Source organism: Micromonospora sonchi, from assembly GCF_014646235.1.
GTDB lineage: Bacteria > Actinomycetota > Actinomycetes > Mycobacteriales > Micromonosporaceae > Micromonospora > Micromonospora sonchi.
Window position 1 is genome coordinate 56096 of the sequence record NZ_BMNB01000020.1, and the last position, 54521, is coordinate 110616.

Consider the following 54521-nt stretch of genomic DNA (forward strand, 5'->3'; position numbering starts at 1 on the left):
GGCCGAGCAGCTCGGGTGAGCGGAGCATGACCACCTGGCGGCCCTGGCCGGACGGCCAGGTGATGACGACCACGTAGTAGTAGCCGTCGATGTAGTAGAACTGGGCGCCCTCGAAGAGCCCGCCGATGAAGGGCTGGCCGGCGTAGTTGTTGGCGCCGAAGACGTTCGGGTAGTCCTGCACGATGGCGGTCAGGTCGGCGTTGAGCCGCACCGCGCTGATGTTTCCGTTGCCGTGGAAGATGTACGGCGTACCGTCGTGGTCGAAGAAGAGCGACGGGTCGTGCAGCCCGCGGCCGAGGGCCGTACGCTGCCAGGTGCCGTTCTCGATGTCGTCGGTGCGGTAGATGTACGCGCCGCCGAGGTTGTTGGTGTTGAAGGCGACGTAGAACATGCCCTCGTGGTAGCGCAGGGACGAGGCCCACTGGCCCTGGCCGTACGAGTTCTGGCCGTTGCGCAGGGAGAACGAGTCGCCGATGCTCGCCCGGTCGAAGACGTAGTTGACGATCTCCCAGTTGACCAGGTCGTAGGACTTCATGATCGGGGCACCCGGGCTCAGGTGCATCGTCGTACTGATCATGTAGTAGATGTCGCGGCCTTCGTCGTTCTCCGCGGCCGGCACCCGTTCCACGCCGATGTCCGGCACGTCGGCGCGCAGCAGCGGCACCGAGTACCGGCCGTCTCCCCGGTCCGTCGAGGTGTAGGCCGCCCGGGGTGACCACTCGTCGGCCGGCGGCGCCGCACCCGCGGTGGCGTGCGCCGCGCCGCCGGTGGCCGCGACGCCGGCGCAGAGGAGCGCGCCGACCGTGGTGAGCGAGATCGCACGGCGGGGCAGGCTCAGCACGGCGATAAATCGTTTCAGCGCGCCGGTGACTGCCGGTAAACCGGCTGACCGGCGAGCCGGCCTGGCCCCGGGGGGCGGATCGAAGGCGGCAGCGATGGGCACCTGCATGGCGAACTCCAAACGCGAGTGCTGCGGGGCCCCCTATGTTGTTAGCGTTAACATGGCTCGTCAAGACCTCGTCCGATATATCCATCTAACGAAACGCCGATTGTCCGATGCGAGCGCTCCCACGCATTCGCCTCAGGACAGGTCGATCGTGTACTGCACGGTGTGGACCGTCCCGTCGACCTGAAAGTCGAGGAACGCCCGGTACCGGCCGACGCTCGGCGCGGTCAACCAGAACGTGACCACCCCGTCGGCAAGTTCCGGCTCCGGGTGCACGTGCACGTAGCCGAGGTCGCCCTCGCGTACCACGACCAGGTGTCCGTACGCACCCAGGTAGGGTTCCGGCCGCACCGGCCCGGAGTCTCCGGTGCGCCCGACCCGGAAGGTGATCGGTGCGCTCACCCCGACCGTGGGCGTACCGGCCATCGTCACCGTGTACGGCCCGACCGTGGCCTGCGGCTGCACCGGCGGGAGCGCGGCCGGGGTGTATCCACCCGGTACGTGGTGGTCGACGCCCAGCACCAACGGCAGTTGGGTGCCGTCGGGAGCGATGACGGAGAAGTCGGCGTAGACGCGGTAGCCGCCGGGGCGGGCCAGTTCCAGCGGAACGCTCCAGGTGCCGTCGGCAGCCATGCTCGGATGCAGGTGCTGGTAGCCGCCCAGGTCGCGACCCACCACGATGAGGTGCAGCGGCTTCTCGTGGACGATCGCGAAGCGGGTCGCCGGCTGCCGATCGGCACCGACGATCCGGAACCGGTAGTCCGCTCGTACGCCCGGCTGCTGGGACCGCTGCACCGGTTGCAGGGTGTACCCGGCAGCGCTGACCCACGCTCCGGCCGCCTGCGCCTGATCCGGGCCGTCACCCGGATGCGTGTGCGCTCCGGTGCCCGGCGCGTGCCGGTGCCCATCCCCCGCCGACGCCGCGGACCCGCCGGCGAGTTGGCCACTCGCGGCGCTCGGCCGCGTACCGCTGACGCCGGATCGCTCGCCCGCGCCGAGCCGGCCGAGCCCGAAGCCGGCCAGCAGCGCGACCACCAGCCCGCCCACGAGCAGCGCGAGACGCGGGTTGCTCAGCCGCGCGGCGGCCGCCGGAGCAACATCGTGCACCGCGGACACATCGGCAGCCGCCCGGCGCGAGGTGTCGGTGCGGCCCGGCGAGCCGGTGCGGCCCGGCGAGCCCGCGCGGCCCGGAGTGCCGGTGCGGCCCGGCGTGCGGCTCTTCCGGGCGCCCGGGCGAGAGCGGGTGTCGGGGCGGCGTGCGGTTTTTCTCGAAGCCCGGGCCCGGCCGAACACTGCGCCCACGGCGGCCGGGTGCCGTCGCCAGGCGACGAGACCGACCAGCGCCAGCATGATCGCCACCGCTCCGGCGGCCCAGGCCCAGCCGGGTGGTCCGTTGTCTTCGACGGCCGGCATCGGGACGGCCACTGCCGGCGACGCAGATCCGGAGGGTGCGGCGGGGGGCTGCGAGGCTTGCCCGTCGTGCCCGTGCTGCTCGGCCGCGGCCACCAGCGCCGGGTCCGGCTGGTTGGTCGGCGGGCTCCACCCCTGCGGCGCGGCGGTCACCGGTCCCGTGTAGCGGAAGCTCATCGTGCCCCGCACCGGTTCGCCGTCCGAGGCCACCGACAGGTAGCTCACCGTGTACCGCCCCACCGCCGGCAGATGCGCCACGGTCACGACCGCGGGGAAGCCGGTCGTGTACTCGCGCGGCTCGAACTTGCCGTCGACCAGGAAGTACTCCCGTACCGGCTGGTCCAGTTGTCGGGGGGTGCCGTGCGTCCAGCCGTTGTCGACCCGGCCGCCGCCGGGCGCGGCGATCGCGAAGAACGCGGTGGGGACCACCTGCTCGGTGAAGTAGAGCTGCACCGCCGTGAGCGGCTCGGACACCGTGGCGTTCGCCGCCGGTGTGGACATCGCCAGCCCGCCGTGGGCCGACGCGGGCGAGGCGAATCCGAGAAGGCCGATCGCCGCGACGAGGATCAGCGCGAGCAGACCCGACACGGAACGCCAGGGGCGCGGAGGGAGACGACGCATCGGATCATCCTCCCGAGGATGCGACTTCGGGCAAGAGGCAGCAATCTTTTTATGCAGATGGCAAAAGTGATGGCGCCACATGACTCGACATCGATGCCAGCGGCCCCCTACGGGCTGGCTTCCGGCAAGGGATGTCAGCATGGCGGCATGGATATCTACGAGGACGCCCGGACCGTGTCGCGGGCGGATCTGGCCGCGTGGTTGCGGCAGGTGGCCAGCCAGTTGGAGACCGGGCAGGTCTTCTACGGCGCCGCGGGCACCATCGCGGTGGCCGACCAGGTGCACTGCGAGCTGGAGATCGAGCAGGAGGGCAAGGACGAGTTCTCGATCGAGATCGAGTTTTCCTGGGTCAACCCCAAGGCCGCCGCGCCGGCCGAGCCCGCCGAGGAGGCGGAGAAGGCCGACGAGGCCGGGTCGGCGGAGACCGACGCGGACGAGGAGCCGGCGGCGGCCCTCCCTGCGGCTTGACATCCTCTCCGCCTCTCCGGCGGAGCACGTTGATGGCCGCGTTCACGTCCCGGTCGTGGGCCGCCCAGCAGGGCAGTCCCACGACCGGACGTCTCCGGGGAAGGTTTTGGGAAAAACTCCTGGTCGGGTGTTTAGTGAGTCCGGCGATAGGGCGGTGGCGACGAGGCGAGTCCTGGCCCGTGCAGCGACCGGCCGATCAGCCTGAGGCGCTTCATCCGGCGTCGTCGCGCAGGATGCCGCAACTCGTGCTCTTCGCACGAGATGCCGCAACTCGCGGCCTCAGCAGGCCCCGACACCCCGACATACCGCAACTCGTGCCGCTCACCCGACCGGATACCCCGACCTGCCGCAACCCGCGCCCACCCGATCGGCCCGAACACCCCAACATGCCGCAACCCGCGCCACCCATTACCCCAGGCACAGCCGCACCAGGCCCGGACCCACCTCACTCCCACCACCTATCGCCGGACTCTCGTGAGCACAGCTCCGGCTCTGGCGGGCGGACCGCTCGCGCTCGGAGCGGTCAGCGCAGCCGGCGGCGCTCGCGGAGCCAGTCCCGGCAGGCCCGGGTGTTGAGGGCCCAGAGCACCCAGGCCAGCAGCGCGAGACCGACGCAGGTGATCGCCCCGAAGAGGCCGAGCGAGGCCGCGGCCAGCAGACCCGCCAGGGCGTACGCGCAATAGGGTGCCCAGGGCCGGCGGCCGACCAGGCCGAGCGCCACCATCGCGCTGGCCACCGCCATGATGGAGAAGAAGACGGGGGCGCCGAACGAGCCGCCCTTGGTCAGCAGGCGGTGCGCCACCGCCAGCGTGAAGATCAGCGACAACAGCGTGAAGGCGAGCACGGTGAGCCGGAGCGGGGTGGGCATCGCGGGATGTCGGAACACGTCCCCGTCGCCGCCGCCGGGGGCGCGTACGACCATACGGACAACCATGGGCGTCTACCTTCGCCGCACGGGTGGCACTGTCGCCAAGACGACACTTGCACGCCGGCGCCCGACCGGTTCCCCGACCCACTTGCACTAATTCAAACGATGACGGTCAATGAATGGAGCCGATCGGACACGGGGAGTGCACATGCCTGTCACGGGGAGAGCCCGCCGCCTGCTCGCCGCCGCCACGGTCGCGGCCCTGGCCGGCGCGGCGGTCGTCGCCGAACCGGTCTGGGCCGGCATCCGACAGCCACACGTCGAGAATCCGTACGCCGGAGTGACCGGGTACGTCGATCCGCAGTGGCGGGACCGGGCGGAGAGCGTTCCGGGCGGCCACCGGGTGTCGAACACCCCGACCGGCGTCTGGCTGAACCGGGTGAGCCAGATCTCCGGCGAGCCCGGCGAGCTGGGCCTACGGGCCCACCTGGACGCCGCGTTGGCGCAGCGCGCCGGGTACGTGCAGGTGGTGCTGAACAACCTTCCCGCCCGGGACTGCGCCAGGCTCTCCCCGGGCGGGGAGTTCGCGATCGGCGAGGTGCGCCGCTACCAGCGGGAGTTCATCGATTCGATCGTGGCCATCGAGCGTGACCCGAGGTACCGACGGTTGCGCATCATCAACGTGATCGAGCCCAACGCGGTGCCGCAGCTGATCACCAGCATCGGCCTCAGCTCGCGATGCGAGAGCGTGGCGCGCAGCGGCGACCACGTCACCGGCATCCGGTACGCGCTGGACAGGCTGGGGCGGTACTCGAACCTCTACACCTACCTCGGCTCAGGTCACCACGCGGAGCTGGGCTGGGACGAATCCCGATCGGCCGGGGTGCGCCTGATCACGGAGATCGTCCGCGGCAGTCGAGCCGGCCTGCGTGGCCTCGACGGCGTCATCGTCAACACCGCCGGGTACGGCGCGCTGGTCGAGCCGTACTTCGGCGTGGGCACCACCATCAACGGGGTGTCGGCTCGACAGACCCGATGGGTGGACTGGAACACCTTCGTCGATGAGTTGCCGTACGCGCAGCAGTTGCGGCAGGAGTTGGTCGCGGCCGGGTTCCCGGCGGACATCGGGGTGCTGATCGACACCTCCCGCAACGGATGGGGCGGCCCGCGCCGGCCGACCGGCCCGAGCACCGCGCGGGAGCTGAACACCTTTGTCGAACAGTCCCGCGTCGACCGGCGCACGGCGGCGGTGAACTGGTGCAACCAGGCCGGTGCCGGTCTCGGTGAGCGCCCGACCGTGGCACCGCAGCCGGGCGTCGACGCATACGTCTGGATGAAGCCGCCCGGCGTCTCCGACGGCGCCAGCGATCCGGCGCAGGCCGCCGACCCGCGCAGCGGTTTCGATCCCAAGTGCGACCCGGACCACCGGCCGGCGACCGGCTCCGGGTGGCCGCCCACCGACGCGCTGCGGGGGGCACCACCGGTCGGCGCCTGGTTCCCCGCGCAGTTCGCCGAGCTCATGGCGAACGCTCATCCTCCGCTGTCGGCGGCCTGATCCGGGCCGGGGCGGTGGACGGTGGTGAGGTCGGCCAGCCCGGAGATGGTGAGCAGGGGTTCCAGCAGCGGAGTGACGACGAGCTGAATGCACTCGGCATGCGGGAACAGGGCGGCCAGCCCGGCGCTGTCGAGGTACTCCACCGCAGTGAGGTCGACCACGAGGTGCACACCCTCAGGGTCCACGGCGTCGGCCAACGCGGCGGCGAAGATGGCGGCGTTGCTCATGTCGATCTCGCCGGTCGCGGTCAGGACCGGCGTACCGTCGGGACGCCGGCTGGTGGCGAGGGAAAGCGGGGTGCTCATCCGTTGATCCTTGCCTGCATGTCGACGGTGGTGCCGGCGGTGCCGGCGGTGACGGTGATGGTGTCCATCAGGGCACGCATGAGGACGAGCCCACGGCCGCGGTGCGTGTTGGCCGCCGGCTGCGGAGGGCGCCAGCGGCCCGTGTCGGTGACGCTCAACCGCAGGTCGTCCGCGGTGGCGGCGGCCCGCAGCCGGATCCGTCCGCCGGGTGAGTCGCGGTTGCCGTGCTCGATGGCGTTGGCGCAGGCCTCGCCGGCGGCCACCAGGACGTCGTACGCGTTCGCCGGCGCCAGTCCGCAGCGGTCGAGCCAGTTGCGCAGCGCGGTGCGGACCGGGGCCAGGTGGGTGGATTCGGCGGGGAACTCCAGTTCCAGCGGCCCGGGATGGCGGTAGAGGAGCAGGGCCACGTCGTCGTCGTAGCCGCCCTCGGGGGCCATCTGGTCCATCAGGTCGGTGGCCAGGGTCTCGATGGGCGTGGCGCGTCCGCTCTGGATGGCGGCGGCGGCGTGCGCGATGCCGGAGCTCAGGGGTTGGCGGCGGCGTTCCACCAGACCGTCGGTGTACAGCAGGAGGGTGGCCCGGGCGGGCACAACGCAGTCGGCCTCGGGCCGGTCGAGACCCGGACGGACGGCGAGCGGACGGGACCGCCCCTGGTCGAGCAGGTGGATGGTGCCGTCGGGATGAGCGATGACCGCCGGCGGATGGCCGGCGCTGGAATAGCGCAGCTCGCCGGTGAAGAGGTCGAGGACACCACAGAAGACGGTGGCGCAGGCGGCGCCGGGCAGCTGGGCGGCGAAGCGGTCGAGCGCCATCAGGGTCTGGCCGGGCCGGGAGTCCTGTAGCAGCAGCGCCCGGCAGGCGCTGCGCAGCTGACCCATGACGGTGGCGGCCTGCAGGCCGTGGCCCACACAGTCCCCGACCACGATGCCGATCCGCCCGTCGGGCAGTTCGACGGTGTCGTACCAGTCACCGCCGACCTTCAGCGGGCGGGCGGCGGGCGCGTAGCGTACGGCGAAGCCGGCGGGTAGCTGCGCGGGACCGAGGATGGCCCGTTGCAGCGCCAGGGCCGTCTCGCGTTGCTGGTCGATCTGGTGCACCCGGTGCAGGCCCTGACCGAGGTGGCCGGCCAGCAGGGCCAGCAGGGTCTGGTCCTGGTCGGTGAAGGGCCGCTTCTCCCCCAGGTCGATCCAGACGACCATGGTGCCGTGCGGGTGCTCCACCGCGATGCCGGCCCCGCCGGCCTGATCGGCGACCGGGGTGAGCAGTGGCCGGTCCCGCAGGGCGGTGATACCACGACGCCGCTGTTCGGGTAGCGCGTCCCAGCGCAGCCGTGGATCGGTGGCGGTGATGACGGGGGCGTGGGCGCCGTCGAACACGGCGGCCATCACCCCGGCGGCACGCCAGAGCTTGCGCAGTTCGTCCAGGACCCCGTGCAGGGCGTCGGTCAGGTCATCCGCCTGCGACAGGCGCACGCTCAGCGCCGCCAGGGCGGTCTCGCGCTGGACGGCGTAGTGCTCGGCGGTCACATCTCGGAAGGTACCGACGACCATCCGGCGGCCGGTGTCGGGGTCGTCGACCTGGTTGAAGGCGGCGGCGACCCACAGCCGGTGCCCGTCGGCATGGGTGACGGGCACCGTGTAGCTGCCGTGCGACTGCCCGAGCAGCACCTCGAACGCCTCGACCACCCGGCGGTGCGCCTCCGGCTCCCGCTCCCGGTCCGGCCACCACGGCTGGACCGGACCGCTACGCAGATCCTCCGGCCCGTACCCGAGAATGTCGGTGAACGCCGCGTTGATCTCGATGACCGTACCGTCCTCGTCGCAGACGAAGAACGCCTCCTGCAGCGAGTCGACCAGCGCGGTGCGCCAGCGGGCGTGGTGGTTGCGCAGCCGTGCCAGCTCCACGTTCGCCCGTACCCTGGCCAGCAGCTCCGCCGCCGAGAAGGGCTTCACCAGGTAGTCGTCGGCACCTGCCTCCAGCCCCTCGATGGAGGCCTCCTGGCCGGCGCGGGCCGACAACAGCAGCACGGGGGTGCCCGCCGTTCGCGAGTCGGCGCGCAGAGCGGCGACCAGCCGCAGGCCGTCCAGCCGGGGCATCATCACGTCGCTGATCACGAGGTCAGGGACCTCGGTGCGGGCGATCTCGAGGGCCTGCTGCCCGTCGGCGGCGGCGTCCACCAGATGGCCGGCGCCGCGCAGCAGGCGGATGAGGTATTCCCGCATGTCGGCGTTGTCGTCGGCGACGAGCACCCGGGCCGGCGTACCGGCGCGGCGGTGCCCGAAGCGGAACTCCTCACCGGCGGACGGGTCGGGTTCCACCCCGGTCGCGGGCTCCGCCACCTCGGGCAGCCAGCGCTGGGCCTCCTGAACGAACGGTTCGGCGGAGGTGGACACCTCCGTCGTGCTGGTGACGGCGGGAACCACTGCGGTGGCGGGCAGGTGCGCGCTGCCGAAAGGCAGGCGGATCGTGAACACCGTGCCCTCACCGAGGGCGCTGTCGGCGGTGATGGTGCCGCCGTGCAGCCCGACGAGTTCCTTGACCAGGGCCAGGCCGATCCCACTGCCCTCGTTCGACCGCGCCTGGACGTTCTCGATCCGGTGGAACCGCTCGAACAGTCGCGGCATCTCCTGCTCAGGCACGCCGACGCCGGTGTCCGCGATCCGCACCACCGCCTGCCCGTCCTCGGTGCGTACCGTCACCCGCACCGAGCCGTGGAAGGTGAACTTGAGCGCGTTGCTGAGCAGGTTGAGCACCACCTTCTCCCACATGCCCCGGTCGATGTGGACCGGCTCGGGCAGTGGCGGGCAGTCCACCTCGAAGGTCAGTCCGGCGCGTTCCATCGAGGAGCGGAAGACGCTGACCAGGTCGGCGGTGGCGGCGGCCAGGTCGACCGGCTCGTAGCGCGCCTGCATCCGGCCGGCTTCGATGCGGGAGAAGTCCAGCAGGCTGTTGACCAGTTTGCCCAGTCGCAGCCCGTTGCGCCGGATGACCTCCAGTTCCTCCTGCACCGACCGCTCGGCGCCGTGCAGCCGGATACGCAGCTCCTCCAGCGGGCCCATGATCAACGCCAGCGGGGTGCGGAACTCGTGGCTGATGTTGGAGAAGAAGGCGGTCTTGGCCCGGTCCAGCTCGGCCAGCTCCTCCGCCCGCCGCTGCTGCGCCTGGTAGCTGCGGGCGCTGGCGATTCCCGTCGCGACATGCCCGGCCGCCAGCTCGACGAAGCCGTGGTAGTCGTCGTCGAGCGCCCGGTAGCGGTTCATTCCGGCCACCAGGAACCCGTACGGCGTACCGCCCTGTCGCGGCAGCGGCACCAGCAACGCCTCGGTGGGCGGCTCCGGCCAGCCCCCCGTCGGCAGTTCCGGGACCGTCGCACCGTCGAGCGCCACCCGCACCGACTCGCCCTCCAGCAGCCGCCCCGCCGGCCACAGCGCACCCGGCTCCGTGCTCGACAGCGTCCTCGGGGCAGCGGGGTGACCGGCCGTGATGCCGGTGGCCGCGGCGAGCCGGGCCCGGCCGTCCTCCTCGAACAAATAGGTCAACGTGAACGGCAGGTCCCGCCGGTTGCGGTTCAACTGCCGCTCCGCGAAGGCGAGCATCTCCTGTTCCGTACGCACCACGCTGGGGTCGGAGCCGAGATCCCGCAGCGTCGCCATCCGGCGCTCGCCGATCACCTGGTCGGTGTCCTCCCGGACCACACAGAGCATGCCGACCAACGCGCCGCCGTCGTTGCGCAGCGGGCTGTAGGAGAACGTGTGGTACGTCTCCTCCCGGTATCCGGACCGTTGCAGGAACAGCAGCAGGGCCTCGTCCCAGGTCGCCTGTCCCGTGGTCAGCACGGTGTCGATGCGCGGACCGATGTCGTCCCAGATCTCCGCCCACACCTGGCTCGCCGGGCGGCCCAACGCCCACGGATACTTGCGGCCCAGGGTGTCGCGACGGTAGGCGGCGTTGCAGAAGAAGGTCAGCTCCGGTCCCCAGGCCATCCACATGGCGAACCGGGACGACAGCAGGATGCGGACCGCCGTCTGGAGGCTCTGCGGCCAGCCGGCCGGTGCTCCCAGCGGCGTCGCCGCCCAGTCCACCCGGGCGAGATCACGACCGATCTCCTCGTCGATGGCGAACACGTCGGCATCGACGCGCGGCTGACGGTCACCACTGCTCATCGCGTGGACGTCTCCTCACCCTGGTCCCGGTGGGCTACCCGCTTTCCGCCTGCAAAATACGTTGCCCGAGCCTTCGCGGCATCTTGGCCCTCGGGCGGGACCGTTCCCGCGGGATGGGCCGCGCTGGCGCACCCTGTCGGCACGGCACGTGGCGGTGGTCCGGCCCGGTCGAGGCGCTCGACCACTGGCCCCGGGTCGTTCGTGGACGCAGGAGAACGCCGGCGCGGCGACGGGTGAGCGTCGTGGCATCATCTGGCCATGCCGCACGTGCTCGACTCGTCACGCACCGCACCGTCCGGCCGCCGGCCCGAGTTCGCGCGCACCGAACCGGACGGGTTCGGTGCGCTGCTGCGCCGACACCGCACCGACTGCGGCCTGACGATCGACGAGCTGGCCGCCGCCTCGGGGGTCAGCGTCCGAGCGATCAGCGACATGGAGCGCGGACGTAGCCGGGTGCCGCAACGGCGTACCGTCGAGGCGCTGGTCCGGGCGCTGGAGCTGCCGGCCGGCGCGGCCACCACCCTGCGCGACAGCGCCCGTGCCGGGCGGCGCGGCGGGCCGACGACGCCGGCGCTGGCACCGCCGCGTACCGTCGCCGACTTCACCGGTCGGCACGACGAACTGATCTGGGTGGGCGACCTCGTCGCCCGCAGCGCCGAACCCGCCGACCGGCAGGGCGCGCCGGTGGTCGCGGTCGTCTCCGGGCCGCCCGGGCTGGGCAAGACCGCGCTCATGGTGCAGGCAGCGGCCCGGTACGCCGCGTCGTTTCCGGACGGTGTGCTCTTCGTCGACCTGCGCGGCCTGGACGCCGAGCCGCCCCGCCCGGACGATCTGCTGCTCCGCCTGCTGATCGCGCTCGGTGTGCAGGAGAGCCGGGTGCCGGCCGACCAGCACGCCCGCGGCGCCCAGTACCGTGCCCTGTTGCGCGAGCAGCGCTGTCTGCTGCTGCTCGACAACGCCGCCGACGAGGCCCAGGTCCGCCCCCTGCTGCCGGGCGACGGCAGCACCATGACGATCATCACCAGTCGACGCGCCCTGGCCGGGCTGGAGGCGGTCGACCGGCTCACCCTGCCGGCCCTGACCGCTGATGCGGCGGTCGCCCTGCTGCAACGGATCATCGGACCGCGACGCACGGCTGCGGAGCCGGAGGCGATGCTGCTCGATCTCGCGCGCGCCTGCGGGCATCTGCCGTTGGCACTGCGGATCGCCGGCAACCGCCTGCTCAGCCGACCGGAATGGAGCATCGAGTACCTGCTCTCCCGGCTGGCCGACCAGGACGACCGACTCGACCTGCTGGTCGCCGGGGACCTCCAGATCGCGGCGCCGTTCATGCTCTCCTACCGGCAGCTGTCCGCCGCTGCGGCGCAGACCTTCCGGCGGCTGGCGATGCTCCCCGGGCCGGACGCGGGTCTGGAGCTGGCCGCGCAGGCGGCCGGGCTGGACCTGCGGGAGACCGAGGCGGCGCTGGAGGAACTGGCCGAACTCGGCCTGCTCCAACCGGCCACCGACGGTCGCTACCGGTTCCATGACCTGATGCGGCTCTTCGCCCGGGCCCGACTGGCCGCCGAGGAGACCGCGGTGGCGCGGCAACAGGTCGAACAGCGGGTGGTCACCTGGCTGCTCGCCACCGCGGTCGCCGCCGGACGCTGGTTCGAGCCGGCGTATGCCGGCGCGCCCGTTTCCGGACCGTCCCCGTCAGACGGTCGGTCCTGGGCGACGGCGCAGGACGCCGCCCGCTGGATCGAGCAGGAGAGCGACCACTGGTTGGGCGCGCTGCGGGCGGCCGTCGCCGCCGGCCGGCACACCGAGGTGCTGACCGTCGCGGACGCCATGCACTGGTTCTCCGACCGGTGGACGCACTGGGAACACTGGCTGGAGGTGTACCGCATGTCGGCGGCCTCGGCCGAGGTGCTCGGCGACCCACGCGAGCGGGCGGTCCACCTGAACTATCTCTCCTGGGCGTACACCACCTGCGCCCACCGTCCCGACCTGGCCGAGGCGCCGGCCCGGGAGGCACTGCGGCTGGCCGCCGTCGCGGGCGACCTCAGCCAACAGGGCTGGGCCTGGACCTACCTCGGATCGGCGGCCCGGCGGCGGGGCGACGCCGCCGGGGCCCAGACGGCAGCCGGGCAGTCGCTGCCGCTGTTCGAGGCCGCCGCGGACTGGGACGGGTACGCGCAGGGATTGGCCCTGCTGGCCGGCAGCCTCGCCGGCGCCGGCCAGCACCGGGAGGCCATCGCGCAGTACCGGCGGCTCAACGCGCTGCTGGCCGACCCGGACCGGGCACCGTCCCCGCTGGTCGGTGAGGTGACCGCCGGGCACGTACACCTGAACATCGGGCAGAGCCTGCTGGCGCTGCGGCGGTGGACAGCCGCAGCGGCGAGGTTCCGGGCCGCGCTGCCCCGGCTGCAACGATCGGGCGTACGCCAGAGCGAGGCGCGCTGCCGCTACGGGCTGGGTAGCGCGCTCGCCCGGTTGGGTCACACGGACGAAGCCCGCACCGAACTGCGCCGGGCGGTCCGCATCGCGCGCCACGTCGGTCCGGCCGACCTGGTGGACGCGGCGCTGCACCGGCTCGCCGAGCTGCAACCTTTCGGTGGCCGTCGCGTGGGCTGAGATCGGTTCACGTGGCGAGCCGATCGGCGTTCTCGCCGGTGCCGGCAGACCGGCTGCGGTCAGGCTTCCTTGAGGTGGGCCAGGGCGGTGATGATGCGCTCGGCGATGCCCGGGGGCCAGGGAAATTTGCGTATGACGGCACGCTGGTGCGCCAGGCCGTGCAGACCGAGCCACAGCGCGACCGCGTCGCTCTCCACGTCGTCGCTGGTGGACTCGCCCGCTGCGACGCACTCACCGAGGACCTCGGTGAGGACAGCCAAGGCCTCGACGCCGAGGGAGTCCATCTCCTCCTGGGTGATCGAGCTCTCACCTACGGCGGGGGCGGCCCACAGGCCGCCGAGCATGATGCGGTAGCGCCCTGGGTGGGCCCGGGCCATGTCCAGGTAGGCGTGGCCGACGGCGAGTAGCCGCTGCCTGGCGTTGTGGCCTGCCGATTCGGCGGCCGTGCGCAGGCGCGCGGCGAGCAGGTCGAACTCCTGGTTGACCACGGCCAGCATGATGGCGGGCTGGTCAGGAAAGTGCGCGTAGATCGACGGCGCGGCGATGCCGATCCTGCGAGCGATCGAGCGCAGCGTGACAGCGTGCTCGTCGCCGGTTTCGTCGAGCAGAGCCGCCGCGGCGTTGACGATGTCGTCGCGGAGCTTGCCGCCTTCGCCGCGACGGTTACGCCTGCGGCCCGGTGTCGCTGCGTCCTCCGAATCGCCGATCTTCATGCCGTAACCATACGACAGAAAACTTACGACCGTCGCCCTTGTCGTCAAAGACTTACATGCGTTAGCTTAAAGCCGTGAGCAAACATGCTGAACCTTATGAGGGCGTTATCGGCAGTGACGCCGCCATTCAGGCCACCGAGATCGTGCTGCCCGGCGCGGTGGAACCGGACGGGTTGCAGGTCCGGGTCCGTGACCTGCCTGCTCCCGGGCAGGGACAGGTCGTGCTGCGCATGGAGGCCACCGGCGTGTCCTTCGCCGAGCAGCAGATGCGCCTCGGCACCTACTACGACCAGCCGCCGTACCCGTTCGTGCCGGGCTACGACGTCGTCGGAACAGTGGTCGCCACGGGCCCCGGTGTGGACCGCGCGCTGCAGGGTCGTCTGGTAGCCGCCGTCACCAAGATCGGCGGCTGGGCCAGCCACCTGCTTCTCGACGCCGGGGACCTGGTGCCGGTGCCAGACGGGGTGTCTGCCGCCGCTGCGGAAACCGTGCTCGTGAACGGAGTCACGGCCTGGCAGATGCTGCACCGCAAGGCGACGGTCGGCGCCGGTGGGATCGTCGTGGTGCTCGGGGCCAACGGCGGGGTCGGCTCCGCGCTCGTGCAACTCGCCCGGACCGCTGGGATGACGGTCATCGGCACAGCGTCGGCCAGGCACCACGACGCGGTACGCGAGCTGGGCGCCATCCCGGTCGATTACCGCGAGCCGGACATGTACCGGCGGATCCGCGAACTCGCCCCGAAGGGCGTGGACGCGGTGTTCGACCACGTCGGCGGCGCGGGACTTCCGCAGTCGTGGCGGTTGTTGCGGCGCGGCGGCACGCTGGTCAGCTACGGCGCGGCGTCGGCGAAGGGCCAGCCGGGCAACGCGCTGCTGGGAGTGCTGAAGCTCTTCACCCGAATCTTTGCGTGGAACTACCTACCGAACGGCAAGAGCGCCTACTTCTACAACTTCTGGGCCGGTAGGCGCCGCCTCGCCGCGTTCCAGGCCCGGCTGGCCGAAGACCTCACCCAGGTGTTGAGCATGGTCGCCGACGGCACGCTGACCCCGCAGATCGCCGCACAGGTCCCGCTCTCCCAGGTCGCAGCGGCCCTGGCGCTCGCCGAGTCACGGACCGTCATGGGCAAGGTCGTCATCGTCGCCGAGGCCTGACCAGAGCACGTCACCGAACATCAACCACTCCTGGAGAGAACCCACATGTACACCATTGCCACACCGGTGCGACCTGTGGCGTCGCGCGAGGTGGACAGCCGGCTCGGCTACCTCGTCTTCGCCCTGGCCTTCTTCCTCGGACACGGCTCGATCGCCCTGTCCCGGGGCGACGACCCCGCACTCGACCTGCCCACCTGGCTGCCTTACACCCTGCTCGCCATCGGAATCGTGTCCGGCGTGACGCTGAACATGATCGCCGGTGGTCGTGCCCAACACGGCGCGAGCGAATCCAGCCGACGTTCCGAGAAACTGGTCGGCACCATGTGGGTGACCGGCTTCGTCGCTCTGTTCCTCGCCATCAGCGGCCTGACCACCACCATCGACGACCCCACACTGCAGGACGCCCTGTGGCCCGCAGGCTCCGTCCTCGTCGTCGGCATGATCAACCTCGCCGAGGGCGCGGTACGCCGCAACACGCTGCACTACGGCCTCGGCACCTGGCTCACCCTGCTCGCCGCCGCCGCCCTATTCTTCACCCCCACCGGAATCTACGCAGCCCTCGCGATCGCCGGCGGAACCGGCTACCTGGTAGCCAGCCTCCTGGAACGCCGCCGCCTCGCCAACCTGCCCAGCTCATGAACACACCAGCCATCCTCGTCATCGGCACCACCGGAACCATCGGGTCCGGACTTCGGCAGACCTGACACCTCCTCGTTCGGGCCCTGTCGAGCTGAACCGTTTACGCCATCACCCGGGGTCGAGCGTCCGGCCGAGCGGGGCCACGCCTGGGGTGCCGCTCGCTGATGCTCTTCGCCGCGATTCGTTTGCGCTATCAGGTCGACAGGGCCGATCGATCCACCCATCTGCTCACTCGGGCCGGGCAGGCCCGGAGCTGGCTCGGGCCGGCGAGGCCAGCTACATACGGATCGCCTACGTCGTGACCGTCTGCTGCTGCGGGCATACTGGCCGTATGCGGCATGATGTGCACCGCCACGGCAGGACCGGTCGACCGACAGCCGAGACCCGCGATCCCCGCGACGTGGTGGCCACCTCACCGCCCACGGTCGACGGTCACCACGCTCTCGCCCGGCATCATCTCCTCGGCCGGCACCGCTTCGACGACGCCGCGCACCTGCTGGCGTTGCAGCGCGCGGTGGGCAACCGCGGCGTCGGCGAACTCCTCACCGCGCAGCGCATGAACCAGGGCCAGGGTCCGGGTCAGGGCCAGGCCGCTGGGCCGGGACAGGCACCCCCGGTCACCCTCACCGAGGTCGAACATCTTCAGGCCTACCACCAGACCACCACGAACCGGGAGGTCCGGGCTCTGCTCGACGAGCTGATCCCATATCTGCAACAGGTCGCGAACTGGACCCCGGGACCGGGCACGGGCGGCGGCCACACCCGCAATCTCGGCCCTGCTCAGGCGGGCGGGCCCAACCGGTACGCGATCAGCTACGCCGGCGACGGCACCGCCTCGGAGCGGATCGCCGTGCTGGTGCACGAGCTGACCCACGTGGCCGTCAACGAGTCCTACGACTCGGACATGCTCAACTACCCGGCGCCGCTACCGGCGAACTCGACCGCCACCAACGAGGCGGCCCGGCAGACCGAACGTGTCGGTGACATCGATCGGGACCAACTCAACGCGTTCCAGGCCCACGCCGTTCGCAGCGCGGCCGTTCTCCTGGAACTGCTGCCGGGCGCCGGGTTCAGGTCGGCCAGGATGCAGGAGGTGGCCAACAAGCTCAGCGGCCACACCGCCCAGAATCCGCTGCACGAGTACGACGCTGTCCTGAGCCACCTGCTGGTCTGGGCCGACCGCGACGGAATATCCCGCACCACGCCGTTCTACCAACGGTTGACCGAGATGGTGGCCGAGACCGCCGGGTGGCGGCAGGCCGGCCTGATCACCCCCACCGCCGCCCCCGACAGCCTCGACGACCAGCGGGACAGGGTCATGGGGGCGCGGCTGGCGATCCCGGCCCCGGCCCCGACCCCGACGCCGGCCGCGGGCACTGCGGGACCGGGCACCGCAGCGCCGGGCGCGGCTCAGCGCGGGATCCGGGAGCAGGCGAAGAGCACGCTCAGCAAACTGGCCGGGCGGTTTCCCAGGCGGGACTGACACCAACCGGCTGCAGCGGCGTTCGTGCCATCAACTGCCCCCGCACGGCCTACTCGTGCATCACCGGGCAGAGGGCGGCGGCAAGCAGCCGCCGCCCTCCTGACCGGTCCGTCACTCGCCCGTTCCGGCGGGCCGTGACTTCTGGTCGAGTACGCGCCGGAACTCGGTCAGCGCGTTCCTGCCGGCCTTGGGCAGGGATCCGGCCTTGGCGCCTGCTTTCCCAGCCAGCCGCTGTGCTTTGGCCTGCGCCGCCAGGGTCGAGCCCGGCACGTTGCTCCTCACCAGCTCCACCCGCAGGGTGACCTGGAAGCAGCGTGGCGCGGTGGCGCAGTCACCCTGCTGGCCGTCGATGGTCTGCGTGCCGAGGGTCCGGTACGCGGGCGGGAACGACAGCAGGCTCGCGAAGCCGAGGAACTGCGGTGCCAGCGGGCTGTCGTCCTCCAGCACCGTCACCACGGCCGCCAGCGGGGCGGACTCCTCCAGGGTCACCACGATCGACCGGTTCGCGGGCAGGTTGACCTGCGAGTTGTCGTCGACGTCGTTGTCGGCGAAGGTGAAGCACCGCACGTCGGGCACGGTCTGGCCGAGCACCGTGCAGGTGGCGGTGGGGTCGAGGACGCCGACGATGATCGGGTTCCACTCCCCCGCGCCGGCGAGGCCCTGGTCGCCGTCGGCGAAGGAGCGCATGCTCACCAGGGTGACCCGCAGGGTGGTGCGCTGCGGGACCACGGCGGCCGAGCGGGTCACCGTGTTGTTGTTCTCCGCGCCGCCCGGCTCCACCACCTGGTTGAAGACGTCGACGACGGCCGCGGTGGTGATCGCGCCGGCCTGGAAGTACGTGCCCTGGAGGGTGACCGTCCGCGACTCACCGGCGTTGAGGCCGTCGATCCGGACCGTCGGGCCGAACCCGTCGCTCTGCCGCAGCCGCCACTGGACGGAGAACGGCCCGGCCGCGATGGGACCGTTGTTGCGGACCGTGATGCGTGCGGTGGTGGGCACCCCGCGTACCGGCGAGGCCGGGTCGAGGGTGAAGCTGGTGATCACCAGGTCGATGGGCGCCGGCTGCACCGTCACCGCGCGGACGAAGCGGTTGTTCGCCTCGTTGGTCTCCGAGACGTTGTTGAAGGCGTCCACCCTGGCCACCGTGCTGAAGTTGCCGGCCCTCGGGTAGGCGAAGGTGAACGTGACAGTGGTCGTCGCCCCGGCGGCCAGGCCGTTCACCTGCTGGGAGACGGTCGACAGGCCCGGGGTGCTGAGGAAGAGGGCGTCCGGGTTCCACTCCACCAGGAACGGGCCGGCCGCGGTGTTCCCGGTGTTGCGGATCCGGATCGACACGGTCGCCGACGCCGCCTGCGTCGGCGACGACGGGTTGATCGTGACGTCCTCGATCACCAGGTCCACGGTGTTCGGGGCCACGACGACCTGCAGCTGGAAGGTGTTGTTGGCTTCGTTCAACTCGGCGACCTGGCGGTCCGGGTCCACCGTCACGGTGCCGGGGAACGTGCCGGCGAAGGGGAAGGTGTACGCCAACTGCACGGTGGCCGCGGCGCCGGCGGCGAGGCCGGCGACCCGGATCGACACCGGCGGGGCGAGCAGCCGAGGCCGCCACTGCACGCGGAACTCGGTGGCCGCCGTGTTACCGGTGTTGGTGACCGTGATCGACGCGGTGGTGCTCTGGCCCACGACCGGGGAGGAGGGCGCTAGGACGACCGCCGACACGACCAGGTCCGCCCGGGCTGGGTCGACATTGAGCGTACGGGTGAGGGTGTTGTTGCCCTCGTTGCTCTCTCGCACGGCGTTGCTGCTGTCGACGGTGACGGTACTCGGCCAGGCACCGGCGACCGGGAAGGTGAAGTCGATCGACACGACGGTCGAGGCTCCGGCGGCCAGGCCGCTCACCTGCTGGGTCAACGTGGCTGCCAGCGGCCAGGGCCGCCAGGACACCAGGAACGCGCCGGCGGCGGTGTTGCCGTTGTTGGTGATGGTGATCCGGCCGGTGGCGACCCGCCCGGTCACCGGGCGTGCCGGGACCGTGCTGAGGGAGCTGACCACCAGGTCGACCGTGGCGGCGACGACGGTCACCGGCAGCAGCGCCAGGTTGTTCGCCTCGTTGGTCTCCGCCACGCTGTTCGCCGTGTCCACGACCGCGACCGTCTCGAAGTTGCCGGCGGTCGGGAACGTGAAGGCGAAGGTGAGGGCGATCGAGGCGTTGGCCGCCAGACCCGCCACCGGGGTGGACGGTCCGCTCGGCGCGAAGGGGTTTTGTCGCCACTGCACGACGAATCCGGGTGCCGCGCAGGTTCCGGTGTTGCGTACGGTGACGGTGAAGGTCGCGGGTTGTCCTTGGACGGGCTGGTTCGGTGTGACGCTGAACCCGGTGACGCTGAGATCCGCGCATGGGTCCTGGGCCTGTGCCGCCTGCGGGCCGGTCAGCGCGAGACTGAGGCCGAGCAGGACGGCTGTCGCCGCCCCGAGAAGGCGACGCAGTGGGCCACGTTGTCCTGACATGATGCACCTACCTCTTTTGGTGCCGCCCCGCGGTGGTGCGTCGCCTGCCGTGCTCAGACGAGCGCCCGCCCGCGTTGCTCTGGAACTGCGGGAAGGCCCAACAACGACTGAATCGTGGGGGCCACGTCGAGAAGTGACATTCCGGCACGGTAACCGGCATCCACCCGGTCCCCGGCCATGACGAGGACGCCCTGCTCGGCGTGGTTGGCGTCGTCGGGGCCGGTGTCGTTCTCGAAGCTGTGGAGATCTGTCGCCGGCCCGATCGTGCCCGCGGCCCGCCACCGCAGGTCGCCGAAGTACACGATCAGGTCGGGCGGTACGCCTTCGATCTGTGGATACACGTCCTCCGGGCGGAAGGCCCGATTGCCCATCGGCCTGCCCAGGTGATCGGTGAGCGCCTCCAACTCGGCGACGAGCAGGTCGCGGACCTGCTCGTACTCGCTCGGGGGGACGGTCCCCTGCGGCTCGCGTCCCGCCACGTTGATGAACAGGCGCCCGTAGTAGCCGCCCTCGGCCCAGGCCGTCGTCCGCGACCAGTCCACTCGGCACTGCGAGATGGGCATGGCCGTGGGCGGCTGCTCGGCGAGGACGAGCAGGCCACGGCGGCGCAGCCACTCGTTCACGTGGAAGCCGCCCAGCATCGGCTGCGCGCCGTGATCGCTCGCGATCACGACGGTGGTGTCGTCGTCCAGGTCGGTCAGGAAGGCTTCGAGGTGACGGTCCAGCGCCCGGTAGTAGTCGCGGAAAATCCTTTCGAAGGGATTTCCCGCCTCGTACCCGGGATGCTCCGGATCGCAGTACCGCCAGAATCCGTGGTGCAGCCGGTCCGGGCCCATGTCGACAAAGGAGAAGAACGTCCAGGGGCGGGTCCTGGCCAGGTGCCGGGCCACAGTGAACCGTTGCTCGGACAGGTCGAAGATCTGCTGGCTGATCCGGGGCTTGTCGTCGGTCCGGAAATCCGTCACGTCCAGCAGGTAGCCGTTGGTCAACCGGTGGATCTCACCGGCCAGCTCCCTCGGCCAGGTGTAGTCCGCCTGGGTGGAGGGCGCGAGAAAGCACGAGACGAGGCAGCCCTTGACGGCGCTTGGCGGGTACGTCCCCGGCACCCCGAGGATCACGCTGTCGCCGCCCGCCGCCCCCACCATGTCCCAGATGCGGGGCACCCGGACGGACCGGGACGTGGCGATGCTGAGGCGGTCGTAGCTGTGATCCGCCCGGTTCCGGAAGCCGTAGATTCCGATCTCCCCGGGCGAGCGGCCCGACATCATGCAGGACCAGGCGGGCACCGTGATCGGTGGGACGACGCTGGTGAGCGGGCCCCAGAGCGAACGTGCCCGTAATGCCGTCAAGGTGGGCATGTCGTCGGCGTAGCGGTCGAAGACCAGCTGGGGCGCCACGCCGTCGAGCCCGATCACGGCGAGCCGACCGGTCCTGTTCATCACTGCCTCCGCATCTCTCGCCCCGCCCCAGCGGCGCGAGTCGCCGCCGCTCACCCTGACAGCGCTGCGTCACTCACCCGTCAATTCGCCTCGGGGCGGAGACGACGACGCGATGACGGAACGGGAGTTTGCTGGGGTCGACATCCGATCCCGTTGTCCTGCCCAGCCATGAGGTGGTGGCGTGCCAGCCGAGACGTACCGAAGAGCCCTGGATTTCCTCGTCCTCTCGCCGCCCGGATTCACGGATCCGGCACTTGCCATCGCCGCGAGTCGCGCCGGCGCCATCGGAGTGTTGAACCTCGAGTTCGCCGACGACCTCGACGCGGCGCGGGCCGGGGCACGGTTGCTGGCCAGGCAGGCGCGCGGCCGGTGGGGCGTGCTGGTCGACCACCCGGGAATGCTCGTGGAGCCCCTGCTCGCCATGCCGGCCCAGCGGCCCGACGTCGTCGTGCTGCCGGCGGGCGTCCCGGACCTGCCGGCCGTGGTGGCGCAGGTCCGGGCGGCCGGGTCGGCGGTGTTCGTGGTGGCGACCGACCTGGCGGAGGCCCAGCGCGCGGAGGACATCGAGGCCGACGCCGTGATCGTGAAGGGCAACGAGGCCGGTGGGTGGGTGGGTGAGGAGACCTCGTTCGTGCTCGTGCAGCAGTTCCTGGCCGCGCTCCGGCTGCCGGTGTGGGTGCAGGGCGGGATCGGGCTGCACACCGTGGCCGCCTGCCAGGCGGCCGGTGCGGCCGGCGTGGCGCTCGACGGCCAGGTGCTGCTGGCTCGGGAGTCGTCGCTGCCGCCGGCCTGGCGGGCCCGGCTGCCGGCGGCCGACGGCGCGGAGACGCTCTGCCTGGGCACGGAGGTCGGCGCCCCGGTCCGCCTCCTGTGCCAGGGTCCCGCCCCGGAGGGTCTGCTGCCGCCGTCGGGTCCGGACGACGGGTCGGGTGCGACGGACGACGCGCGACGCCGGTGGCGCCGCAGCGTCGTGGCGGGCGCCGGGCGGCCGATGGAGCCCGGCGGGGTCCTCGCCGTCGGTCAGGACGTCGCCTTCGCGGCCGACCTGGCCCGCCGCTTCGTGACGGTGGGCGGGATCGTCGGTGCCCTGCGCGACGCCGCCGTGGCTCAGTGCCGCACCGCGCGGGCCAGCAACCCGCTGCGGGCCGACAGCCCGCTGGCGCGTTCCCACGGCACCCGGTTCCCCCTGGTGCAGGGGCCGATGACCCGGGTCAGCGACCGGACCGCCTTCGCGGCGGAGGTGGCGGAAGCGGGTGGTCTGCCGTTCCTCGCGCTGAGCCTGATGCGTGGACCGGACGTCGCGGCGCTGCTGGGGCAGACCCGCGCCCGGCTGGCTGAGCGCGCGTGGGGCGTGGGGATCCTCGGCTTCGTACCCCCGGAACTGCGCGAGGAGCAGCTGGCGGCCATCCTCGCCGCTCCGCCGCCGTTCGCCCTGATCGCCGGCGGACGGCCGGACCAGGCGCGGGCGTTGGAAGCGCACGGGATCACCACCTACCTGCACGTGCCCTCCCCGACGCTGCTCTCGATGTATCTGCGGGACGGGGCTCGACGTTTCGTCTTCGAGGGCCGCGAGTGCGGCGGCCACGTCGGCCCGCGGAGCAGCTTCGTGCTGTGGGAACTCGCCGTCCGGACGTTGCTGGCGGAGATTCCCGCCGGTGCGGACGCCGGGGAATACCACGTCCTGCTGGCGGGTGGGATCCACGACGGCAGGTCGGGGGCGATGGCGGCGGCGATCGTCGCCCCACTGGTGGAGCGCGGGGTACGGGTCGGCGCGCTGATGGGCACCGCGTACCTGTTCACCGGGGAAGCGGTCGACTCCGGTGCCATCACCGCGGACTTCCAGCAGGCCGCGATCTCCTGCCAGGGCACCACCCTGCTGGAGACCGGACCCGGCCACGCCACCCGGTGCGCGCGGTCGCCGTACGTCGACGACTTCGCCGCCCGCAAGGACCAGTTGCGGCGCGACGGCGCCAGCCCGTCGACGCTGCGGGACGAACTGGAACGGCTCAACGTGGGCCGGTTGCGCATCGCCACCAAGGGCATCGAGCGCCGCCCCACCGGCGAAGGGCCGGACACCCAACTGGTCACCGTGGACGTCGCCGAGCGATGGAACCAGGGCCTCTACATGATCGGTCAGGTCGCCGCGCTGCGCGCCGGGGTGCGCACGATGGAGGAGCTGCACCGCGACGTGTCCGAGGGCAGCGATGAACGGCTCGGTGCGCTGGCTACTCCCCCGGCCCGCACCGAACCCGTACCGGCCCCGGTGGACGTGGCCGTCATCGGGATGGGGTGCATCCTGCCCGGCGCCGCGGACCTGCCCACCTTCTGGGCCAACATCCTCGACAAGGTCGACGCCATCACCGAGGTGCCCGGGCGTCGCTGGGACTGGCGCCGCTACTACGACCCGGACCGGGCCGCCCGGGACCGGGTCTACTCCCGCTGGGGCGGCTTCGTCGAGGAGGTCCCGTTCGACCCGGTGGCCTTCGGCATGCCGCCGCACTCGCTGCGCTCGATCGAGCCGTTCCAGCTGCTCGGGCTCCTGGTGGCGCAGGCCGCGCTGCGGGACGCGGGGTATCTCGACCGGCCCTTTCCCCGGACTCGTACCGCCGTGCTGCTCGGTGCCGGCGGAGGCGGCGGCGACCTCGCCGGCGGCTACCTGGTGCGCTCCGCGCTGCCCGGGCTCTTCGGCGACGACGCCGCCCGCATCACCGCCGAGCTCGGATCCGCGCTGCCGGAGTGGACCGAGGACAGCTTCCCGGGACTGCTGCTCAACGTGGCGGCCGGCCGCATCGCCAACCGGCTCGATCTCGGCGGGAGCAACTTCACCGTCGACGCGGCCTGCGCCTCGTCGCTCGCCGCGATCCACCTCGGCGTCCTGGAGCTGGCGCAGCACCGCAGCGATCTGGCCATCGTCGGTGGCGTCGACGCGATCCAGAACCCGTTCGCGTACCTGTGCTTCAGCAAGACGCAGGCGTTGTCGCCCAGTGGCCGCTGCCGCCCCTTCGACGCTTCGGCGGACGGCATCGCCATCAGCGAGGGATTCGCGGCGGTCGTGCTCAAGCGGCTGGCCGACGCCGAACGCGACGGCGACCGGGTCTACGCCGTCATCCGGGGGGTCGGTTCGTCGAGCGACGGGCGCGACCGCAGCCTCACCGCGCCCCGCCCCGAGGGTCAGGTCCAGGCGCTGCGGCGGGCCTACGCGCAGGCCGCCGTCCCTCCGGCCACCGTCGGTCTGGTCGAGGCGCACGGCACCGGCACGGTGGCGGGCGACCTGGCGGAGTCGCAGGCGCTGACCGGCGTGTGGGCCGAGTCCGGTGCCGCCCCGCAGTCCTGCGCCGTCGGCTCCGTCAAGTCGATGATCGGGCACACCAAGGCCACGGCCGGGGTCGCCGGGCTCATCAAGGCCGCGCTCGCGCTGCACCACAAGGTGCTGCCGGCCACGCTCGGCGTGACGACACCGAGCGCCAGGGCCGGACTCACCACCGGTCCGCTCTACGTCAACAGCGAAAACCGGCCCTGGCTGGCGACGCCCGACGGCGCACCGAGACGGGCCGGAGTGAGTGCGTTCGGTTTCGGCGGTACCAACTTTCACCTGGTGCTGGAGGAGTACACGGGCGCTTTCCTGCCCGCGCCGCCGGTCCGCGAGCGCTGGCCGGCCGAGCTGTTCGTCTGGCGGGCCCGGAGCCGGGACGAACTGGTCGACGCGGTCGGCGCCCTGCTCGACCCGCTCGAGTCACTGTCGCCGGCCGAGTTGCCCCGGCTCGTCGACCTGGCCGCCGCCCTCGCCCGCCGCCGGTCCGCCCCGGAGTCGCCGGTGAGCCTGGCTCTCGTCGCCACCTCGCCGACCGACCTGGTGGCCAAGCTGCGCCGGGCGCGCGACGTCGTCGCCGGACCGGAAGCACGGGTGCACACCGCGGACGGCCTGCACTTCGCGGCCGACGGCGGGCAGCTGAGCGACGGGCGGGTGGCCTTTCTCTTTCCCGGGCAGGGCTCGCAGTACGTGGACATGGGACGCGAGATCGCGCTGCTCTTCCCCGACGTACGGGAGGGCTTCGAGCGCGCGGACCGCCTGTTGGCGCAGCGGTGGGAGGAGCCGTTGAGCCGTACCGTCTTTCCCGCGCCGGCCTTCACCCCGGAGCAGACGCGGGCGCAGACCGAGGCCCTCGCGCGCACCGACGTCGCGCAGTCCGCGCTGGGCGCCGTGGAGCTGGCGTACCTGGGGCTGCTGCGTCAGGCCGGCGTCGCGCCGGACCTGGTCGCCGGGCACAGCTACGGGGAGTTCGTCGCCCTGGCGGCGGCGGGCTGCCTGCCGGAGGACGACCTGCTGCGGCTCTCCGAGGCTCGGGGCCGGTTCATCCGCGAGGAGTCCACCGGCGCCGACGGTGCGATGGCCGCGGCGCACGCCACACCGGACGACCTGCGGCCCCACCTGGACGGATCGGACCTCGTGGTGGCGAACCTGAACTCGCCGACGCAGACGGTCGTCTCCGGCCGACGGGCCGGCGTCGACGCGTTCGTGGCGCGGTGCCAGGCGGCCGGCATCGCCGTCCGTGCGCTGCCGGTGTCGTGCGCCTTCCACTCGCCGCTGGTGGAGCCGGCGCGGAACCGGCTCGCCGAACTGCTGCGCGCCACCGACTTCGCCGCCCCCCGGATCCCGGTCTACGCCAACACGACCGCCGCCGCCTACCCGGACGATCCGGCGGAACTGGCCGGTCTGCTCGCGGAGCACCTGGTGCGACCGGTGCGCTTCGTCGACCAGGTGGAGGCGATGTTCGCCGCCGGCGCGCGGATCTTCGTCGAGGTGGGGCCCAGAAATGTTCTCTCCGGACTGGTGGGGGGCATCCTCGGCGACCGACCGCACCTGGCCGTGCCGATGGATGTGCCGGGCCGACCGGCCCTGTCCACGATGCTCGACTGCCTGGCGGCGCTCGCCGCGGAGGGTGCGCCCGTCGACGTACGGCGGTGGTTCGAGGGGCGGTCCACCGGCGACCTCGATCTCGCTTCGCTCGGGGCCCGTCCCGCGCCTCGTCCCGGCCTGTGGCTGGTCGACGGCGGACGGGCCCGGCCGGCGTCCGTACCGGCCCAGCGGCAACCGACGGTCGGCGCCGCCGACCGTCTCGATGAGTTCGACCCTGGAGGGCAGCAGGTGACCGAGAGCGCGACGCCGTCGCCGAACGGCAACTGGACCGACCACGCAGATCCGGCCCACGTCCTCGGTGTGCCGAACGCCGGCCCGGCACCAGGGTCGACGGCACCCGCCCGGCTCACCGAGGTGCCGGCGGCCGGCCGGGCGGACCAGGTCATGGACTCGTACCACCAGGTGATGCAGCAGTTCCTCGAGACCCAGCGCAACGTCATGCTGGCGTACCTCGGGGTGCAGGACGACCTGGCCGGTCCGGTCGTGGCGCCCCCCACCCGCGAGCGACCCGCCATGACCGGGCCGGACCTGTTCGGCCCGGCGATGACGCCGCCGGCCGTGGCGGCGCCGGCCGTGGCGGCGCCGGCCGCGCGGACCGTACCGGAGCAGCCGGCGGTGTCCACGGCGGACGCCAGGCGCCCGGCACCGGTCGACGCCGAAGCCACCGCCGCGCGACCGTCAGCCGGGCCGAGCGGCCCGCAGGTGGACCGGGAGGAACTGACGAAACGGCTGATCCAGGTGGTCAGCGACCGCACCGGCTATCCGGAGGAGATGCTGTCGCTCGACGCCGACCTCGAGGCCGACCTGGGCATCGACTCGATCAAGCGGGTGGAGATCGCCGGTCTGCTGCTCCAGTCCCTGTCGCTGCCGGACGGCACCGACCCCGACCTGGAGGGCATGCGCAGCGGCCGCACCCTGCGGCAGATCGTCACCGCGTTCGAGCAGTTGACCGGAGCCGGCGAGCCCGGGCCGCAGCTGACCGGGACGGGCAACGAGCGCCCTTTTGATCCGGTGCCGACCGACGACCGGCGGATCGGTCGGCACCTCCCCCGGGTGGTCACGGCACCGCCCCCGGGTACGCCGGGTGGGCTGGCGGACGGCGCGATCGTCGTGGTCGACCGCGGATGTGCGGTCGGCACCGCGACGGTGGACCGGTTGCGGGCCGCAGGACGACAGGTGCTCCGGGTGGTCGTGGGGCCGCCCGGCGCGCCGGGCGCGGACCTCGTCGTCGACGATCCCGCCGACCCGCAGGCCGTGTCGCGCCTACTGGACGACCTCCGGCAGCGCACGGACCGCGTCGCGGGGCTGGTGCACCTCGCCGCGCTCACCCCGCCCGACCCGGCCCGCACCGCCGCGGTGGACCACGTCTGCGGGCTCTTCCTGCTGGTCCGCGCGCTGGCCGCCGATTTGGGGACGGCCGCGCGGGCGGGCGGCGGCGTGGTGCTGGCCGCCACCGGACTCGGCGGTCACCTCGGTTTCGACGGCGTCGGTCCCGGCGGACCGGCCAGCGCCGCCCTGCTCGGCTTCCTCAAGAGCCTGGCCCACGAATGGCCCACGGTCCGCATCAAGGCCGTGGACGTGTCGCCGGGACCGGCGGAGCAGGTCGCCGGCCATCTGCTCGACGAGTTGACGGCGGACGACGGTCTGGTCGAGGTCGGCTACCGCGACGGCGTACGTCACATGGTCGTCGTGGCCCCGGCCGACCTGGTCGGCCGGGATGCTGCCGAGCCGCTCGGCCCGGACAGCGTCCTGCTGGCCACCGGTGGGGCTCGCGGGATCACCGCCGAGGCCGTGTCGGCGCTCGTCGAACGGTATCCGGGCGGCACCGTGGTCCTGGTGGGACGCTCCGCGGCCGACGCGGAGGACCCAGCCACGGCGGGGCTGACCGACCCACGCGAACTCCGCCGCGCCCTACTGAAGCGGGCGCGGGCCGCCGGGGAACCGCACAGCCCGGCGGCGGTGGAGGCGGCGTACCGGCTGCTGCTCGGCGGGCGGGCGGTCGCCGCCACCATGCGGCGCCTGCGCGCAGTGGACGCCCGGGTGGAGTACGTCGCCTGTGACGTGCGTGATCCGGCCGCGTTCGGCGCCCTCATCGACGACGTGTACGCCCGGCACGGGCGCATCGACGGCGTGATCCACGGCGCGGGCGTGGTCGAGGACCGGCTCGTCGGAGACAAGGAACTGGACTCGCTGCGGCGGGTCCTGACCACCAAGCTCGCCCCGGCCGAGGTGCTCGCCACCAGACTGCGCCCCGAGAAACTGCGCTTCGTCGCGTTCTTCAGCTCTGCCACCGCCCGGTTCGGCAACGCCGGCCAGGTCGACTACGCGGCGGCGAACGAGGTGCTCAACAAGCTCGCCACCGAACTGGACGCCCGGTGGCCCGCCCGCGTGGTCGCCGTCGGCTGGGGGCCGTGGGAGTCCGGGATGGTCTCGCCGGAGCTGCGGCGGCGCTTCGCCGAACGCGGTGTGGCGTTGATCGGCGTCGAGGTGGGACGCCGGTGTTTTGTCGACGAACTGGCGTACGGGCGCAAGGGCGAGACCGAGGTGGTGATCGGCGGTAGCGCCTGGAACCCGACGCCCGGGCGCAACGTCGCCCGACCCGCCGCCACCCCACCCCGGCCGCTGGCCGCCCGGGCGAGGGACGTCACCAACGACAGCCTGCGGTACGCGTTCGACCTGGCCCACGACACCTACCTGGCCGACCATCGGCTCGACGGTCGCCCGGTCGTCCCGTTCGCGATGGTCCTCGAGCTGGTGACCGAGGCCGCGGAGACGTTCTTCGCGCCCCGGATCGTCACCGGCGTGCGTGACCTGCGGCTGCGGCAGGGCATCCTGCTGTCCGCCGGGCCCGGGCCCGAGCCGGTCGAGGTGCTCGTCACCGCCCGGCTGGGCGCGGCGGCCGAGGCCGGCGGCCCGAGCGCCGGCGTCCTCACCGCCGAGGTGACCGTCGCGGCGGCGGCCGAGCCGGCGCGGGTGCACTACCACGCGGCGGTGGAGCTGGCCGCCGCCGCGTTGCCGCAGCCACCCACCGATCCCGCACCGTCGCAGTTGGACGGGTTGCCCGCGTTTCCGGTCGGCGTCGCCGAGGCGTACGCGACGATGCTGTTTCACGGTCCGCTCTTCCACGCCATCGCCGAGATCCACGGGATGGACCGGCGTGGCGCCCGCGCCGAGCTGCGCCCCTCGGTGCCGGCGCGCTGCATGCGGGCACCGGAATCGGCCCGCTGGGTGCTCGACCCCGTCCTGATCGACGCCGCCCTCCAGCTGCAGGTGCTCTGGACGCGGACCCACTGGGACATGACCCTGCTCCCCACCGAACTGGGCCAGCTGAGACGGTACGCCGACCTGGCGCCGGCCGACGACCCCACACCGGTCCGCCACGAACTGCGGATCCGGTCCGAGAGCAGGGCCCCGCTGTGCCACGCGGACCACTACTTCCACGACGGCGACGGCCGGCTGCTCGCCGTGATCACCGACATGGTGGGCGTCGGCAGCCGGGCGCTGCACCGGCTCGCGGACGCCCAGCCCGGTTCGTCGGCTGCGACGGTCGGCTGAGATGGACGGAGGAAACCGGGTGACCGATGCCGAACAGAGCACGCCCGACGGGCCGGCCGGTGTCGCCATCATCGGCATGTCCTGCATCTTCCCGGCGGCCCCGGACGTGGACACCTACTGGAGCAACATCCTGCGCAAGGTCGACGCGGTGACCGACCCCCCGCCGCAGGCCTGGGACAGCGGCATCTACTACGACCCCGACTTCGCCGACGAGGACAAGGTGTACTGCCGGCGCGGAGGCTACCTGGGGCCGCTCGCGTCGTTCGACCCGCTGGCGTACGGCGTACCGCCGGTGGCGGTGGGCGGGGAGCCGGACCAGTGGCTGGCGCTGCGGCTGGCGCGCGACGCGCTGACCGACGCGGGCTGCACCGAACTGCCGGCGAGCGTGCGGCACCGCACCGCGGTCGTGCTGGGCAAGGGCACCTACCTCAACGGCGGCAACGCCACCGCCGTCCAGCGTGGTCTCGTCGTCGGTCAGACCGTCGAGCTCTTCCGCCAACTGCACCCCGGTTGTTCCGCCGAGTGGTTGCGGCGGCTGCGCCGGGAGCTGCAACGGGTCCTGCCACCCCTGGGGTCGGACGTCGTACCGGGGCTGGTTCCCAACATCATCGTGGGCCGGATCGCCAACCAGTTGGACTTCATGGGGCCCACCTACACGGTCGACGCGGCCTGCGCCTCCTCCCTGGTGGCGGTCCAGTTGGCGATGCGTGACCTGCTCGCCGGCGAGTGCGATCTGGCGGTGGCCGGCGGATCGCAGGTGTGGATGCCGGTCCCCGCGCTCAACGTGTTCTGCCGTCTCGGCGCGCTCTCACCGACCGAGCGGATCCTGCCGTTCGACGAGGACGCGGACGGCACGCTGCTCGGCGAGGGCATCGGCATGCTGGTCCTCAAGCGGGTCGCCGACGCGGTACGCGACGGTGACCGGATCTACGCCGTGATCCGGGCCGTGGGCGTGGCCAGCGACGGGCACGCGGTCGGCGTCATGGCACCCCGGGCCGAGGGCGAGGAGCTGGCCCTGCGCCGGGCGTACGAGCAGGCCGGCGTCGATCCCCGCACGGTGGGTCTGCTCGAGGCGCACGGCACCGCCACCCCCACCGGCGACGTGGTGGAGGTGCAGGCGCTGCGTCGGGTCTTCGGGCACCGGGGGGCCGGGTCGCCCTGGTGCGCCCTGGGGTCGGTCAAGTCCATGATCAGCCACACCATCCCGGCCGCCGGGGTGGCCAGCCTGATCAAGGTCGCGCTGGCGCTGCACCAGAAGGTGCTGCCGCCCACGCTGTGCCGCAAACCCAACCCGAAGCTGGGCCTGGACGACAGCCCGTTCTACCTCAACACCGAGACGCGACCGTGGGTGCACGGCGGACCCCATCCCCGACGGGCCGGGGTCAACGCCTTCGGTTTCGGCGGCATCAACGCGCACGCCGTGCTGGAGGAGGCTCCGGGCGAGGCCGACCCGGTGCGGCTGCCGGCCTGGGACAGCGAGGTGTGCGTCCTGGAGAGTGACTCACCGCGCGGGCTGGCGGAGCTGGCCACCCGGCTGGCCGACACCCTCACCCGTGCGGTGCCGTACAGCCTCACCGACCTCGCCTACTCGTTGAGCACCCGGCTGGGCCGGGTCGAGCGACCGCTGCGGCTGGCCGTCGTCGCCACGTCGCTGGCCGACCTCGCCGGCAAGCTGACGAAGGCGGCCCGGCGGCTGGCCGAGCCGGACTGTCGGCGCATCCGGACGGTGACCGGCACCTACTTCGCGGCGGATCCGCTGGCCCGCGCCGGCACGCTCGCCTTCCTCTTCCCCGGCGAGGGCGCCCAGTACGCCGGGATGCTGGCCGACCTGTGCCTGAACTTCCCCCAGGTGCGGGAGGTCTTCGACCGGGTCGACCGCCGGTACGGGGGCGAGGCGGGTGGCGACCGACCGAGCAGCCACATCTTCCCCCGCCCGGCCTTCTCGGCGGCCGACCGGGCCGCCGCCGACGCCCGCCTGAACGAAATGGACACCGCCGTCGACGTGGTCCTCGCCGCCAACGCGGCCCTGCTGGTGCTCGCCGGCGAGCTGGGGCTGCGGCCCGACGGCGGGTGCCTGGGACACAGCTCGGGCGAGTACTCCGCGGCGATCGCCACCGGGGTTCTCGCGGTGCGTGACGAGACGCGGCTGGGCCAGTTCGGCGCGCGGCTGCGCGCCCTCTCCGCCCAGGCACGGGCTCACGGGGAACTGCCGCACGCGGTGTTGCTGGCGGTCGCCGCCGACCGCGACCGCGCGGGGCAGCTCGCCCGCGAGGCGGGTGGGCTGCACCTGGCCATGGACAACTGTGCACACCAGGTGGTGCTGGTGGGTGACCGGGCCGCCGCCGACCGCGCGCGGGAGTTGGCCACGAGGGCCGGGATGCTCTACGACGAGCTGCCGTACGACCGGGCGGTGCACACCCCCCACTTCGCCCCGTACGCGGCCGGGCTGCGCGCCGTCGTCGAGGACATGGAGATCGCTCCGGCGCAGGTGCCGCTGTACTCGGGTGCGACGGCTGCGCCCTACCCGGCCGACCCCGACGAGGTGCGCCGGCTGCTCGTGGAGCAGTGGGTCCGCCCGGTCGAGTTCCGGCGCGCGGTGGAGCGGCTGCACGCCGACGGGGCACGGATCTTCGTCGAGGTCGGACCGCGCGGCAACCTCACCTCGTTCGTCGAGGACATCCTGCGCGGCCGCCCGTTCTGCGCGGTGCCGGCGGACCTGCCCCGCCGTACGGGCACGACCCAGCTCAACCACCTCGTCGGGGTCCTCGCCGCCGAAGGGGTGGCGGTGGACCCGTCGGTCCTCTACGCCCGCCGGAGACCACGGCTGGTCGACCCCACCGCGCCCGAGCAGCCCACGGTCACGGGGCGTCCCAGCACCGTGGTGCCATTGGCGACGGGCTGGCCGATGCTCCGGCTCTCCGCCGACGCGCTCACCGCGCTCGCCGACGCCGCCGGCCCCCTGCCCACGCTGTCACCGGCCGCACCGGCCGAGCCCGAGCCCGTCCCGGCGGGCCCGGTGCCGGCGCCCGGTGCCGGAACCGCCCCGCCACTGCCGGCGGGTCCGGCGTCGACGCCCGGCGCCGGGGCCACACCGCCACTGCTGGCGCGGGCCGCACCGGACGCGGTGATGTCCGAGCACCTGGCCACGATGCGGCGGTTCCTCTCCGTCAGCGAGCACGTGGTGCGGGCCTGGCTGGGCAGTTCGGCGCCGGCCGGCACCGGGCGACAGTGGCGGCTGCTCGGCACGCCGGTGCGGTGGTCGCCGGGCCGGGAACTTGTCGCGCGGCGGGCGGTGGACCCGGCGCACGACGATTACCTGCGCGATCACACCCTGGGCGGCGCGGTGTCCGCGCTCGATCCCGCCCTGCGCGGCCTGGCCGTCATGCCGCTGACGATGAGCCTGGAGATCCTCGCCGAGGCCGCCGCCCGCCTGGTGCCCGGGCACACCCTGGTCGGCCTGCGCGACGTGCGGGCCCACCACTGGCTGGCCTGGGACGACCGGCCGCAGACGCTGGAGGTGAGCGCGCGCCGCCTGGCACCGAGTCAGGGTCGCGAGCGGGTCGAGGTGCGGCTGCGCAGCCTCGCCGGTGACGGCTCGCGTACGGTCCCCGCCGTCGAGGGCACGGTGCTGTTCGGCGTACGCGAACCGCAGCCGCCGCCGGCCGCGGACCCGCCGCCGGCGGCCACCGGGTCGCGGTGGCGGGCCGACCAGCTCTACACCGACGGCATGTTCCACGGTGCCTGCTGGCAGGGCGTCGCGGCGATGGAGCTGACCGCCCGGCGCGGCTCGACGGCCCGGCTGCGGGTGCTTCCCCTCGACCGGCTGCTGCCCGACGCCCCGGACCATCCGTTCCTCCTCGACCCGGTGGTGCTGGACGCCGCCGGTCAGGTCATCGGCCTCTGGGCGGCGGAACAGCTCGACACCGCGGCGGTCATCTTCCCGTACGAGGTGGGTGGGCTGGAGGTGTTCGGTCCTCGCCCACCGGTCGGCACCGAGCTGCGGTGCACCGCCCGCACCGAGCTGGTCGGCGACCGGGTGGTCCGGTCCGACATCGACGTGAGCACTGTGCGGGGCGAGGTGTGGCTGCGGCTGACCGGGTGGGCGGACCGCCGCTTCGACCTGCCGTCCGAGCTGCGTCCCCTGCTCCTGCCACCGGAACGGGCCGGGCTGTCCCAGCCGTGGTCGCCGCCCGGGCTCGTCGACGGCACCGCCGTGGCCTGCCGGCGCGTGTCGACCGCGCTCCGCGGCGATCGGGATTTCTGGCTCCGGGTCTGGGCGGCCCGGGTCCTCGCCCCGGCGGAACGCCGCCGCTTCGCGGCGCTGCGCCTGTCCGCGGGCCGACGCACCGAATGGCTCGCCGGCCGGACCGCGGCCAAGGAGGCGGTCGCGCAGCTGCTGGCCGACCGGTTCGGCATCCGGCTCCTGCCGGCCGACATCGAGGTGGCGACGGACCCTCGGGGCCGCCCGCTCGTGCACGGCGGCTGGCAGGAGAACGTTCCGGCGGTGCCGGTCGTGTCCATCACCCACACCCCGGAGGGCGCGGTGGCGGTGGCCGCGCTGCCGGAGACCTCACCCGGGTCGCCCGCCGTTGGGCAGCACGCCGAAAGGGAGTCCGATGTCCGCTGATCCGCGCATCCTCGCCGACGTCCTCGCCCTCGTGGCGGAACTGGCCGGCGACTGGGAGTACGACGACCCGATCACCCCCGACACCCGGTTCCTCGCCGACCTGGGGCTCGAGTCGCTGGACCTGGTGGTGTTGGGCACCGCGCTCCAGCATCGCCACGGGCCCCTGCCGTTCGCCGAGTTCCTCGCCGAGCTGGGCCGTCGTCCGGTCGACACCCGCGACGTCACCGTCATGGAACTGGTGGACTTCCTCGGCGCGCACCGCCCGGTGCCGGCTCCGGGGGGTGCGCTCTGATGGTGCAGACGCTGCTGATCGGCCTGGACGGGGCCACCTTCACCGTCCTGGACCCACTGATGCGCTCCGGTGTCATGCCGGCCCTGCGGGACCTGACCCAGCGTGGGGTCCGCGCCCCGCTGCGCAGCGTGATGCCGCCGCTGACCCCACCCGGCTGGACGTCGCTGGTGACCGGGCAGCGCCCGGGCCGCCACGGCGTCTTCGACTTCTTCCGCAAGGTGTCGTCCGACGGCGAGTACTTCCGGCTCACCACCGCCCAGGATGTCGCCACGCCCTCAATCTGGTCGTTGGCGAGCGCCCACGGCAGGAAGGTGGTGGCGCTGAACTTCCCGGTCATGTTCCCGCCACCGGCGGTGCACGGCTACGTGGTACCGGGCGGCTGGATGCCGTGGCGGCAGCTGCGCCTCGGTTGCCACCCGCCGGAGCTGTTCGACCAGCTCCGTGAGCTGCCGAGCTTCAACCCGCGGGAGCTGGCGCTGGACATGGCGCTGGAGGCGAAGACGGTGGAGGGCTGCCCCGACGAGGAGTACGCGGACTGGGTGGACCTGCACGTCCGGCGCGAACAGCGGTGGTTCGAGGTGGCGCGGCACTTGCTGACCCGCGAGCCGGCCGACCTGGTGGGCATCGTCTTCGACGGCGTGGACAAGCTCCAACACCTGTGCTGGCGCTTCCTCGACCCGGCCGCGCTGGCCGCGCCGCAGGCCGGCTGGGGTGCGGACATCACGGCGCGCTGCCTGCGCTACTTCCGGGAGTTGGACAACCACATCGCGGCGCTGGTGGACCTGGCCGGTCCCGAAGCCACCGTCATCCTGGCCTCGGATCACGGCTTCGGTCCGACCACCGAGATGTTCTACCTGAACGCCTGGCTGGCCCAGGCCGGCTACCTGAGCTGGGCCGACCGCGGCGGCCCCGTGGACAGCGCGGCCCCGCGCGTCGGCTTCCACGACATGACCCGGCACGTCCAACTGCTCGACTGGGACCGGACGCTCGCCTACGCCGCGACACCGAGCAGCCAGGGCATCCACATCGTCTGCCGGGAGCCGGGCACCGACCGGCCGCTGCCGGCGTCGCGCCGCCGGCAGATCCGCGACGATCTGGTCGCCGACCTGCGCGCCGCCCGGCATCCGGTCACGGGCGACCCACTGGTCTCGCGCATCTGGACCGCCGAGGAGGCGTTCGCCGGGCCGTTCGAGGAGCTGGCACCGGACGTCTCCGTCGAGCTGTACGAAGGTGCCGCGATCTCGATCCTGCGGTCCGACACCGTGGTCCGGCCGCAACCACAGCCGAAGGGCAACCACCGGTGGGAAGGCATCTTCCTCGCCTGCGGTCCGGCGATCCGCTCGGGGGTGACCGTGCCGGAGCTGCCCATTGTGGACGTGGCACCCCTGGTGCTGCACAGCCTGGGCGTGCCGGTGCCCGACGACCTGGACGGCCGGGTGCCGGAAGCGGTGCTGGTGCCGGGCGCGGCCACGAAACCTCCCGCGCCGCCCACCACCCCGCCACCGCCACCGCCCCCGCCGCCCCCACCGGCTCAGCCGACGGCGACCGAGGCGGTCTACGACAGCGACTCGGAACTCGTGATCGTTTCGCGCCTACGGGCGCTCGGATATCTGGACTGAGGGAGGGACACATGCCGAAGGTAACCCTTCCGAGCGGGCTCAGGCTGCACTACCAGCGGATCGGCTCGGGGCCCGACGTGGTCATGGTGCACGGCCTCACCGGCAACCTCGCGGTCTGGCACCTGCGGATCGCGTCCCTGCTGATCGACCGCTCAAGGCTGCTCACCTACGACCTGCGCGGCCACGGCTACAGCGACATGCCACCGTCCGGCTACTGCCTGGACCAGATGGCCGCCGACCTGCTCGACCTGCTCGACGCCCTCGACATCGAGCGGCCGTACGTCGTCGGGCACAGCTTCGGGGCGGACATCGCCCTCTACTTCGCCCACCACCATCCCGAGCGGGTACGCGCCGTGGTCGCCATCGAAGCCGTCCTGCCCGCCATGATGTACCTGCGGGCCGGGAACGACTGGCAGGGCTGGTCGGACTGGGCGGCCGTGCTGGCGCAGTCCGGGCATCCCGTCCCCCCGGAACGCCGCACCGACCTGGGCTATTTGCTGCGGCTCAGCCTCAAGGTGCCCAAGCGGTGGGGACCGTTGCAGGGCTTGCCGCGCAACCCCGCCCCGTTCCTGCGGTTGCTGGACGAGACCACCATGGCGTCCGAGGTCGCGCAGGTCGGCGGTTTGCCGGCCGAGGCCATCCCGGAGATCCGCAGCGCCGTGACCCTCGTCTACTGCGAGGGCTCCGCCCTGCTGGGGACGTTCGACTACCTGCGCGAGCGGCTCCCCGACGTGCACCCCGTGCTGCTGCCGCGTACCGAGTGGGGGCACTTCGGGCCGCTTGAGCAGCCGGACGAGGTGGCCCGGCACATCCTCGGCGCCCTCGGGCCCGCCGAACCGTCGACCGCGACCGCGCAGGGCTGAGCCATGAGCGGTCGAATTCAGCAGCGAACGGCGGGCCCGGTCCTGGTGACGGGCGCGTCCGCTGGACTGGGCCTGGAGACGGCCCTGTACCTGGCGGAGCAGGGGCTTCCGGTGCACGCGACGGTGCGCGACGACGCCACCCGACAGGACGTCCTGCGCGCGGCGGCAGAGCGGAACGTCGGGCTGCGCGTCCTGCGCCTGGACCTGACCGACCCGGCGAGCATCGACCAGGCCGTGCGCACGGTGGTCGACGAGGCGGGCGGAATCTACGCCCTGGTCAACAACGGCGGTATCGGGCTACGCGGTTGCCTGGAGGATCTGTCGGACCGCGAGGTCCGGCACCTGTTCGAGACGAACGTGCTCGGCACCCTGGCCGTGACCCGGGCGGTGCTGCCGCACATGCGCCGCGCGGGCCGGGGCCGGGTGGTGACGATCTCGTCCGTGGGCGGTCGGATCTCGTCCTTCGGGGTCGGGGCGTACTGCGCCACGAAGTTCGCCCAGGAGGGATTCGGCGAGGCGCTGGCCCTGGAGGTGGCGCCGTTCGGCATCCGGTCGGTGCTCATCGAACCTGGGATGATCAAGACGACCCGGTGGACCACGAACCGGGGGGTCGCGGCCGGCGCCCTGGATCCGGGCAGCCCGTACCGGGAGATGTTCGTCGCCGCCGAGGAGGTGGCGGACCGGATCGTCGACCGCAGCCGGACACGCCCCGTCGACGTGGCGAAGGCCGTGCACCGGGCGATCACCGCCGAGCACCCGAGGATGCGGTACGTCGTCGGCCGGCCGGCGTCCGTGGTGATCCGGATGCGCAGGTTCCTGCCGGAACCGCTCTTCGAGCGTGTCTACTTCGGTCCGTTCCTGCGGCGGCTGAGACGGGCGCACGCCGGCGCCACAAAACCGCCCGCCGATCCGCAGGCCGGCGATGCCACCCCACCGCCCGCCGACCCGCGGGCCGGCGCCCGAGGAGGTGCCTGATGGCTCGTTTCCTGGTCACCTGCTGGCCGTTCGAGGGGCACGTGTTCCCGCAGCTGAGCATTGCGACGGCGCTGCGCGAGCGGGGCCACGAGGTGGCTTTCTACACGGCAGAGCGGGCCCGACCCACGATCGAGCAGGCCGGCTTCGCGGTCTTTCCCTTCGATCGGGTCCCGGCGGACCACTGGCAGGTCGTGCAGGACATGGAGCGGCGGCGCAACACCCGCCGCCAGTCGCGCCGGGTGGCGTACCAGGCGTTCCGGCACTGGTTGGTGGAGTCCATCCCGGACCAGGTGGCCGACCTGGAGCCGCTGCTGCGGCGGTGGCGGCCGGACGTGCTGATCACCGACCTGTCCATGTGGGCGCCGATCGTGGTGCTCTGGCAACGCGACAGGATTCCGGTCGCGCTCTCCTGCACACTGATGGGCCCGATGATTCCCGGGCCGGGGGCGCCGCCGTGGGGGTTCGGGCTCGCCCCGGCGAACTCGGCCTGGACCCGACTACGCAACCGGGCCCTCAACCGGCTCACCGACCTCGCCGCCACCGGCGTACGCCGCCGCGTCGACGCCATCCGCGCCGAACACGACCTACCCCCACTCGGCGAATCCGTCAACGCCTTCACCGCCCGCCTCCCCCTCTACCTCGTCGGCAACATCCCCCAACTCGACCACCACCGCACCGACCTACCCCCCACCGTCCACTACGTCGGCCCATGCGTGTGGCACCCACCCGCCACCGACACGGACAGGACCTGGATGAGCTCTATCCCGACCGACACTCCGTGGGTGCACGTGACGGAGGGGACCTCGCACCATCAGTCGGACCCGTTCCTGCTGCGGGCCGCCGTCCGCGGACTCGCCGGAGAACCCGTCCAAGTCATCGCCACCACCGGCACCCAACGCGACCCCCACACCCTCCACCTCGACCCACCCGCACCCAACATCCACACCACCCAATGGCTCAGCCACACCCACCTCCTCCCCCACTGCGCCGCCGTCATCACCACCGGCGGGCCGGCGACCATCATGGCCGCCCTCCAACACGGCAAACCCCTCATCATCGTCCCCACCACCTGGGACAAACCCGACAACGCCCGACGCATCACCGACGCCGGACTCGGCATCACCATCAACCCCAAACACTGCACCCCCAACCGCCTCCGCACCGCCACCCAAGAAATCCTCACCAACCCCACCTACCGCACCAACGCCCACACCATCGCCCAACACCTCGCCACCACCAACGGACCCACCCACGCCGCCCACCTCCTCGAAACCCTCACCACCCACCACACGACGGAGGTGTCACAACCATGACCGCACCCGAATCGCCTACAACGGCCGCAGCCCAGGCACAGGCGGGCATCCGCGCCGTCAAGGGGGGTGGGCGCTGATGGCCCGCTTCCTGGTCACCTGCTGGCCGTTCACCGGGCACGTGTTCCCGCAGCTGAGCATTGCGACTGCGCTGCGCGAGCGGGGCCACGAGGTGGCGTTCTACACCGGAGAGAAGGCCCGGTCCACGATCGAACAGGCCGGTTTCCCGGTCTTCGGGTTCTCGTTCGTCGACGAGCGGCGGGTGTACTCGTTGATCGAGGTGTTGGAGCGGGGTGAACCCGGCAACCGCCCGAAGCCCGGGTTGCTCCGGGACACCCTCCGGCACTGGTTGGTGGAGACCATCCCGGACCAGGTGGCCGACCTGGAGCCGCTGCTGCGGCGGTGGCGGCCGGACGTGCTGATCACCGACCTGTCCATGTGGGCGCCGATCGTGGTGCTCTGGCAACGCGACCACATCCCCGTCGCGCTCGCCTCCACCTTCCTGGGCCCACTCATCCCGGGACCCGGCGCACCGCCGTGGGGGTTCGGGCTCGCCCCGGCGAACTCGGCCTGGGCCCGACTACGCAACCGGGCCCTCAACCGGCTCACCGACCTCGCCGCCACCGGCGTACGCCGCCGCGTCGACGCCATCCGCGCCGAACACGACCTACCCCCACTCGGCGAATCCGTCAACGCCTTCACCGCCCGCCTCCCCCTCTACCTCGTCGGCAACATCCCCCAACTCGACCACCACCGCACCGACCTACCCCCCACCGTCCACTACGTCGGCCCATGCATCTGGCACCCACCCGCCACCGACACGGACAGGACCTGGATGAGCTCTATCCCGACCGACACTCCGTGGGTGCACGTGACGGAGGGGACCTCGCACCATCAGTCGGACCCGTTCCTGCTGCGCGCCGCCGTCCGCGGACTCGCCGGAGAACCCGTCCAAGTCATCGCCACCACCGGCACCCAACGCGACCCCCACACCCTCCACCTCGACCCACCCGCACCCAACATCCACACCACCCAATGGCTCAGCCACACCCACCTCCTCCCCCACTGCGCCGCCGTCATCACCACCGGCGGAGCGGCGACCATCATGGCCGCCCTCCAACACGGCAAACCCCTCATCATCGTCCCCACCACCTGGGACAAACCCGACAACGCCCGACGCATCACCGACGCCGGACTCGGCATCACCATCAACCCCAAACACTGCACCCCCAACCGCCTCCGCACCGCCACCCAAGAAATCCTCACCAACCCCACCTACCGCACCAACGCCCACACCATCGCCCAACACCTCGCCACCACCAACGGACCCACCCACGCCGCCCACCTCCTCGAAACCCTCACCACCCACCGCACGGCGGCACCCGAGCCGAATCACCGGCGTGCCCTACGGGCCAGGAGAGAGACATGAAAGCGAGATCCAAGCTGCTGCCGAGCCTGCTCGTCGTCGCCGTTGCCGTCGGGCTCACCCCGGTGACGGCCGTCCGGGCCGCGCCCCCCGGCTCGGAGAATATCGCCGATCGGGGCTTCGGCGACCCGCGCAACAACTTCGCGTGGTCCATGGCCTGGTTCAAGGGACGGCTCTACATCGGCACCGCCCGCAGCCAGACGTGCGTGGAGAAGGCCACGCTCGACTTCTACTACCCGAACCGGGGGTACTACAACACCGAACCCAATCCGGAGGTGACCTGTCCGAGAGACCGGTACGACCTGGACCTGCGCGCCGAGATCTGGGAGTACACCCCGGAAACCCGGCGGTGGCGGTTGGCCCTGCGGTCACCGGCCGACCTGCCGAATCCGCGCGCCCGGGGAAAGTTCGTGGCCCGCGACATCGGCTTCCGCGGCATGCAGGTCTACACCGAGCCCAGCGGCAAGCAGGCGCTCTACGTCTTCGGGGTCACCGCGAACGAGTACATCCCCGAGTTGGCGGCGGTGAACTCGCCGCGCATCCTGCGGACCACAAACGGCCAGACGTTCACCCCGTTGTCCGGCGGGCCGGGCAGCATCGACACCCCCTACGGACGGCGGCCGGCCATGGGGTACCGCGCCACCGCAGTGCACAAGGGCCGGCTGTTCGTGACCGCCACCAGCGGCTTCACCGGCGACGGCGCCGTCGTCGAGGTCAAGGAGCCGTGGAGCAAGAAGCCACGGTACGAACAGATCAGCCCGGCGGGGTTGAGCGTCTTCGAGATGAAGACGTTCAACGGAAAGCTCTACGTCGGGGCGGGCGACGCGCGTACCGGCTACTCGGTGTGGCGGACGAACGCGGCCGGTCGTTCACCCACCTTCACCCCGGTGGTGACCGGCGGTGCGGGACGGGGTTCGGAGGTCACCTCGGTCGTGTCGATGCGGGTATTCAAGGACCGCCTGTACGTCGGCTCCAGCGGCTGGTACTCCGCGCTCTTCCCGGCCTCGGAACTGATCCGGATCAACGCCGACGACAGCTGGTCGCTGATCGTGGGCAACTCCCGCTCCACGGATGGGGAGAGGTTCCGACACCCGCTCAGCGGGCTGCCGGACGGATTCGGCAACATCTTCAACGCCCACTTCTGGCGCATGCAACCGCACGCGGGGGCGCTGTATCTCGGCACCAACGACTGGAGCCACATCCTGCAGACGTTACCGGTGCTCAACCGGCGCCTGGCCGGCCAGTTCGGCTTCGACGTGTACGGCAGCTGCGACGGGCGATCCTGGTTCACGGCGACGACGAACGCCTTCGGTGCCAGCCCGTACCACTACGGCGTCAGGACGATGGCGTCCACGCCGGCCGGCGCCTTCTTCGGCAGCACCAACGACCTGTCCGGCACCGGGGTCTGGCGCGACTCGACGGCCTCGCCGTGCGCCGCGACCTCGAGCACGGCCTCGACGTCGGGGGCAGCGGTGCCGCGTCCGCCGACCGGGCTGACCGCCTCGGCCGGCCGCTGCGGCACGGTGCTCAGCTGGGACCGGGCGCCCGCCACCACGAGCTACGCGGTCGAGCGCGCCGAACTGTACCGGGTCACCGGCGTCGGCCTCGCGCCGCCGCCACCGGTGCGCGACGGCTTCCGGCCGCCGACCCCGCCCGGCCTGATCCCGGGCGCATCCGGGCGGCCGTTCTCGATCCCGGGTTCCTTCGAGGTCATCGGCGTGTCGGCCAGCACCAGCTTCACCGATCGCACCGCCGTTGCCGGCGTCGGGTATCTCTACCGGCTGGTGCCGCGCGGCTCCGGATCGCGGCTCGCCGCGACCGCCGGCATCCTGCCGCAGGCCGAGGCACCGATCCCGGCGGTGCTGCGCACCGGGGTGCTGCGGCTGGTGCGGCGGGAGCAGTTGAGCCGGTCGGTGGAGCAGCGGTTGGCGGAACTGGCGGAAACCCTCACCGGTGACGCACCCCGCTACGCCGAGCTGCGGACGCTGCTCGACGGGCCGGCCCTGCGGCAGGTACGCGACTCGGCCGCGCGGGAGGACCTGTCCCACGGCACGCTGCTCCAGCAGCGGCACGAGGCGGCGCGGCGGTGCTGACGCAACGCGCGGTGAGTGGGGCGGTGGACGATCCCCGTCCACCGCCCCACCGTGGTCAGCAGGTGTTCAACATGCTGCTGAGCGCCGACTTCTCGGCGCTGTCGACAGAGAGTGCGTAGTACCACTTCACCTGGATCCAGGCCCGGGCGTAGGTGCAGTGGAAGTCCGTCCGCGGCGGTTTCCACGCGGCCGGGTCCTTGTCGCCCTTGGCAGAGTTGACGCTGCCGGTGACCGCCCACAGCTCCGGGCCACCCAGGTCGTTGGCGTAGGTCTGACGCTGCGCGGTGCTCCAGGCCCAGGCCCCGGACCGCCAGGCCTCGGCGAGCGGCACGACGTGGTCGATGGAGATCTCGGCGGGACTGGTACGCGTCAGCCCGTCATACGGGCTGTACCAGGACCCGGAGGTCGGGTAGCAGTTGGCGTCGACCGTGACGTTGCTGCCGTCGCGCTTGAGGACCTGTTCCCGGGTGTTGCAGGTGCCGGTGATCGTGATCCAGTGCGGGAACAGGTCACGTTGATAGCTGGACTGGTGGGACTCGGCAGCGACGGTGAGCGAGTTGAGCCGGCCCACCGCCGTGCTGTACGAGGGGATGTTGGGCGGGGTGGCCCGGGCCGGCGCCGGGACCACGAGGGTGGACAGGGCGACGGCGGTCACCGCGACGAGGGTGACCCTGAGTAGACGAACCACTGGACGACTCCTTGCTGTCGCCTGCCACGGCGGGCGGAGGCCCGCGCTGACGGCACCGCAGGGACGACACGGATTGTCGCAAACATAGAAATCTTTGAATCAGATAGCGCGGCAAGCCTCGGTTAATCAAGCGCCTGGTCGAGTCTTGTCGGTAACTGTCGTCGGCGTGTCCGCTCGGTGAGCGGGCAGCCGAGGGTCGTGGTGTGGGGGTGTGGCCCTGTCGAGCTGAGAGCGTGCGCGGATCGCGATGATCGACGGGCGGCTCAGGGTGGCGTGGGGTGGCGTGGCTGACGGGCCTGCGGCATTCCGCAGGGCTGGATCGGCAGGATGGCAAGCCGATGGTGCCGCGCGCGGGGCCTTCGGCGACGGCGACGGCGACGGCGACGGCGACGGCGACGGCGACGGCGACGGCGACGGCGACGGCGACGTGATCATCGCCTGGTCGGTGTGCCGCCCGGCGCGGGGGTGGTGATAGCGCAGACGAGTCAGCTCGACAGCGGCCGGCAGCGACATCATCTGGGCCCGAAACATCCGCCCCGGGTGTTGGAGAGACCGGCAATCAGGTGGTGGCGAGGTGGGCCCAGGGGATGGTGGGTCCAGGGGATGGTGGGCCCAGGCGAGGTGGGCGCGGTTGCTGGAGGTGTGGGCGGCACGGGTTGCGGCATGTCGGGGTGTTCGGGTGCCCGGGGATGGCGCGAGTTGCGGCATGTCGGGGTGTCCGGCCTTGTGGGTGGCGCAGGTTGCGGGATGTGGGGGTGTCCGGGCCGCTTGAGACCGCGGATTGCGGCATCCTGCGAGCAGAGCCGCGGATTGCGGCATCCTGCGAGCAGCGCCGCGAGGTGCGGTGTCGTGTGCGACGGGTGCGGTTGCGCAGGTGTCTCATCGCCCGGCCGGGTTGACGTGCCAGGGCCCGCCGCCGCCCGGTTGCCGATCGCCCTACCGGCAGGACTTCTAACCAGGTGCGTGACGCCGGTTGACCCCGGCGCCCGCTCTAGGGTGCCGGGGTCCGGCTGACCGTACGGATGTAGCCGTTGAGCAGGGCGAAGTCGCGGCACTGGCCGCCGCCCCCACCGGCCCCGTCCAGTGCGGTGCCCGCCCGTCGGCAGTTGACCCGCAGGCTCACCACCGCGCCGGCGGGAACCTCGATCGGGGACACCACGTGGTAGTCCAGGTCGCGGAAGTTCTGCAACGCGACGGTCTGCACCGTCGTCCCGTCGATCACCAGGTCGAGACGCCCCTCGTCCCCCTGCGGGTTCTGCAGGAAGATGTCGGTCAGCACGAAGACCCGCCGGGACGGCACCGTGTACTGGTCGGTGCGGGTGGCGCGCGCCGGCGCGGTGACAGCGAGCCGTCGGCTGAAGGACCGGGCACCGGGCGGCAGCGCGGGCACCCCCACCGGCGGGCTGGCGCTGGGGCTGGGCCGCGGCGGGGCCGGCGCGGCGCTGACCGCCGCGGCCGCCTGGTCGGCCTTGGTCTGGGCCTCCTGGGCCCGGGTGTCGGCGGCCCGAGCCTGTTGGGCCACCGGAGCGACCTGCTCCTGCGCGGCCTCCTCGGCGAGCGACTTCACCGTCGGGCGCAGCAACGCGTACCACAGACCCGCGCCCAGCAGCGCGAGCACCAGCAGCGCCGCCACCACCCGGCCGATGCCCTGCGGGAGCACCGGCTCCTGCACCGTGGCGGCGTCGAGCCGGGCCGGCGGAAGGTCGTCGGTGACCACGTCGACCTGGAACGGCAAGGTGACCGGTTGGCCCCGCCACAGCAGCTTGCGGGCCCGGGCGCGGACCTGGACGAACGCGGCCTCACCCGGTGCGACGGTCAGCTCCGCCGGGCGGATCGCGAACGCGAGCCGGTTGTTCGGGTCACTGCCGTTCAGCGCCACGCCGAGCGGGATGTTGCCGACGTTGGCCACCGACACCTCGTGCCGACCGGTACGCCGCCCGCGCGAGGTGCGCGGCAGGATCTCCGGTGTCACCGCCGAGAACGGCAGCACCCGTACGGTGCCCTCCGGCACCACCTGCGTGTCCGGGCTCTCGGCCGGGGTGACCCGCACCGCGAACGGCCGTTCCCCGGCCACCACCTGCGCCGAGCGGGGCGGCTGGAAGTGGACGACGACGGACCCGGTGTCGCCGGGATAGACCGTGACAACGGGCGGCTCCACGCTGGTCCAGCCGGCCGGCTCGCCGAGCACTTCGATCGCGTACGACTCGACGATCGGCCCGGTGTTGCGGATCTCGAGCCGGCAACTCGCCTCGCTGCCCGGGCTGACCACGACCAGGTCTGCGTCCAGGTAGGCCTCGGTGCTCATGGCCGCGACTCTAGGATCGACCGGGGCGGTTCAATCAAACATAGAGGAAGACCTTCGGGCAACGCGTACGGGCCGTTGAGTCCACGTTGACTGCACGATTGGTGCCCAGGGCGATACTCACCGCGACGTGTCGTTCGACTGTGCGCTGCTTGGGGGAGCCAATGCGACGTCTGCCCGTCCACCTCTACTCCACTGACGTGATCTCACGCGCCGGCGTTGTCAGCCAACTCCGGCCCCGCCCGGAGGTGTTGCTGCTCGACGAGTCCGAAGCGGACCAGGCGGACGTCGCCGTGATCGTCAGCGACAGCATCGACGAGCCGGCCCTGCGTACGCTGCGGGGGCTGCGCAGCCGGAGCCGGTCCGCCCTGGTGCTGGTGGTCACCCAGACCGACGACGCCGGTCTGGTGGCCGCCGTGGAGCACGGGGTCGCCGGCATCGTGCGCCGGTCGGAGGCGAGCGCGGACCGGCTGGTGGCGGTGATCCAGGCCGCCGCGGCCGGTGAGGGCGCGGTGCCACCGGACCTGCTGGGCCGGCTGTTGCAGCAGGTCGGGACGTTGCAGCGGGAGGTGCTCGGGCCGCGCGGGCTGACCTTCGCCGGGCTGGCCGAGCGGGAGGTGGAGGTGCTGCGGCTGGTCGCCGACGGCTTCGACACCGCCGAGATCGCCAGGAAGCTGTCCTACTCGCAGCGGACGATCAAGAACATTCTGCACGACGTGACGAACCGGCTGCATCTACGCAACCGCTGCCACGCGGTAGCGTACGCGCTGCGCAACGGCCTGATCTGAGAAGGCGGCTTTGCCCGTACGGGCAGTCGGCGCTGCCCGCAGGCCGGCCCGCACCGGCACGACCCGGGCGGACGCCGGCGGCCAGGGTGGTGGCACCGGTCTCCACGGGGAGGTGTCGTGCGCTGGGGCAACCGCCGCTGGGGTGTCATGGTGCTCGGGTTACTGGCCGGGCCGGCCCTGGTCGCGCCCGAACCGAGCGCGCCGGCGCCGCCGCCCGCGGCGCCCACGGCACCCGCGTCCGAGGTCGACCATCGACTCGGCTACGCCAGCAGCGAGCGGCCCACCCTGGTGGTCAGCCGGGCCGGCACCCGGGCCCCGGAACCGCTGCTGACCGAGGCCGAGCGCGGTGACGCCGAGCAGGACGCCGACGCGCGCGCCGGCCGGGTGGTCTGGGTCCTGCGCCGGGCCGCCGCCGACGGCGCCGACCTGGCCGGCGGCCTCTGGCTCCGCCGGCCGGGGGCGGCGCCGGTGCGGCTGGTCGGCGGCCCCGGCGCGGTCGCGCACCCGGCCCTGTCTCCCGACGGCCGGCGGATCGCTTTCACCAGCGACCGGGCCGGCAACGCCGACATCTGGGTGGTCGACACCGACGGCAGCGGGCTGCGCCAGCTCACCGACCATCCGGCCGAGGACAGCTGGCCGACCTGGTCGCCCGACGGCACCCGGATCGCGTTCGCCAGCACCCGGGCCGACCTCGCCGGTGACCTCTGGGTCATGCCGGCGGCCGGCGGCGGGCCGACCCGGCTGACCGACGGCCCGGCCGCCGACGGGCAGCCCGCCTGGTCGCCCGATGGTCGCCGAATCGCCTTCACCACCACCCGCTTCGCCCCGGCCACCGCCCCCGGCCGGCGTACGGTGGCCACCGTGGCCGCGACGGGCGGCGTGGTGACCCGGGCGCTACCCGGCCCCGGGGACGCCACCGAGCCGGCCTGGTCGCCGGACGGCACCCGGCTCGCCTTCACCGCCACCGACGCCGATCCGTCCGGCGACGTGCACGTCCTGCGGGACGGGCGGGTCACCCCGGTGGCCACCGGCCCGCTGCCCCAGCACCACCCGGCCTGGCGGGGCGACGACCTGATCTGGACGGCCACCGACACCGACCGCACCGGCGACGTGTGGAGCGCCGACGCCTCCGGCGGCGACCGGCGGGATCTCACGGCCCGGCCGGGGCATGACGAGACCGGGCCGGCGTTCAGCCCGGACGGCAACCGGCTGGCCTACAGCGCCGAGCAGCCCGACGGCGGGGCCCGCATCGTCGTCGCCGACGCCACCGGCGCCGACCCGCAGGTGCTGGCGCCGCCGGGCACCATCGGGCAGGACCGGGACACGGACCCGACCTGGTCGCCGGACGGCACGGCGATCGCCTTCACCCGACAGTCGTCGGACCAGCGCCGACCGTCGCGGATCCTGGCCGTCTCGGTGACCGACGGGCGACTGCTCACCGAGGTGCCGATGCCCTGGTTCCTGCGCGGCACCGACGCGCAGCCGTCCTGGTCGCCGGACGGACGGCAGCTGGCCTTCGACCGGGACGCCTGGGCCCGGGACAGCGAACTCGAATGGCCCCTCGTGGACCGGCCCGCGCTGCCCGGCACCACGATCGATTTCACCCAGTCGGTGCGTACCCCGCAGATCCCACCCCGCCCCGACATCGTCTTCCTGGTCGACGACACCGGCTCGATGGCTGCGCCGGGCGAGGGCGGCGCGAGCGTGATCAGTCAGCTCAAGACCCGACTACCCGAGGTGATTGCCAGGGTCCGGGAAATCCAACAGGACCCCTACTTCGGCCTGGCGACGTTCAGCGGTCGGGCCAGCACAACCGGTGCACATGATCCCAACATGTACCTCCCCCGACAGACGTTGACCAACGACGACGATGCCATCAACCAGGCGGTCGGGCAGCTGAACGCGAACAGCGACTTCGGTACGGAGAACTGGTTCTACGCGCTGTGGCAGCTCGCCGGCAACGTGGGAATCGGTTTCCGGGAGAAGAGCAGCCGGGTGGTGGTGTTGATCACCGACACCTACAGCGTGGACAAGACTTTCCCACCCCCGAATCAGGGCGAGATCAAAGAGGCCGAGCTCATCACCAGGTTGCAACAGGCGGGGATCGCGGTGATCGGCGTGTCCATCACCAGCTCCGGAGGCGAGCTCGGACTCCACTACGACGAGGCAGCCAAAAACATCACCACGGCAACCAAAGGTGCGCTCACCGCCGACAGCAACCCCGGGCAAATGATCGAGGCGATCATCGACGCCGTCCGCAAGCTCAAGGTCACCGTCAAACCCACCGTCACCAGGTGCGACGACGGCCTCTCCGTCAGCTTCGATCCCGACCCCGCCCAGGTGGATGCCGGCACCCGGGCACAGATCCGGGAAATCATCACCGTCGCGCCGGACGCGGTTCCCGGGTCGGTGCTGCGCTGCACGCTGTTCTTCGACCTCGACCCGGCGCAGCCCAACCGCGACGCCGAACAGGAGCTCATCGTCCGGGTGGCCCAGCCCGGCGCGCCCTTCGTCCGCGTCGACGACCTGCGCGTACCACCAACCGGGCCACAGGGCGCGCGGGTCAACTATCAGGCGTCGGCAGTGGACGGCGTCGGCCGACCGCTGCCGGTGCGCTGCCAGCCGCCGCCCGGTTCGCTGTTCCCGATCGGGCAGACCGTGGTGACCTGCACGGCCACCGATCGCGCCGGCCGGACCTGGTCCGACCCTGGTCTGATCGTCGTGGCCGACCCGGCGGCCCAGGGGCGCCGGATCTGGCTGGCCCGCCTCGACGGCGACCCCGCCGGCACGCTTACCGTCACCGACCAGTGGGATCTCAGCGCCCGGGTGGGCGAGGGCTGCCCGAGCCGCTCCGCTGACCGGGCGCCGGCCTGGTCGCCCGACGGCGGCGCCATCGCGTACGCCGACAGCGCCGGCGACCTGTGCGTGGTACGCCCCGACGGTACCGGCGCGCGTCATCCGCTCGCCGCCAGCGATCGCGACGGCCGTACGGTGACCGATCCGGCCTGGTCCCCGGACGGCCGACGGATCGCGGTGGCGTTGAGCCGCCTCCCGGCGTCGGAACCTGCGGCGAGCGGCGGCTCGGACATCGTGGTGCTGCCCAGCGGCGGCGGCCCGGCCACCCCGGTGATCCGTGAGGTGGGCCGTCAACCAGCGTTCCAACGCCTGCCGGTACCCGACCTGAGCCTGACCGTCTCGGTGAGCGGCCAGCCCGGCTACGTGGGCGGCGACCCGAGCACCGTCACCTTCACCGTGCGCAACACCACCGACCTGCCGGCCGACAACGCCTGGCTGGACATCACCGCGCCCACGCCGCTGCTGCCGCTGGTCACCACCGACGCGCGCTGCGACGCCGAGCGGCGGTTCTGCCAGCTTGGCACGCTCGGCCCCGGCACCCAGCAGGTGATCAGGGTGGTGCTGCCCGCGCGGGCAGCGGTCGCCGCGCCGGTCGGCGGCCGGCTCACCGCGACCGTACGACAGGTGTCGGCGACGCGTACCGCGCAGGCGCCGGTGCGGGTGCTGGCCCCCCGGGTACGCCTCGACCCGACGATCGGCCCGCCCGGCTTCGTCACCGCGGCGATCGGCACCGACTTCCCGCCCGGGGCGCGGGTGCGGTTGAGCTGGTCACCGGGGATCACCACCACTCCGGACACGGTGACAGTGGCGGCGGACGGCAGCTTCCGCACCCAGGTCCTGGTGCTGCGCAAGGACGTCCTGGGTCCCCGCGAGCTGACCGCCGAGCGGGTCTCCGGGCGCGCCTTCGCGCCGGTACGCGCGCCCGAGCCGTTCCTGGTGGTGCCGCGTGGGCTCGGTCCGCCCGCGTTCACCGGGCGGGGGTGAGGCGATGATCCACGAAATCGACGACGCGCTGCGCCGGCTGGTGCGGGACGAGGCGCTGCCCGGGTCCGGGGTGGAGATCGTGCTGGAGGCACCGACGAAGGAGTGGGCGGCCCGGCGCAACGCCCCCACCGTCAACCTCTACCTCTACGACATCCGCGAGGATCTGCGCCGGCGCTCCCGGGGCCTGATCAACGAGTACGACGAGCGGGGCCAGGTGGTACGCCGGGTCGCCCCACCCCGCTACATGAAGCTGTCCTACCTGGTCACCGCCTGGACGCAGCGGCCGGAGGACGAGCACCGGCTGCTCTCCTCGCTGCTGCTGTGCTTCCTGCGCTTCGACGCCGTACCGGCGGCCGTGCTGACCGGCTCGGTGGCCACCATCGGCATGCCGGTGCCGATGACGGTCGCGCTGCCGCCCCCCGAGGACCGGGCCTTCGCCGACGTCTGGACCGCCCTCGGCGGTGAGTTGAAACCCTCGCTCGACCTGGTGGTCAGCACCCCGGTCGACAGCGGTCGCGAGGTGCCGGTCGGGCCGCCGGCCTACGAGGGCGTGGTCGCCGAGGTCGCCGACACCACCACCGGCGGTGAGGCCGACCGCGTCGGGCACCGTCCGGCTCGGACCGGGCGCTGACGCGTGGTCGGCGAAACTCGGCCGCTGCTGCACCGCCTCCAGCGCCTGGAGCTCGCGGTGCGCGCGGCGGTGGCGCGTCGACGGGAGAGTGACCCGCAGCCGGACGACCCGTTCCGTGGGCTCTACCTTTCCGACGAGGCGGTCGACGCGGCCCTGGCCACCGCCCGCGAACCGTTCGACCCGTGGCCGGTGCACAGCACCGAACCCGTCGCCGAACAGTCCGGCGGACCGACCACGACGCGCACCGACGGACGGTCCGGCGATCGGCTCGCCGCGCTGGCGGTCGCGGCCGGGCTGACGCCGCTGGACGAGGCGCTGCTGCTGGTGGCGCTCGCCCCCGACGTGGACAGCCGCTTCGAGCAGTTCTACGGCTACCTCAACGACGACGTGACCCGCCGTCGCCCCTCGATCGGCCTGGCGTTGCGGCTCTGCGGGCTGCCCGAGGCGGCCGCGTCGGCCCGGCTGCGGCTGGCGGCCGGAGCGCCGCTGATCGACCTGGCGCTGCTGCGGGTGGACTCCCCCGACCGGCCGCTGCTCAGCCGTGGGCTCTGGGTGCCGGACCGGGTCGGCGGGTGGCTGCTCGGCGTGGACGCTCCCGAGCCACTGCTGGTCGGGCTCGCCGCCCCGGTCACCCCGTCCGGGCCGCCGCCGGCCGACGCGGCACCGCTGGGGCGGGCGCTGGACCGGGCCGGGGCCCGGTTGGCGTACCTGCGGGAGCGGCCCGGCGGCAGCGCGATCGCGCTGGCAGCGGCCGCACTCGACGGTGCCGGCCGGGCCGCCCTCGCGGTCGACCTGCCTCGGCTGGCGGCCGATGCGCACCCGGCGGAGCTGGCCACCGCGCTGGTCCGGGAGGCGTTGCTCACCGGGGCGGGGCTGATCGTCGGGCCGGTGCAGGGCGACGAGCCGTGGGCGGTCTGGGTCCGGCTGACCGCCGGCGAGGTGCCGGTGCTGGCGTACGGCACGCAGCCGTGGGATCCGGCCTGGACGGCACGCGCGCCGTTGCAGGTGGAGGTGGCGCCGCTGGGCGCCGAGGAACGGGCGGCGGTGTGGCGGTCCGTCCTGCCCGACGGGCTGGCCGACGGCCTCGATCCGGCCGCCGCCACCGCCCAGTTCGTGCTCGGGGCGCCGGCCATCCAGCGGGCCGCCTCGGTGGCTGTGCAGCTCGCCACGGCTGCCGGTGAACCGGTCGACGAGACGCACCTGCGGGCCGGCGCGCGTACCCAGAACGCGGCCGGCCTGGAACGGCTGGCTCGGCGGATCGTGCCGGAGGTCGGCTGGGACGACCTGGTGCTGCCGGCGCCGACGCTGTCGCTGCTGCACGAGTTGGCCGGGCGGGCCCGGCACCGGGACCGGGTTCTGCGGCAGTGGCGGATGCGCCCCGGCGGCGGGCGCGGGCACGGGGTGACCGCGCTGTTCGCCGGCGACTCCGGCACCGGCAAGACGATGTCGGCGGAGGTGGTGGCCGGCAGCCTGGGGCTGGACCTGTACACGGTCAACCTCGCCACGGTGGTGGACAAGTACGTCGGGGAGACCGAGAAGAACCTGGAGCGGATCTTCGGCGAGGCGGCCGGGGTGAACGGGGTGCTGCTCTTCGACGAGGCGGACGCCATCTTCGGCAAACGCTCGGAGGTCCGCGACGCGCACGACCGGTACGCCAACATCGAGAGCGCGTACCTGCTGCAACGGATGGAGACCTTCGACGGGCTGGCGGTGCTCGCGACGAACCTGCGGGCCAACCTGGACGACGCGTTCACCCGGCGACTGGACGTGGTGGTGGACTTCCCGGTGCCCGACGAGGCGGCCCGCCGGGCGCTCTGGGACCGCTGCCTCGGCGAGCGGGTGCCCCGCGCCGCCGATGTGGACCTGGACTTCCTGGCCGAGGCGTTCGAGCTGGCCGGCGGGCACATCCGCTCCGCCGCGGTGACTGCCGGCTACCTCGCCGCCGGCGCAGGCCGCCCGGTCGGAATGGCGGAGCTGATCGGCGCGGTCGGCCGCGAATACCGCAAACTGGGCCGCCTGACCCTGGAGAGCGAATTCGGCCCCTACCTCGCCCTGGCCAGCTGACCCGCTCACCCACTTCGCAGCGTTGATCAAGAAGTTTGCGTCAGATTCCGCCCGGGTCTCGACGCAAACCTCTTGATCGACGCCGCTGACCGCCAGCTCGTGCCCGTTTGGGCAGGGGTTGTTGCCCGTCCTGTGGCGCTGAGCGACCGGCGGGAAACCAGGGGTCCGGTGCACGGTCAAGGTGAACCTGGCAGCAGGGGGTAACCATGCGCGGACACCGTGAGTTCGATTCCGAAGCGGCCGTACGCCCGGCCGGCGACCGCCCGACCGGCGCCGAACGGGAGACCGAGTCCCTGACGTACGCCGCCGCGACCGCCGGCCGACCCGACGTGCTCGGCGCGTCCGGGCTGCTCGGCCTGCAACGGGCGGTGGGCAACCAGGCGGTCGGCGAGCTGCTGGAGCCGGAACGCTCCCCGGTGCACGACGTGGTCCGCTCCGGTGGCGGTTCGCCGTTGACCCCCGAGGTGCGGGCCGACATGGAGTCCCGCTTCGGCGGGCAGGACTTCTCCGACGTCCGGGTGCACACCGACGGCGCCGCGCACGAGTCGGCGAAGTCGGTCAACGCGCAGGCGTACACCGTCGGGTCGAACATCGTCTTCCAGCGCGACAGCTACGACCCGTCATCGTCGGCCGGGCAGCACATGCTCGCCCACGAGCTGACCCACGTGATGCAGCAGCGCAGCGGCCCGGTCGACGGCACCGACACCGGCGGCGGAGTCAAGGTCAGCGACCCGTCCGACCGGTTCGAGCGGGAGGCCGTCGCCAACGCCGACCGGCTGATGTCCACCCCCGCCGCGCCCGCCCCGGCCGCGCCCACCCCGGCCGCGCCCGTGCAGCGGGCCGTCGAGCACGACGGCCACGACCACCCGGTGGCGCAGCGCGAAGAGGAGATGTCCGAGGAGGACGAGTCGGCGCAGACGTACGTGCAGCGGCAGGAGACCGGCGAGGAGGAAGAGGAAACCCCGACTTCCTGACCCCGCCGGCCGCCTTCGGTTGCGCCGTTGCCCCATCGGGCAACTTTCGTGGCACCTCCGAGAGGCTGCACGGCCAGTGACCAGTGACTCGAAGTGTCGGACGCTCGTTCTCACGGTGAACTGAGGTGTTGCCTGGGCCGGGAGGTGCAGCGTGAAGGCGCCGGCCGAGGAGCGAGGGGTCGAACGCGCTCCGGCACGCCCGGCCACGCCGCCACCGACCCGGCCCACCGACGACCTGGACGCGATGACCGCGGCAGATCGTCGTACCGACAGTCGCCCGTTGAGTCCCGCCGTCGCCCAGCGGTTGCAGACGGCAGCCGGCAACCGTGCGGTGTCCGCCCTGGTGGCGCAGCGCAGGGCAGCGGGCTCGACGGCGCGTCGACCCCCGGCCGCCGCCCGGTCGACTCCCGGCGATCGGCAGCCGAAGAGCGGCCCGACGTCGTCGCCCGCCTCGGCAGCAGCCCAGCTGACCTCGGCTCCTACAAGCGATGCCGCCGCTGTCGAGCCGTCGATCAACGTACCGGTGCAGCGTTTGGCTCCTGGCGCGGACGCGGGGACCGGGCGGCGGCCAGGCCCCAACGCGGATCCGAAGTTCGCGGCACTGAAGGCGGACGTGCGGGGCAAGCAGAAGCTGCTCGCGGCGCATCCGCCGGCGAAGTCGGAGGCGGCTA

Annotated in this window: 31 protein-coding genes and 1 pseudogene (1 of these 32 cut by a window edge); 22 read left to right on the forward strand and 10 right to left on the reverse strand. The window is 72.5% G+C overall.

Going from position 1 to position 54521, the window contains the following annotated elements:
- Both IEY61_RS20595 and IEY61_RS20600 read right to left on the reverse strand, forming a co-directional pair.
- Positions 1 to 841: the start of a beta-xylosidase family glycoside hydrolase gene (locus tag IEY61_RS20595; protein ID WP_229706213.1), read on the reverse strand. It extends 2105 nt beyond the left edge of the window; 841 of the gene's 2946 nt are visible here — the first part of the coding sequence; its start codon is at positions 839 to 841; the stop codon falls past the left edge of the window.
- Between the two features lie 240 nt (positions 842 to 1081).
- Complete coding sequence (locus IEY61_RS20600; RefSeq protein ID WP_189046780.1) at positions 1082 to 2977, reverse strand: DUF8832 domain-containing protein; 1896 nt, start codon at positions 2975 to 2977, stop codon at positions 1082 to 1084.
- A gap of 147 nt (positions 2978 to 3124) precedes the next feature.
- Here IEY61_RS20600 and IEY61_RS20605 point away from each other — a divergent pair, with 147 nt between their 5' ends.
- Positions 3125 to 3445, forward strand: coding sequence for an amphi-Trp domain-containing protein (locus tag IEY61_RS20605; protein WP_189046782.1), 321 nt, complete (start codon positions 3125 to 3127; stop codon positions 3443 to 3445).
- A gap of 523 nt (positions 3446 to 3968) precedes the next feature.
- Here the strand turns inward: IEY61_RS20605 and IEY61_RS20610 are convergent.
- Positions 3969 to 4379 carry a hypothetical protein gene (locus IEY61_RS20610; RefSeq protein WP_229706215.1) on the reverse strand — a complete coding sequence of 137 codons (411 nt, stop codon included), beginning with the start codon at positions 4377 to 4379 and terminating at the stop codon, positions 3969 to 3971.
- Between the two features lie 142 nt (positions 4380 to 4521).
- Here IEY61_RS20610 and IEY61_RS20615 point away from each other — a divergent pair, with 142 nt between their 5' ends.
- Positions 4522 to 5868, forward strand: coding sequence for a glycoside hydrolase family 6 protein (locus IEY61_RS20615; RefSeq protein ID WP_189046784.1), 1347 nt, complete (start codon positions 4522 to 4524; stop codon positions 5866 to 5868).
- Here IEY61_RS20615 and IEY61_RS20620 read toward each other — a convergent pair.
- Positions 5844 to 6173: an STAS domain-containing protein gene (locus IEY61_RS20620; RefSeq protein WP_189046786.1), complete on the reverse strand. Its 330-nt coding sequence runs from the start codon at positions 6171 to 6173 to the stop codon at positions 5844 to 5846. The genes IEY61_RS20615 and IEY61_RS20620 overlap by 25 nt on opposite strands.
- Positions 6170 to 10336 (reverse strand): SpoIIE family protein phosphatase, encoded by a 4167-nt coding sequence (locus tag IEY61_RS20625; RefSeq protein WP_189046788.1) that lies wholly within the window; start codon positions 10334 to 10336, stop codon positions 6170 to 6172. Before IEY61_RS20625 ends, IEY61_RS20620 begins: the two co-directional genes overlap by 4 nt.
- Positions 10337 to 10594: 258 nt before the next feature.
- Here IEY61_RS20625 and IEY61_RS20630 point away from each other — a divergent pair, with 258 nt between their 5' ends.
- Positions 10595 to 12952: a helix-turn-helix domain-containing protein gene (locus tag IEY61_RS20630; protein WP_189046791.1), complete on the forward strand. Its 2358-nt coding sequence runs from the start codon at positions 10595 to 10597 to the stop codon at positions 12950 to 12952.
- A 59-nt stretch (positions 12953 to 13011) separates the two neighbouring features.
- Here IEY61_RS20630 and IEY61_RS20635 read toward each other — a convergent pair whose 3' ends face one another.
- Positions 13012 to 13665 (reverse strand): TetR/AcrR family transcriptional regulator, encoded by a 654-nt coding sequence (locus tag IEY61_RS20635; RefSeq protein WP_229706217.1) that lies wholly within the window; start codon positions 13663 to 13665, stop codon positions 13012 to 13014.
- 74 nt (positions 13666 to 13739) lie between these two features.
- Between IEY61_RS20635 and IEY61_RS20640 the strand changes: the two genes are divergently transcribed.
- The 3 genes from IEY61_RS20640 to IEY61_RS20650 all read left to right on the forward strand — a co-directional run bounded on the left by IEY61_RS20640 (position 13740) and on the right by IEY61_RS20650 (position 16938).
- Complete coding sequence (locus IEY61_RS20640) at positions 13740 to 14816, forward strand: medium chain dehydrogenase/reductase family protein (RefSeq protein WP_229706223.1); 1077 nt, start codon at positions 13740 to 13742, stop codon at positions 14814 to 14816.
- 66 nt (positions 14817 to 14882) lie between these two features.
- Complete coding sequence (locus tag IEY61_RS20645) at positions 14883 to 15455, forward strand: ABC transporter permease (protein WP_229706225.1); 573 nt, start codon at positions 14883 to 14885, stop codon at positions 15453 to 15455.
- Positions 15456 to 15786: 331 nt separating this feature from the next.
- On the forward strand, positions 15787 to 16938 hold the full coding sequence (locus IEY61_RS20650) for a hypothetical protein (protein WP_189046794.1): 1152 nt from the start codon (positions 15787 to 15789) through the stop codon (positions 16936 to 16938).
- 111 nt (positions 16939 to 17049) lie between these two features.
- Here IEY61_RS20650 and IEY61_RS20655 read toward each other — a convergent pair whose 3' ends face one another.
- On the reverse strand, positions 17050 to 19446 hold the full coding sequence (locus IEY61_RS20655) for a CARDB domain-containing protein (RefSeq protein WP_189046796.1): 2397 nt from the start codon (positions 19444 to 19446) through the stop codon (positions 17050 to 17052).
- Positions 19447 to 19499: 53 nt separating this feature from the next.
- Complete coding sequence (locus tag IEY61_RS20660; RefSeq protein WP_189046798.1) at positions 19500 to 20885, reverse strand: alkaline phosphatase family protein; 1386 nt, start codon at positions 20883 to 20885, stop codon at positions 19500 to 19502.
- A gap of 181 nt (positions 20886 to 21066) precedes the next feature.
- Here IEY61_RS20660 and IEY61_RS20665 point away from each other — a divergent pair, with 181 nt between their 5' ends.
- From IEY61_RS20665 to IEY61_RS20705, 9 genes are all read left to right on the forward strand, one after another.
- A complete protein-coding gene (locus tag IEY61_RS20665; RefSeq protein ID WP_189046800.1) occupies positions 21067 to 29358 on the forward strand; it encodes a type I polyketide synthase in 8292 nt (2763 codons plus the stop codon).
- A 19-nt stretch (positions 29359 to 29377) separates the two neighbouring features.
- Complete coding sequence (locus IEY61_RS20670) at positions 29378 to 33985, forward strand: type I polyketide synthase (protein WP_189046802.1); 4608 nt, start codon at positions 29378 to 29380, stop codon at positions 33983 to 33985.
- Positions 33975 to 34277 carry a phosphopantetheine-binding protein gene (locus IEY61_RS20675; protein ID WP_189046805.1) on the forward strand — a complete coding sequence of 101 codons (303 nt, stop codon included), beginning with the start codon at positions 33975 to 33977 and terminating at the stop codon, positions 34275 to 34277. Before IEY61_RS20670 ends, IEY61_RS20675 begins: the two co-directional genes overlap by 11 nt.
- A complete protein-coding gene (locus tag IEY61_RS20680) occupies positions 34277 to 35896 on the forward strand; it encodes an alkaline phosphatase family protein (protein ID WP_189046807.1) in 1620 nt (539 codons plus the stop codon). Before IEY61_RS20675 ends, IEY61_RS20680 begins: the two co-directional genes overlap by 1 nt.
- An 11-nt stretch (positions 35897 to 35907) precedes the next feature.
- Entirely contained in the window at positions 35908 to 36759 is an 852-nt protein-coding gene (locus IEY61_RS20685) for an alpha/beta fold hydrolase (RefSeq protein ID WP_189046809.1), read from the forward strand.
- A gap of 3 nt (positions 36760 to 36762) precedes the next feature.
- Complete coding sequence (locus IEY61_RS20690) at positions 36763 to 37734, forward strand: SDR family oxidoreductase (RefSeq protein ID WP_189046811.1); 972 nt, start codon at positions 36763 to 36765, stop codon at positions 37732 to 37734.
- Positions 37734 to 39047 (forward strand): glycosyltransferase, encoded by a 1314-nt coding sequence (locus tag IEY61_RS20695; protein ID WP_189046813.1) that lies wholly within the window; start codon positions 37734 to 37736, stop codon positions 39045 to 39047. The genes IEY61_RS20690 and IEY61_RS20695 overlap by 1 nt, the downstream gene beginning before the upstream one ends.
- Positions 39048 to 39123: 76 nt before the next feature.
- The gene (locus tag IEY61_RS20700; RefSeq protein WP_189046815.1) at positions 39124 to 40473 is read left to right on the forward strand and encodes a nucleotide disphospho-sugar-binding domain-containing protein; all 1350 of its coding nucleotides are present in this window, start codon (positions 39124 to 39126) and stop codon (positions 40471 to 40473) included.
- The gene (locus IEY61_RS20705) at positions 40470 to 42563 is read left to right on the forward strand and encodes a hypothetical protein (protein ID WP_189046817.1); all 2094 of its coding nucleotides are present in this window, start codon (positions 40470 to 40472) and stop codon (positions 42561 to 42563) included. The genes IEY61_RS20700 and IEY61_RS20705 overlap by 4 nt, the downstream gene beginning before the upstream one ends.
- Before the next feature lie 55 nt (positions 42564 to 42618).
- Here the strand turns inward: IEY61_RS20705 and IEY61_RS20710 are convergent, their stop codons facing one another.
- A complete protein-coding gene (locus tag IEY61_RS20710) occupies positions 42619 to 43251 on the reverse strand; it encodes an HNH endonuclease family protein (RefSeq protein ID WP_189046819.1) in 633 nt (210 codons plus the stop codon).
- Positions 43252 to 43498: 247 nt separating this feature from the next.
- Between IEY61_RS20710 and IEY61_RS20715 the strand changes: the two genes are divergently transcribed.
- Entirely contained in the window at positions 43499 to 43723 is a 225-nt protein-coding gene (locus IEY61_RS20715; RefSeq protein WP_189046821.1) for a hypothetical protein, read from the forward strand.
- Positions 43724 to 44242: 519 nt separating this feature from the next.
- Here IEY61_RS20715 and IEY61_RS20720 read toward each other — a convergent pair.
- Entirely contained in the window at positions 44243 to 45556 is a 1314-nt protein-coding gene (locus IEY61_RS20720; protein WP_189046823.1) for a COG1470 family protein, read from the reverse strand.
- A gap of 161 nt (positions 45557 to 45717) precedes the next feature.
- Here IEY61_RS20720 and IEY61_RS20725 point away from each other — a divergent pair, with 161 nt between their 5' ends.
- The 6 genes and pseudogenes from IEY61_RS20725 to IEY61_RS20750 all read left to right on the forward strand — a co-directional run.
- A complete protein-coding gene (locus IEY61_RS20725; protein ID WP_189046825.1) occupies positions 45718 to 46341 on the forward strand; it encodes a response regulator transcription factor in 624 nt (207 codons plus the stop codon).
- 117 nt (positions 46342 to 46458) lie between these two features.
- Positions 46459 to 50181, forward strand: coding sequence for a VWA domain-containing protein (locus IEY61_RS20730; RefSeq protein ID WP_189046827.1), 3723 nt, complete (start codon positions 46459 to 46461; stop codon positions 50179 to 50181).
- Positions 50182 to 50185: 4 nt separating this feature from the next.
- Positions 50186 to 50812, forward strand: a complete 627-nt coding sequence (locus IEY61_RS20735; protein ID WP_189046829.1) for a Pvc16 family protein — start codon at positions 50186 to 50188, stop codon at positions 50810 to 50812.
- 3 nt (positions 50813 to 50815) lie between these two features.
- On the forward strand, positions 50816 to 52876 hold the full coding sequence (locus tag IEY61_RS20740) for an ATP-binding protein (protein WP_189046831.1): 2061 nt from the start codon (positions 50816 to 50818) through the stop codon (positions 52874 to 52876).
- A 206-nt stretch (positions 52877 to 53082) separates the two neighbouring features.
- Positions 53083 to 53850 carry an eCIS core domain-containing protein gene (locus IEY61_RS20745; RefSeq protein WP_189046833.1) on the forward strand — a complete coding sequence of 256 codons (768 nt, stop codon included), beginning with the start codon at positions 53083 to 53085 and terminating at the stop codon, positions 53848 to 53850.
- Between the two features lie 151 nt (positions 53851 to 54001).
- Positions 54002 to 54521: pseudogene (locus IEY61_RS20750) on the forward strand (hypothetical protein); the annotation flags it as partial.

Bases quoted from the DNA above. Each gene is read 5' to 3' on its own strand.
- IEY61_RS20660 (WP_189046798.1), bottom strand. From the start codon at position 20,885: ATGAACAGGACCGGTCGGCTCGCCGTGATCGGGCTCGACGGCGTGGCG.
- IEY61_RS20615 (WP_189046784.1), top strand. From the start codon at position 4,522: ATGCCTGTCACGGGGAGAGCCCGCCGCCTGCTCGCCGCCGCCACGGTC.
- IEY61_RS20705 (WP_189046817.1), top strand. From the start codon at position 40,470: ATGAAAGCGAGATCCAAGCTGCTGCCGAGCCTGCTCGTCGTCGCCGTT.
- IEY61_RS20650 (WP_189046794.1), top strand. From the start codon at position 15,787: ATGCGGCATGATGTGCACCGCCACGGCAGGACCGGTCGACCGACAGCC.
- IEY61_RS20635 (WP_229706217.1), bottom strand. From the start codon at position 13,665: ATGAAGATCGGCGATTCGGAGGACGCAGCGACACCGGGCCGCAGGCGT.
- IEY61_RS20655 (WP_189046796.1), bottom strand. From the start codon at position 19,446: ATGTCAGGACAACGTGGCCCACTGCGTCGCCTTCTCGGGGCGGCGACA.
- IEY61_RS20720 (WP_189046823.1), bottom strand. From the start codon at position 45,556: ATGAGCACCGAGGCCTACCTGGACGCAGACCTGGTCGTGGTCAGCCCG.
- IEY61_RS20725 (WP_189046825.1), top strand. From the start codon at position 45,718: ATGCGACGTCTGCCCGTCCACCTCTACTCCACTGACGTGATCTCACGC.
- IEY61_RS20680 (WP_189046807.1), top strand. From the start codon at position 34,277: ATGGTGCAGACGCTGCTGATCGGCCTGGACGGGGCCACCTTCACCGTC.
- IEY61_RS20715 (WP_189046821.1), top strand. From the start codon at position 43,499: ATGATCGACGGGCGGCTCAGGGTGGCGTGGGGTGGCGTGGCTGACGGG.
- IEY61_RS20695 (WP_189046813.1), top strand. From the start codon at position 37,734: ATGGCTCGTTTCCTGGTCACCTGCTGGCCGTTCGAGGGGCACGTGTTC.
- IEY61_RS20690 (WP_189046811.1), top strand. From the start codon at position 36,763: ATGAGCGGTCGAATTCAGCAGCGAACGGCGGGCCCGGTCCTGGTGACG.
- IEY61_RS20700 (WP_189046815.1), top strand. From the start codon at position 39,124: ATGGCCCGCTTCCTGGTCACCTGCTGGCCGTTCACCGGGCACGTGTTC.
- IEY61_RS20605 (WP_189046782.1), top strand. From the start codon at position 3,125: ATGGATATCTACGAGGACGCCCGGACCGTGTCGCGGGCGGATCTGGCC.
- IEY61_RS20625 (WP_189046788.1), bottom strand. From the start codon at position 10,336: ATGAGCAGTGGTGACCGTCAGCCGCGCGTCGATGCCGACGTGTTCGCC.
- IEY61_RS20675 (WP_189046805.1), top strand. From the start codon at position 33,975: ATGTCCGCTGATCCGCGCATCCTCGCCGACGTCCTCGCCCTCGTGGCG.
- IEY61_RS20735 (WP_189046829.1), top strand. From the start codon at position 50,186: ATGATCCACGAAATCGACGACGCGCTGCGCCGGCTGGTGCGGGACGAG.
- IEY61_RS20620 (WP_189046786.1), bottom strand. From the start codon at position 6,173: ATGAGCACCCCGCTTTCCCTCGCCACCAGCCGGCGTCCCGACGGTACG.
- IEY61_RS20600 (WP_189046780.1), bottom strand. From the start codon at position 2,977: ATGCGTCGTCTCCCTCCGCGCCCCTGGCGTTCCGTGTCGGGTCTGCTC.
- IEY61_RS20630 (WP_189046791.1), top strand. From the start codon at position 10,595: ATGCCGCACGTGCTCGACTCGTCACGCACCGCACCGTCCGGCCGCCGG.
- IEY61_RS20685 (WP_189046809.1), top strand. From the start codon at position 35,908: ATGCCGAAGGTAACCCTTCCGAGCGGGCTCAGGCTGCACTACCAGCGG.
- IEY61_RS20745 (WP_189046833.1), top strand. From the start codon at position 53,083: ATGCGCGGACACCGTGAGTTCGATTCCGAAGCGGCCGTACGCCCGGCC.
- IEY61_RS20610 (WP_229706215.1), bottom strand. From the start codon at position 4,379: ATGGTTGTCCGTATGGTCGTACGCGCCCCCGGCGGCGGCGACGGGGAC.